Below are 57,671 nucleotides of genomic sequence, written 5' to 3'. Positions count from 1 at the left end.
ACGTCCGCGATCTCCCCGGAGGTCATCATCCCCCGCCGCTCGCGGCCGGGCTCCCCGTGGATGCCGATGCCCAGCTCCAGCTCGCCGGGCGGCAGCTCGAAGGTGGGGACGCCCCTGGCCGGGGTCGTGCAGGCGCTCAGCGCGACGCCGAAGCTGCGGGAGGACTCCACCACCTGCCGGGCCACCGCCTCCACCCGTTCCAGGGGCGCGCCCGCCTCGGCCGCCGCGCCCGCCAGCTTCTCCACGAACAGCGTGGCGCCGGTGCCGCGCCGTCCGGCCGTGTAGGTGCTGTCGACCACCGCGACGTCATCGTTGACCAGCACCTTGGCGACCTGGACGCCCTCGTCCTCGGCCAGTTCGGCGGCCATGTCGAAGTTCAGCACGTCGCCGGTGTAGTTCTTCACGACGAACAGCACGCCCCGGCCGCTGTCCACGGCCGCCGCGGCCCGCGTCATCTGGTCCGGGACGGGGGAGGTGAACACCTCGCCCGGGCACGCGGCGTCCAGCATCCCGTGTCCGACGAACCCGCCGTGCAGCGGCTCGTGCCCCGAGCCGCCGCCGGACACCAGGCCCACCTTGTCGGCGACCGGAGCGTCCCGGCGGAGGACCACCCGGTGCTCGACGTCGACCGTCAGCTCCGGGTGGGCGGCGGCCATGCCGCGCAGGGCGTCGGCCACCACCGTCTCCGGCACGTTGATCAGCATCTTCATGACTACCTCCGGATGGGTTCGGCGGTCGCCGTGGCGAGAAGATCAGTATCGCGGTGGATGTGCTCCGGGTCACCCCCGCGTCGTGCGGACGGGCTAGAGAAAGAAAAGTGTGCCAAGCGGCGCCAAGACCGGACGGGGGCCGAACGGCCCCCCGGGCTCGGCCGTACGGCCCTACGGGCGCACGCGGGGAGGTGCGAGCGTGGTGGCGACGGAGAGCGGGAACGCGGCGCGGAGTGATGGAACGGGCGGCACGGAGACGGCCGGCCGCGGCTCGCGCGGAACGGGAGAGGGACGATGAACGAACCGGTCGTGGTGGGTGTGGACGGCTCGCCGTCGAGTCTGGACGCGGTGGCCGCCGCGGCGCGCGAGGCGCGGCTGCGCGGCGTGGGGCTGCGGGTGGTGCACGCGTTCCTGTGGCCGGTCCTGCCCGTGCCGCTGGGGCCGTCGCCGATGGGCCCGCCGGAGGGCGGGCTGCGCAACGCGGCCGAACGGGTGGTGGCACAGGCGGTCGAGCACGCCCGCGAGACGGAGCCGGGGATCGAGGTCGAGGGCGAGATCGCCGTCGGCGAACCGCTGACGGTGCTGGAGGCCCGGTCGCACGACGCGGCGCTGGTCGTGGTCGGCAGCCGGGGCCTGGGCGGCTTCACGGGTCTGCTGCTGGGCTCCACCGCCGTGCACCTGTCCTCGCACAGCCGCTGCCCGGTCCTGGTGGTGCGCGGCAGGCCGGACCCCACGGGCCACGTGCTGCTGGGGGTGGACGGCTCCGCGGCGGGCGAGGCGGCGATCGGGTTCGCGTTCGCCGAGGCGTCGCTCCGGGGTGCGGTCCTGGTCGCCGTGCACACCTGGAACAACTGGACCGGCCCGGTCTCCGGCGGTCCCGCCGAGCCGCTGCCCCTGGTCTACGACGTGGACATGCTCCGCGACGAGGAGGAGCGGGTGCTGGCCGAGGCGCTGTCCGGGTGGCAGGCGAAGTACCCCGACGTCACCGTGCGCCGGCAACTGGTGGAGGGGCGTACCCGCCAGGCGCTGCTCGAGGCCAGCGGCAGCGCCCAGCTGCTGGTGGTGGGGGCGCGCGGGCGCGGCGGTTTCTCGGGCCTGCTGCTGGGCTCGGTCAGCCAGGCCGTCCTGCACCACGCGTACTGCCCCGTCGCGGTGGTGCGTGACCCCGGCGCGGGCGCGAGGGGGTGACGCCGCGCCCCCTGGACGCCCCTGGCCGCCCCGCCGCCGGCGACGCCCGCCGCGGGCCGCGGAACCGCGGGCGGACGAGCCGGCGCTGACCGGAGGGTCCGCCCCGGCGGCCGGGGACGAGGGGCTGCCGGACCCGTCGGCGCCGGTCGCCGACCGGGCCGGCCCGCCGGGGGAGCGGCGCGGGGGAGCGGGCCCGGACGGCCGCCGGGGCGCCCCCGGGCGGAAGCCCCGGCTCCGGCCGTCCGGGAGGGATTCACGACCGGGTTCGGAGGGGTGGCGCCGCCCTCCTCCCGGGTGAGGCGGTCCGCCACCCGCACCACGCGGGGGGCCTGCGCGGCCGTGGTGCGCCGGGTCGACCCACGGTGTGCGGCCCAGCACCTCCTCCACGGTGTCCTCGCGGACGTCGGCGTCCGGGCGCACGCGCGTCCTCACCGGGTCGTGGCGCGGGACGCTCCCGAGCGGGCGCAGCTCGCCGTCGACGACCGGCAGCCGCTCGGCCTTCCCGTCCCCCATCAGCCTCGCGGCCCGGGCCACCGCCTCCTCGCCCCTCCCGCGGGTGTCACCGCCGGATCATCGGACCACTGGATGTAATAATCCCCACAAAACATATCCATTTGTGGCAAAAGGGCCTTCATGGGTGACCTCTGGTTCGTGCTGATCGCCGTCGTGGTCTGGGTCGCGACCGGGCTCCTGACCGTCTGGTGGTTGGCGCGCCGGGGGCACGGCGGTCCGGGATGGCTGCTCCTGGGCGTCGTCTTCGGCCCGGTCCTGGCCCTGGTGGCCGGCGAGCGCGTCCGGCGCCGGCCGACGAGGGTCGCGCGAACCGAGGCGGGTCCCCGCGGGCCCGGCCGTCTGCGGGTGCTGGTCGGTGTGGACGGGTCGGCGGAGTCCGAGGCCGCGCTCGGACTCGCGGTCGTCCTGTTCGGGCCGTACACGGAGACGCTGGTGGCCGCCCAGGTGGTCGACTACGACGCGGCCGAGCTCGACGAGCGGGGACGGATCGCGGAGGCCGGGAGCCGCCTCGGCGCCGTCGCGGAGGAGTACGGCGGGCGCGTGACGGCGTGCGAGATCCTGGCGGGCCCGCCCGCGGCGGCCCTGGCGCGGTTCGCCGGCGAGAACGGCATCGACGTGGTGGTCGTGGGCAGGCACGGCCGCGGGCTGTCCAAACGGCTGCTGGGCGACGTGGCCCGGGAAATGATCCGCGACGGGTCCGTACCGGTCCTCGTCGCCGGTGGGCGACACGGTGTCCCCGGACGATGAGCGGTGAGGGAGGGGCGCTGGTCGCCGCGCTGGTCTCGATGGGCGGACTGGCCCTGCTCGCGCCCGTTCTGGACCGCCGCCTGGGACGCGACACGGGCTATGCGCTCGCCGTCGGCTTCCTCGGGGTGGCGGCCCTGCTCGCCCCCGCGGCCTCGACGGCGCTGGACGACGGCGCGGTCACCTTCTCCCGCACCTGGATCGACTCGCTCGGGGTCTCCTTCACGCTCCGCATGGACGGACTGGCGACGCTCTTCTGCGTGCTGGTCCTCGGGGTCGGTGCGCTGATCATGGCGTACTGCCCGCGCTACCTGCGCGCCGGTGAGGCGCACGGCAGGACCTACCTCCTGCTCACCCTCTTCGGCGGCGCGATGCTGGGCCTGGTCCTCGCCGGTGACCTCCTGCTGCTCTTCGTGTTCTGGGAGGTGACCACGGTCACCTCCTTCTTCCTGATCGGGACCGGTGGTCCCAAGGCGGCCAAGCCGGCGGTCCGCGCCCTGCTGGTGACGGGCATGGGCGGGCTCGCCCTGCTGGCGGCGCTGGTGCTGCTCGGCATCGCCGCGGGGAGCACCGACCTGGCCGACGTGCTGGCCGCGCGGGAGGAGGTGCTCGACTCCCCGCTGTCGCCCGCCATCGCGACCCTGCTCGTCCTCGCGGCCTTCACCAAGTCGGCGCAGGTGCCGTTCCAGTTCTGGCTGCCCGGAGCCATGGCGGCGATCACGCCGGTGAGCGCCTATCTGCACGCGGCCACCATGGTCAAGGCGGGCATCTACCTGCTGCTGCGGTTCTCCGCGCTGTACTCCGGACAGACCGGGTGGGTGATCGCCCTGATGGGGGTGGGGCTGCTCACCGCCGTGCTGGGCGCCGCCCAGGCGCTGCGCGAGCACGACCTGAAGGCCCTGCTGGCCTACTCCACGGTCAGCCAGCTCGGCCTGCTGGTCGCCGCCATCGGGGTGGGGACGACCGTCGCGCTGGCCGCCGCCATCCTGCACACCTTCGCCCACGCGCTGTTCAAGGCGACCCTCTTCATGATCGTCGGTGTCATCGACCGGCAGGCGGGCAGCCGCGACATCCGGGAGCTGTCCGGTCTGATGCGGGTCATGCCGGTCACCGCCACGATGGCCGGGCTGGCCGGACTGTCGATGGCCGGGGTCCCGCCGCTGATCGGCTTCGTCAGCAAGGAGTCGCTCTTCCAGGGCTTCGTGAGCGCGGACGTCTTCCCCGGGGCGGGGGTGGTCGCCGGAGCGCTCGCGGTCACCGCCTCGGTTCTGACCTTCGCCTACGGCATGCGCATCTTCTACGGCGCCTTCGCCGGTCCCCTGCGGCAGCGGCTGCACGAGCCCTCCTGGGCGTTCGTCGCCCCGGCCGCCGTGGCGGCGGCGGCCGGGGCGGTGCTCGGGCCCGGGGTGGAGGTCCTCGACCCCCTGATGCGCCAGGCCGTCCTGGACGCCGAGCCGTGGGCCGTGCCGCCGTACTTCGTCTTCTGGCACGGGTTCAGCCCCGAGCTGCTCCTGTCCGCCGTCACGATCGTGAGCGGGCTGGCGCTGTTCTCGGCCCGCGAACGGGTGGACCGGATGCTGCGGCGGTTGCCCCGGCCGGACGGCGCGGCCGTCTTCGACCGCGTGTACTCCACCGTCCTGGACGCGGGCGCCGCGGTGGGCCGGCCCGACCACAGCGACTCGGCGGCGGCGTTCCTGGCCCGTCCGCTGGCCGGGCTGGTGGCGCTCGGCTGCGCGGGGGTGTTCGCGGCCGGCGGGCCGGGGATCCGCGCCGGGGCGCCGTCGGGAGCGCTGGACTGGGGGGTGCTCGTGCTGCTGGCGGCGGCGGTGGCCGCCCTGGTGCGGACGGGGTCGGCGCTGGCGGCCGTCGCGCTGCTGGGAGCGGTCGGCCTGACCGTGGCCGTCTGGTTCCTGCTCGCCGGGGCGCCGGACGTGGCCCTGACCCTGCTCCTGGTGGAGGTGCTGACCGCGATGGCCGCCGCGTTCGTCCTGAGCGACCTGTCGCCCCGCTTCCCGCGTCCCGGAGGCGGCGGCGCGCTCGCCGCGGCGCTGGCCGGGCTGGTCGGTCTCGTCGCCGTGCTCGGCACACTGGCGCTGACCGGGAGGCGGGACCTGTCGCCCGCCGGGGCGTACTTCCTGCGGGCCGCCGAGCCGGAGACCGGCGGCCGCAACGTGGTCAACACGATCCTGGTGGACTTCCGCGGCCTGGACACCCTCGGCGAGGCGAGCGTGCTGGCCGCCGCCGCGCTCGGCCTGCTCCTGCTGCTTCCCGGGCCGCCGCCCGGAGCGGCCGGCGGGCGGCCGGAGGCGCCGTACGGCCGGTTGCTCGCCCCGGCCCGCCGCCTGCTGGTCCCCGGCATCGCGGCCCTCTCGGCGTACCTGTTCCTGCGCGGGCACAACCAGCCGGGCGGCGGTTTCAGCGCCGCGCTCGTCGCGGGCGCCGCGGTCGCCTTCGGCCACCTGGCGGGCCGTACGGGGACGCGGGGCGCGCGGTTCCTGCGCCCCCGGCCGCTGCTGGCCGCGGGCCTGCTGCTCGGCGCTGCCGTGGGGTTGGCGGCCATGGCGCTCGGGGACCCCTTCCTCACCCCCTTCACCGTCCCGGTGCCGGGCGGCGGGCTCTCCTCGGCGCTGCTGTTCGACGCCGCCGTCTACCTGATGGTCCTGGGGCTGGTGGTCGCGCTGGTGGACAGGCTCGGAGCCGGCGGGATGGGGCACCGGTGACGGCGGCGCTCGCCGTCGGCGTCCTGGCGGCGGGAGGAGTCTTCATGGTCCTGCGCCCCGGTCTGGTCCGGATCACGTTCGGGTTCGTGCTGCTGGGCCACGCGGTGAACCTCCTGCTGCTGACGGCCGGGGGCCCGGAGCGCCGCGACCCCCCGCTGATCGGCGACGGCGACCCCGCGCGGACGGCCGACCCGCTGCCGCAGGCGTTCGTGCTCACCGCCGTCGTCATCACCTTCGGCATCACCGTGTACCTGCTGGGCCTGGCCCGCGCCGAGCGCTTCGCCGGATCCGGCGGCCGCCCCGGCGACGGGCCCGCCGAGCCCCCGGCGGACGAGGGGTCCCCGCGGTGAGCGGCCCGGCGCTCATCCTTCCGGTCGCCGTTCCGCTGCTGGCGGCCGGCGCGCTCGTGGCGTACCCCGGCGACCGGCGGACACACCGGCTGACCGCGTCGGCGGTCAGCGCCGGGGTCCTCCTGCTGTCCGCGGTCCTGCTCGCCGGGAGCCTGGACGGCACGGTCCGCCACCTGAGCGTGGGCGGATGGCCGCCGGGTTTCGCGATCGTGTTCGCCGCCGACGCGCTCAGCGCCCTCATGCTGTGCGTCAGCGCCGTCCTGGTGCTGGCCGGCCTCGCCTTCGCCGCCGGGACCGGGGACGACGCGAGTCCCCGGTTCGCCCCGCTGGTCATGGTCCTCTCGGCGGGGGTGTACGGGGCCTTCCTCACCGCGGACCTGTTCAACCTCTTCGTCTTCATCGAGGTCATGCTCGTGCCGTCGTACGCGCTGCTGACGATGAGCGGCGGCCGCGCCCGGACCGCCGCCGGACGGATCTACCTCACCTTCAGCCTGCTGGCCTCCACCCTCCTGCTCGCCGGCGTCGGCCTGGTCTACGGCGTCACCGGGACGGTGAACCTGGGGGAACTGGCCGGGGCGGCACGGCAGAGCACCGCGGCGGCGCTGGCCTGCGGCGCGGTGCTCATCGCGCTGGCGGCCAAGGCGGCGGTCGTGCCGCTGCACGGCTGGCTGCCCCGCACCTACCCGCAGGCCCCGCCCGCGGTCACCGTCCTGTTCTCCGGGCTGCTGACCAAGGTCGGGGTGTACGGGATCATCCGGATCTACGCGGTCGTCCACGACGGGACGGGACTGCGCTGGCTGATCATGGCGGCGGCCCTGCTGACCATGGTGGTGGGGGTCCTGGGCGCGGTCGGGGAGCCGGGCATGCGGGGCGTCCTGACGTTCCACATGGTGAGCCAGATCGGCTACATCCTGCTCGGCCTGGCGCTGTTCACCCGCGCCGGCCTCACCGCCGCGGTCTTCTACCTGGTGCAGTACGTGCTGGTGAAGGCCGCGCTGCTGATGTGCGCGGGCGCCGTGGAGACCGCCTACGGAACCGACCGGCTCGACCGGGTCGGCTCGCTCGCCCGGCGCGAGCCCCCGCTCGCCGCCGCGTTCCTGGTCTCGGCGCTCTCCCTGGCCGGGCTGCCGCCGCTGTCCGGCTTCGTCGCCAAGCTGGGCCTGATCCGCGCCGCCGCGGCCGAGGCCGACCACCTCGCCGTCGGGATCGCCGTCGGGGTCAGCTTCCTCACCCTGGTCTCCATGGTCAAGATCTGGGCCGGAGCCTTCTGGGGCGGTGAGGACCTGTCCCGGGAGGAGTCCGCGCTCCGGCTGCTGGCCCGCACCACCGTCCGGCCGGCGCTCGCCGTCCCGGCGCTGGTGCTCACCGTGCCGTCCGTGGTGTTCGGCATCGCGGCGCAGCCGCTGCTCACCGCGGCCGCCGAGGCGGCCGGCGGACTGCTGGACGTCTCGGCGTACGCGGGGGCGGTGACACGGTGACCGGACGCCTCCCGGCCCGGCTGCGCGGCGCGGCCGTCCGCGGCGCACGGGCGGCGGCCTTCGCCGGCCACTACGGCGTGTGGTTCCTGCACGCCAACGCGATCGTGGCCCGGGAGATCGTGACGCCGGGCAGCGGGCTGGCTCCCGCCGTCGTCGGGATGCGGCTGCGCTGCCGGACACCGGCGGAGATCGCCCTCTTCGCGCACCTGATCACACTGACACCGGGAACGCTCGTGCTGGAGGTGCGCACGGAGCCGCCGACCCTGTTCGTCCACGGGATGCACGCGGCCGACGCCGACCGCTTCCTGGGCGAGCTCGCCGATCTGGAGGACCGGCTGCTGACGGTGCTGCGGTCCCGGCAGACCCGGGTCCCGGAGGAAGAGGAGGGAGACCCATGACGGCGACCGGCGTCCTGCTCGGGGTGCTCGCGGTGGTCATGGCCGTGGCCGTCTGGCGGATGGCGGCCGGGCCCACGGACGCCGACCGGGTGGTCGCGGTGGACCTCGGCTTCGTGGTGTTCGTGGCGGCCGTCGCCCTGCTGGCGGTACGGCTGGACACTCCCGCGGTGCTGATCCTGGTGCTCGTCGCGACACTGGTCGGCTTCCTGGCCACCGTCGCCGTGGCCCACCTGCTGGAGCGGTGGTCGTCATGACCGCGCAGGACCTGCTCGGGCACGCCCTCACCGGCACCGGTACCGCCCTGATGGCCGTCGCCGCGCTGGGCCTGGTACGCCTGCCCGACGCCTACAACCGGGCCAACGCGGTGGCCAAGGCGGCGGCGCTGGGCGTGGTGTGCGTCCTGCTGGGCGTCTTCGTCCTGATGCCCGGCGTGTTCACCGCCGCCGTCCTCGGGCTCGGGGTGGTGCTGCAACTGCTCACCACCCCGTTCGGGGCGTACGCGGTGGGCCGCGCGGCGTACCGGTCGGGTGCGCCGCTGGCCCGGTCCACCCACCGCGACGACCTGGGCGGCGCACGGCGCGACGGAGGGCGGTGAACCGTGGCCCACCCCTCTCCGGCCCGGCGCGGCGCTCCCGGCCGGGTCCACGACCGGTGGTTGCGCGCCGGGGTGGCGGTCTGGACGGTGCTCGGTCTGTCCGTCCTGCTCTGGGGACTCCTGCGTGTGCTCCGGCCGCTGGCGCCGCTGCTGTGGCCGGTCATCGTCGCGGCGGTGATCGTCTACCTGCTGGCTCCGCCGGTCGGGCTGCTGGAGCGGCGGCGCGTCCCCCGCGGGCTGGGCACGGCCCTGGTGGTGACCGGGCTGATCGTGGCCGTCGCCGTGCCGGGCCTGCTGATCGTCCCGTTGCTGCTGGAGCAGGTCTCCGCCGTGCTCGCGGGTCTGCCGACCTCGCTGGAGGGAGTGGAGCGCGAGCTGGGGGTCCTGGCCGAGCGCCTGGGGCTGGACGCGCGGGTGCGGCTCGACGGCGAGGCGGTCACGCGGTGGCTGCGGCGGCAGGAGAACCGCGACTCCGTCGCGGGCCTCCTGTCCGGTGTCGGCTCGGGGGCCGCGGCGGTCGGGTTCGGCCTGGTGCTGACGTTCGCGGGCGTGGTGATCGGCTTCTACACGCTCGCCGACCTGCCCCGGATCAGGCGCTGGGCGGCCGGTCTGCTCCCCGAGGGGAGGCGGGAGGAGATCATCGGCGTGGCCGCCCGGTGCGCGGAGGCCACCGGCGCCTACCTGCGGGGGCAGCTGCTGGTGGCCGCGTTCGTGGGCGTGGCGTCGTCGCTGGCGCTGTGGGCCGTCGGGCTGCGCTACTGGCTGTTCGTCGGCGTGGTCGCCGGGGTCACCAACCTGGTGCCCTTCGTCGGGCCCCTCGTGGGCGGCGTGCTGGCCGTCGCCATCGCCCTGCTGACCGGCGACCCGTGGCAGGCGCTGTGGGCGGCCCTGGCCCTCACCGCCGTCCAGCAGGTGGAGAGCCAGGTCGTCGCGCCGCTGGCCCTGGGCCGGGTGGTCCGCCTGCCGCCGCTGGTGGTGCTCCTGGTGGTCCTGGCGGGGGGCGTCGCGGCGGGTGTGCTCGGGATGCTGGTCGCGGTGCCGGTCACCACCAGCGCCCGGATCGTGGTGCGGCACCTGCGCGCGTGACCGGGGCATGGCCAGGGCACGGCCGGGGCGTCCTCCCGGCGGTTCCCGGACGCGCGCCCCGGCGCCCGGGCGGGCCGGGAGCCGCCGGGCCGGGGGCGTCAGGACAGGGAGAGGAAGAGTTTCTCCATCCTCCGCGCGTCGAGGCCGTCGGCGCCGCCCTCCTGGGCCATGCACTGTTTGAGGCCGCTGGCCACGATGGAGAAGCCCGCCCGGTCCAGCGCCCGGTTGACCGCGGCGAGCTGGGTGACGACGTCCTCGCAGTCGCGCCCCTCCTCCAGCATGCGGAGGACGCCGGTGAGCTGGCCCTGGGCGCGCTTGAGCCGGTTGGCGGCCGATCGCACGTCCTCGGGAGGAAGCTGGACCACGGTGGTCGGTCCTTTCGGTTCGGTGTGCCCGCGGGCCGCGGTGGGTCCGGCGGGCTCAGTCCTGCGGGCCGGTACCGGACTCGGCGGCGATGGAGGCGCGCACCTCGTCCATGTCGAGTTCGCGGACGGCGGTGATCACCTGGTCCAGGGCCTGGGGCGGCAGGGCGCCGGGCTGGGCGAAGACCAGGATGCCCTCGCGGAAGGCCATCAGGGTGGGGATGGAGGTGATGTCGGCGGCGGCGGCCAGCGCCTGCTCGGCCTCGGTGTCGACCTTGCCGAAGACGATGTCGGGGTTCGCCTCGGACGCCCGCTCGTAGACGGGGGCGAACATGCGGCACGGCCCGCACCACTCGGCCCAGAAGTCGGCCAGGACGATGTCGTTGCCGGTGACGGTCTTCTCGAAGTCGGCGGCGGTCAGGTCGACGGTGCTCATACGGCGGTTCCTTCCGTTGTGTCCGGGTGGTACCGGTCGATACCCCGCGCGGTGATCAACGCCGGGACGGCGCGGAACATTCCGCCGGCACCCCGGCGTGCGGGGGCCGGGAATCCCGGAACGGAAACCGGCGCCGGGTCCGGGCAGGGCACCGGGGACCGTTGCCGCCGGTGCCTCATCCGCGCTCGCGCAGGTACGCCTCCAGCTCGGCGGCCCCGGCCAGCATCGCCCGCCCGCGGGCGGACAGTCTGCCGTGCCAGTCGCGCAGCGCGGCCTCCAGCGGTTCCAGTCCGCCGGCCGCCCGCACCTGGGCGATCAGCGGGGCGATCTGCTCCAGCAGGTAGCCGCCCCGCCTGAGCTGGTGGACCAGCCGGGCGTCCCGCGCGTCGGACTCGTCGTAGACGCGGTACCCGGTCCGGGGGTCGCGGCGCGGGCGCACCAGCCCGGCGCGCTCCCAGGTGCGCAGCGTCGCGGGCCGGATGCCGAGCCTCCCCGCCAGCGGTCCGATGAACGTGCCGCCGGTCCGGGCCGCCGCGGCCGGTGCGGAGCCCCCACCGGGCCCGGACGCCGTGGCGGCCTCCGGAGTGGGCTCCAGGTCGCGGAGGGCGCTCTCCACGGCCCGGAGGGTCCGGCGGTCGTCGAGGAGCTGGGCGTGGCTCTCGTCGATGAGGCGGAACGCCTCCTCGGTCGCGCCCTCGTTCACCGCCCGCATGATCGCCGTCGCCGTCCGGTGGCCGTGGCCGGGCACCAGGGCGAGGAACGCGCGCAGGGCCCCCGCGTGCAGCGAGGTGTAGGCGCGGTGGCCGTGGGGCGTGCGGTCGGCGGCCGGAAGGATGCCGGCCTCCTCGTAGTTCCTGACCGCCTGCGTGGACAGACCGTGCCCGCGCGCCAGATCAACGGGCCTGAGTCGCTTGCCACTTTGAAGGTTTCGTCCCATCGTCCTGCCGTTATCGCGCAAAAGTCTCAATCGAGAGTTCAACGATAGCGTTGAGGGCATGGCTACTGGCATCAAGGACACCGCCCATGCCGTCGAGGCCGCCGCCGTCATGGGGCTGCTTCCGGCCCGGCCGCGGCTGCTCGCCCTGGGCGAGCCCACCCACGGCGAGGACGCCCTGCTCCGCCTGCGCAACGAGCTCTTCCGGCAGCTCGTCGAGCAGGAGGGCTACCGGACGATCGCGATCGAGAGCGACTGCGTGGCGGGCCTGGTCGTGGACGACTACGTCGCCTCGGGCGCGGGCACCCTCGACGAGGTCATGGAGCGCGGCTTCAGCCACGGCTGGGGCGCCTGCGCGGCCAACCGCGAACTCGTGCGCTGGATGCGCGCCCACAACGACGGCCGGCCCGCCTCCGAGCGGCTCCGCTTCGCCGGTTTCGACGGCCCGCTGGAGATCACCGGCGCCGCGAGCCCCCGGCGGGCCCTCACCGCGCTCCACGGCCACCTCTCGGCCCGGGTGGACGCGGGCCTGCTCCCCTGCACCGCGGAAACGCTCGACCGCCTGCTCGGCGCCGACGAGCGGTGGACCGATCCCGCCGCGATGACGGACCCGTCCCGGTCCGTGGGGCAGTCGGCCGAGGCCAGGGAGCTGCGGCTGATCGCCGACGATCTGGTGGCGCTGCTCGACGCGCAGACGCCGCACCTGATCGCGGCGACCTCGCGGGACGACTGGGACCGGGCGCGCCTGTACGGGCGCACCGCCACCGGCCTGCTGCGCTACCACTTCTGGATGGCCGACGCCTCACCGAGCCGCATGACGCGGCTGGTGGGCCTGCGGGACGGGATGATGGCCGACAACCTCCTCGCCGTCGCCGAACGGGGCCCGGTGCTGGGCCACGCCCACAACGCCCATCTCCAGCGGGACAGGAGCACGATGCGGATGGGCGGCCTGCCGCTGGAGTGGTGGAGCGCCGGCGCGCTCGTGAGCGCCCGCCTGGGCGAGGAGTACGCCTTCCTGGCCACGGCCCTCGGCACGATCCGGCACCGGGGGGTGGGCGCCCCGCCGCCGGACACCGTCGAAGGACTCCTGTACGCCCTCCCGGAGGACCGCTGCGTCGTCGACGCCCCCCGGCTGGCCGCCGCCCTCGGCGAGACGCGGCCGGCCCCCCGCGTGTCCCCCTGGTTCGGCTACGCCCCGCTCGACCCGGCCCACCTGGCGAACAGCGACGGCGTCGTGTTCGTCAAGGACGTCCCGCGGAGCTAGTCGCGCCGCCGGGGGCGGTCCGGCGCACCGGGGCCGGGGCGGTCAGGTGCCGTGCACGGCGCGCCGCAGCGGGCAGCGGGCGACGAAGCCGTAGCAGACGCCCGCTCCGGCGCCCAGCGAGGCGACCACGGCCAGCGCGGGCAGCCGTACGCCGGCGGGGGCCTGCTGGAGCAGGACGAGGGCGCCCATGGCCAGGACGGACCAGGCGAAGAGCCGGGAGAGGACGTCGGCGGGGACGCGCCCGGCCAGCCGGGCTCCGGCGAGGCTGCCGGCGACCGCGGAGGCGGTGACGGCCAGGGCCGTCGTCCAGTCGACCGGGACCGAGGAGAGGTAGCCGGCGAATCCGGCGGCGGACTTCACCGCGATGACCAGCAGCGAGGTGCCGACGGCCACCGGCATGGGCAGTCCGCCCAGGAGGGCCAGGGCGGGGACGACGAGGAAGCCCCCGCCCGCGCCGACCAGGCCGGTGACCAGGCCGACGACCGCTCCGTCCAGCAGCACCCGGCCCACCGGGAGCTGCCGGTGGGCCGGGTCGGGACCGGCGGCGCGACGGCCCCGGAGCATGGCGGCGGCGGTGGCGATCATCATGACCGCGAACGCGGCCAGCAGGACGGCGTCGGGGACGCGGCCGCCGACGAGCCCGCCGGCGTAGGCGCCGGCCATGCCGGCCGCCCCGAACAGGGCGCCGGTGCGCCAGCGGACCCGCCCGCCGCGGGCGTGGCCGACCACGCCCACGGCGGAGGTGACGCCGACGACGAACAGCGAGGTGGCGATGGCCTCCTTGGCGTCCATGCCCGCGGCGTAGACCAGGAGCGGCACGGTCAGGACCGACCCGCCTCCCCCGAGCAGGCCGAGGCAGACGCCGACCAGCAGCGCGAGGACCAGGACGAGCGCCGGCGCCATCGCGGTCACCTGCCGTCGGCGAGCCGTGCGACGGCCTCGCGCGGATCGAAGGACGGCGTGCGGTTCCACGGCATCCTCGAGAGCAGCACGCCCATGGCGCAGGTGTTGCTGAGGGCGGCGAAGGCCAGGCCGCCGCCGACGAACGCCGAGAGCGCCTGGAGTCCGGGGACGGCGAAGCTGCCGAGGGCGCCGGCCAGGACGAGGGAGCCGGCGGCCAGGCGGACCTGGCGCTCCATGTCCCAGCGCTCCCGGCCGTGGTCGGTCGGGGCGCCCGACCCCTCCCAGGCGGCGACGCCGCCCGCCAGGACGGCCAGGCCGGGGAGCCCGGCCTCGGCGAGGGCGCGTTCGGCCCGGCCGGCGCGCCGGCCGGAGTGGCACACCAGCACCACGTCGGTGTCCAGGTGCTTCGTCAGCTCCTCGCGGTGTTCGAGCAGGACGTCCAGCGGGACGTTGTGGGAGCCGGGGATGTGCGCCCCCTCGAACTCGGCGGGGGAGCGGACGTCGAGCAGCCGGGGCGGGTGGTCGGAGCCGAGCTGCGCGCGCAGTTCGCCGGGGGTCAGGCCGCGGGGGGTGGTGGAGGTGGTCATGCGCTGGTCTCCTGCCGGTTGTCGGGACTTGCGGGGGCGGGGGCTTCGGGGCCTGCGGGGGCTTCGGGGGCGGGGGAGCACAGGCCCAGGGCGCGGGCGCTGTCGAAGCCGTCGTCGACGGCGACGACGTCGCGGCCGCGGGCGTGGAGCAGGGCGGCGGCGATGCCGGCGCGGTAGCCGCCGGCGCAGTGCACCCAGACCCGGCCCGCGGGGATCTCCCCGAGGCGGCCCAGTACCTCGTGGAGGGGGATGTGCACCGAGCCGGGGATGTGCGCCTCCTCGCGCTCCCGGTCGCGGCGCACGTCGAGGACGACGACGTCCTCCCCGTCGTCGGCGCCCTCGTCCAGGACGGCCCTGAGGTCGCCGAACGCGGCGCGCCGGTAGGCGGCCAGGGGCTCGCCGCCCGCCCAGTCCCCGGGGCCTCCGGTGGCCATGGCGGCCGGGCGGTCGATGCCGATGCGGACCATCTCGCGCTGGGCCTCGGCCACGTCCTCGGCGGTCTCGCCGAGCAGGGTGACCGGGGTGCCCCACGGGATCAGCCAGCCCAGGTGGGTGACGAACCGGCCGTCGAGGCCGAAGTTGAGGCTGCCGGCCAGGTGCCCGGCGGCGAAGGCGGTGCGGTCGCGCAGGTCGACCACCCACTCGCCGGCCTCGATGCGCCGGCGCAGCTCGGCCGGGTCGGCGGCGGACGGCGCGGACAGGTCCGGCCCGTCCGGTCCGGCGGAGTTGGCCGGGCCCATGTGGGCGTAGTAGGCCGGGTAGGCGTCCAGACCGGCCAGGAGCCGCTCGACGTAGCCCTCCTCGTCGGCGGTCAGCGCGGCGTTGGTCCTCTTCTCTTCGCCGATGGTGCTGGACGGGCCGGCGGCCGGGGTCGCGGAGCAGAACGAGCCGAAGCCGTGGGTGGGGTAGACGGCGGTGGAGTCCGGCAGCTCCTCCGCCAGCCGGTGCGCCGAGCGCCACTGGGCCCGCGCCAGGGTGTCGGTGTGGTCGGGGCCGAGCAGGTCGGGACGTCCGGTGGTGCCGTACAGCAGCGACCCGCCGGTGAACACCGCGACCTGTTCGCCGCCGGCCTCCAGGGCGAAGGACAGGTGGGTGTGGGTGTGGCCCGGTGTGTGGATCGCGCGCACCCGCATGGCGCCGACCTCGACGACGTCGCCGTCGCGGACCGGTGTCCGCTCGTAGGAGACCTCGTCGTCGGCGCTGACCAGGTACCGCGCGCCGACCTCCCGGGCGAGGGCCAGTCCGCCGGTGACGTAGTCGTTGTGGATGTGGGTCTCGAAGACGTGGGTGATCCGGACTCCCGCGGCCCCGGCCAGCGCGGTGACGCGGTCGTAGTCGCGCTGCGGGTCGACCACCAGCGCGGTGGCGCCGTCGTGGGCGAGGTAGGTGCGGTCGCCCAGGCCGGGGGTCTCGACGGGCAGGACGGTGATCATCGGCTCTCCTCGGTGGTGGCGGGGACGTCGGGGGCGCCGCGGTACGGGTCGCGGCAGCGGCCCGGTGGCCCGCGCGCCGCGTCCGCCGCTGCGGCGCATCACGCGGACCGGGCGGCCCTCGGGCGGCTCGGCGAGCTTCGGGGGGAGCGGACCGGGCGTCGACCGTGCGCCGGGGGCGTGGCCGGTGCGGTGCCCGCCGCCGTCGCGGACGCCGACGACGAGGCCGCCCGCCGCGTGCGCCCAGGCGGATCGCCGCCGGTCGATCTCGGAAACCATGCGGGGACTCCTGCTCGCCTGCTTTCGAAAAATACCCAGGGGGGTATATGCGAAGCCAACCGTAACAGGCTCCGGGATATGCCCCCGGGGGTATCGGGTGAGAAGTGGGACACAGGAGTGCGCGTCGGCCGCCGGCTCCGGGAGCCCTCGCTCCGGCGCTCCCCGGGTGCGTACCGCCGGCCGGGAAGCGTCCGCCGCGCACCGGAGGGATCTGTTCCGCGCGAAGGGGCCCGCGTCCCCGAGGACCGCCGCGGCCCCGGCCCGACGCGGCGGCGAGGAGTTCGGACCGCGCCCACACCGCCGCGCCCGGGCCGGGCCCGGCGCCCGGGGGCGGGCCGGGAGGGCTGGGCGGGCTGGGGAAGCCGGGGGAGAGCCGGAGGGAGCCGGGGAGAGGGGGAGGCGCGGAGGAGGAGCGGCCCTACGGGAGGCGCATGTGCAGCCGTACGGTCAGACCGGCGGGCGTGGCGCGGGTCTCGACCAGGTCGCACAGCTGGTGCATCATCCACAGCCCGCGTCCGCCGTCGGCGGAGTCCAGCCTCGGGCGGCGCCGGCCGGCCAGCAGGTCGGTGAGGTGCCCGCTGTCGCGGATCTCGGCCGCGCAGGAGGATCCGTCGGCCCACAGGCGCAGGGTGCCGCGCCCGTCGCCGTGGGCGATGGAGTTGGCCGCGGCCTCGGCGACGGCGAGGACGAAGTCGCCCCGCCGGGGCGTGTCCAGCCCGGCCGCGCCGGCCCAGGTGTCCGCGTGGTGGCGCACCTCGCCGAGCTCGCCGGTGGTGAAGGCCAGGACGGGGGTGTCCGCGGGCGGGGGAGGGAGCGCGAGGGCGTCGCACTCGGCGCTGAGGGCCGAGGGGTCCGCGTAGTCCGGGCTGGGCCGCTCCAGACCGTCCTCCCACAGCACCGGGTGGGTGCGGCGCGCGTCGGCGCACACCCGCGCGGGGAGCTCCGAGGTGTCGTAGGGGCACAGGATGGTCGCCGCGCGGCCGGCGAAGGCGGCGTTGATCAGCGCCTCGTGCCGGGTGGCCTCCACCGTCTCGGCGCGGGAGCGCCGCGCCCAGATCGGCTCGCCGACGATGCGCGCGGGACGGCCGGCGTGCCGGTCGGCGAAGTCGCGGAGCCCGGACAGGATGCGGCCGGGGTTGCGGCCGAACCCGGTCATGTCCACGAGGGTGAGGTGGTCCGCCGACGCCGCGTCCCCCAGGCACTCGCTCAGCAGCTCCAGCCGGGAACCGGGAACGGCGACGAGGACGGGGTCGCCGGCCTTCAGCGCTCCGTGGACGAACCCGCCCACGCCGGCGCGGTACTCCTCGGGGGTCCGGTAGAACAGCGCGGGGTGGAAGAAGCCGTCCGGCCCTTCCCGTCCGGAGACGGAATACTCACTCTCGGTCACGGAGACGCCGCCTCTGGCGCGGCGAAGACGTCCGGGAGGGGGCCGGCCGCGGACCCGCGCGGGCGAGCGGCCGGCGGGACGGCCGTGCGGGAGGGGAGGGCGCGCCTGACGCGTCGGCGCGGTGCCGGCATCGGCACGTCGGTGAACACCTCCACTCGGTCCTCGGCTCTGCTCCACGGAAGCGTGTGCCCCGTGGCCGCCCGGGCACACCGGTGTTCTTGTCCTCCGGTGCTGCGGACCGGGTCTGCCGGCGGGGGGCGGCCGTACCCCCGGCCGTACGGGGGAGAGAGTACAGCGGCCCCGGAGCGCGGCTTCGGCGGGGCGGGGCGCCCGGGTCAGTGCTTCCTGCCGTGCCAGTCCAGGCACAGGATCATGGCGTCGTCGTCCGCCGGGGGCTCGCCGCGGTGGCGGGTGAGCTCGGCCAGGACCGCCTGCGGCACCTGGGACGGGGGGAGCAGCCGGGTGCTGGTCATGGCGCGGGCCAGGGCCCGCTCGCCGAACCGCTCGCCCGACGCCGACGCCACGTCGTAGACCCCGTCGCTGGCGAACAGCAGACGGTCCCCGGGCTCGACCCGGAAGTGCTGGACGGCGTAGGGCGTGTCCTCGAACATCCCCAGCGGGAGCTGCGCCTCCAGCTCGACCGGCTCGACGGTTCCGCCGCGCAGCCGCCACATGCGCGGCGATCCGGCGTCCACGGCCTCCAGCCGCCCGGTGGCCAGGTGGATCCGCAGCAGCAGGACGGAGACGTGGACGGCCCCGCGGTGCTGCCCGTAGACCGCCTGGTCGGCCAGGACCGCCTGGCCGACCAGGTCCAGGCCGGCCCGGCGCGCGTTGCGCAGCGCGCTGATGGTCAGGTTGGTCAGGAGGGCGGCGTCGATGCCCTCGCCCATCCCGTTGGTCAGGGTCACGGTGAGGTGGTCGGCCGAGACGGACCAGTCGAAGTTGTCGCCGAAGACGGCGTACGCGGGCTCGAGTTGCGCGCCGAGCTCGTACTCGGGGCCCGAGCAGGACCGTCCGGGCAGCAGCTGCCACTGCATCTCGGCGGCGAGGGTGAGGCGCTCGGCGCGGCGGGCCCGGAGGTAGACGTCGGTGCTGTGGTCGGCGACGAGGATCTCCCGGCCCAGCGCCTCGCACAGGTGCCGCAGGTCGCTCAGCGCCTCCGGCGACGCCTCCTTCTGAGGGAGCGTCACCGACAACACGCCCAGCCGGTCGCCGCGGACGGTGACCGGCAGGTGCGCGGTGACCGTCTCGGAAGGCTCGTCGGTGGAGAGGCGGGGCTGCTGGGACCCGAACGCCCTTCCGGGTTCGGTGGAGTGGACCGGAATGGGTTCCGTCGGATAGGGAAGAGGACCGACCGGCTGGAGTATGGTCGTCCCGTAGTCGGCCATCAGCAGGTCCACGGCGATCGCCCCGAAGTGCCGCGCCAGCGAGGTGCGGAGCGCGTCGAGCAGTGCGTGGGGAGCGGCATCGCGCAGAGCGCGCTCCACGGCCGTGAATCTGTCCACCGTGTCACAACTACTTTCTGTTTCTGCAGAAGAAGCCGATATGGGAAGTAAGTGCCGTTCGGAGCTCGGGCTGACAATACAGACGCGGAGTGTCACAGTTATGGTCGTGAATCCCGGACCCTCCCAGCGCCGTCCCCTCGAGGCGGCCCACGCCGCCTCCGAGGTGATAGAGCTTCTGGAAGTGCTGTGGGAGCGGGGCCGGGAGGCCGCGTCGCCCGCGCCGGTCTCCGCCTCCCAGCTGAGGGTGCTGTACACCCTCGACCGTGACGAGGGCATCAACCTGCGCACGCTCAGCGAGGCGCTGGGCTCCGCCCCGTCCTCCGTCAGCCGCCTGTGCGACCGGCTGCAGGCCGTCGGGTTCGTGGAGCGCGCTCCCAGCCCGGCGAGCCGGCGCGAGCTGGAGCTGAGGCTGACCGGTCGGGGCAGGACCTATCTGAGGGACCTGCGCGACCTGCGGGAGCAAGCCCTGGCGGCGGCCCTGGCGGCGATGTCGCCCACGGCCCGCAAAGCGCTCGTCGAGGGGCTGCAGGGGTTCCGGGCCGCGATGGACGAGACGCTGCCGAGACGCCGGGAGGCGGGGGCGGACGGAAACGCGAGATCGGCGTAAGCCCTCCACCGTCCTGCGTGGCATGCGCATCGCCATTCTGTCTCACCGATACATCACACACCTCGTGGCCGCCGCGGAAGCCGCACCGTGAGGAAGCCTCGGCGGGATGGCCGGTCGGAGCGGATGCGGCAGGGAAAGATTGTTGTGTGGCGGACACAGTTGTCAAATGGAAACAATCGATCGGCGTGCATTGGACGCCGGTTTCTGGGAAGGCCACGTCAGAGGCCGGTGCGCGCCACCGTCCCGTGACGCGGCGTCAGTTGGGAGCCGAGGGCTTCCGCGGTCGCTGCTAACATTTGCCGGACGGCAACAAAAAGGGTGAAGAGGGCTGTCTCGTCACCCCGCACATCCAGCCGGACGCCGACGTCACGGACGTGGGCCGGCGACGAACGACTGTGAGAGGGCCTGTAGTGAACGCCAGCGACGCAGCCGTACGAGACCGGTTGACAACCGCACTGCGGGAGCGCGGCGACGAGATCGCCGACCGGTGGGTGCAGTTGCAGCAGGAGCGGGCGGCGATCGGCATAGGCGAGGGCGAACTGCGCGAGGAGGCCGACGCGCTGCTCGTCCTGCTGGGCGGAGCGCTCAACAACAGCGACCACGGCATGGACAGCCTGGTCGACGCGCACCGCGACCTGCGCGAGGCGGTGATGGAGCTGTCCCTGCGCAGGGAGCGCAGCGGCGCGACGCCCACCGCCACGTCCCTGGCCGTCCTGGCGCTCAAGGACGCCCTGCTGGAGGCCGTCGAGCGCGACAACCAGGACCCGCGGGAGCTGTTCCCCGCCGCGCTGACGATCAACCGGCTGCTGGACGAGGCCGCCGCGCTCTCCTTCAACGCCTACGTGGAGCGGCGCGAGCAGATCATCCAGCGGCAGAGCCGCCAGCTGCTGGAGCTGTCCACCCCCGTGGTGCACCTGTGGAAGCAGATCCTGGCCGTGCCGCTGATCGGCACGCTGGACACCGCGCGCACCCAGGTGGTGATGGAGAACCTGCTCCAGGCCATCGAGACCCACGAGGCCCGGGTCGCGATCATCGACATCACCGGTGTGCCGACGGTCGACACCGCCGTCGCCCAGCACCTGATGCAGACCGTCAACGCGGTGCGGCTGATGGGCGCGGACTGCTTCATCAGCGGCGTGAGGCCCTCCATCGCGCAGACCATCGCGCAGCTGGGCATCGACCTGTCCACCATCCTCACCCGCGCCACCCTCGCCGACGCCCTGGCCGCGGCGGTCGAGATGACCGGGCAGGACTCACCGGCCACCGGGGCGACGGCAAGCCGATGACCGACCGCCAGTCCATGGACATCCCCATCCTCAGGCTCGGCGACGTACTGGTCACCGGGCTCATCAACGAGCTCGACGACAAGACGGCCACCGTCTTCGCCGAGGAGCTGACCGAGCGCATCGCCGCCGAGCGGGCCAAGGGCGTGCTCATCGACATCTCCCGCCTGGAGATCATCGACTCGTTCGTGGCGCGCGCCCTGACGGAACTGAGCACCATGGCACGGCTGCTGGGCGCCCGGGTGATCGTGGCCGGCATGCGGCCGCCCGTGGCGATCACCCTCGTCGAGCTGGGCCTGGAGCTCACCGGAGTGGAGACCGCGCTCAACGCGGAGCAGGGGATGGCCGCACTGGGCTGGCACCATGCCCCGCGGCCCCCGGAAGGGGGGACCCGACGTGAAGCTCTCGGGTGAACGGACGGCGGGCGCCCCGGTGGTCTCCCCCGCGGGCGGCGACGGCCTGCGGGGCGGTGCTTCCGTGACCGCCTCCGAGAACGCCTCGGTCACGTACCCGGTCCGCACCGACGAGGACCTCATCACGGTCCGGCACGCGGTCCGGGCGGCCACCGTCGAGACCGGCTTCGGGCTCGTCGACCAGACCCGCGTCGTCACCGCCGCCAGCGAACTGGCGCGCAACGCCTACATCCACGGCGGCGGCGGCACGGTGACCATCGAGTCCCTGCGGCACGCGGGCCGCCGGGGCATCCGGCTGACCGTCAGGGACGAGGGACCGGGCATCCCCGACCTGGAGACGGCGCTGGTCGACGGCTTCACCACCGGCGCCGGCCTCGGGCACGGCCTGGGCGGCGCCCGCCGCCTCATGCACGACTTCGAGGTGCACACCGAGCCCGGCAAGGGCACCACCATCAGCGTGACCCGCTGGACCACGCAGTGACCCGTCCGTCCTCCGTCACCGACGGCCTGACCGACGAGATCCGCATCGACCACGAGAGCGCGATCCACGTGGCGGCCTCGGCCGCGCGCAACCGCGCGCGGGAGTGCGGGCTGCCCGGCGCCATGCCCGACCAGGCGGCCGTCCTCGCCAGCGAGCTGGCCAGCAACGTGGTCAAGCACGCCGCCGACGGAACGGTGTACGTCCAGCCCCTGCCCTACGGCGACGGGGTGGAGATCACCGCCGTCGACCGCGGCCCCGGCATCCGCGACCTGGACCGCTCGCTGACCGACGGCTACACCACCACCGGCTCCCTCGGAGCCGGCCTGGGCGCGGTCCGCCGGATCGCCACCGAGTTCACCATCCGCACCCAGCCGGGCTGGGGCACCCTGGTCGGCGCCAGGCTGTCCGTCCCCGACGGGCGGACGCCGGCCCGGTACGGCACCGGATCGGTGTGCCTGCCCGCCCAGGGCGAGAAGCACTGCGGCGACGCCTGCGCCGTGGCCGACACCGGCGACGCCCTCACCGGCCTCGTCGTCGACGGCCTGGGGCACGGGGCCTCGGCCGCCGAGGCGGCCCGCTCGGCCCTGCGCTCCTTCCGCACCGCCCCCGAACGCCCCCTGACCGACATCCTGACCTCGCTGCACCGCTCGCTGCGCCACACCCGCGGCGCGGCGGCCGGCGTCCTGCGGCTGTACCCCGACCGCGCCGAGTACTGCGGCACGGGGAACATCCGCGCCGTGGTGCTCTCGGGCGGGGAGGTGGTCCACCGGATGGCCGGCCAGCCCGGCATCGTGGGGTGGAACGTCCCCACCCCCCGGCCGCGCACCGTGCCCCTGGGGCCGGGAGCGGCGGTCGTCCTGCACAGCGACGGCATCGAGTCCCGGTGGTCGCACAGCCCGCCCACCTTCCTGCTGCGGCTCCCGCCGCCCCTGCTCGCGGCCGCTCTGGCCCACGGCCACCGGCGGGTCCGCGACGACGCCACCGTGCTCACCGTCCAAGCGGCGTAGAGGTTCCATGACCGACAACACCACTTCCCACCACACGCTGCCGAGCCTGCGGCAGGCGGTGCGCGGGGTCGCGCGCGCCCACCGGCTGCCGGTCGAGACCAGGGCCCGTCTGGTGATGTCCGCGGTGGACCTGGCGCGCACCGAGATCGCGGCGGGGCGGCCGGTCCGGCTGGAGACGTCCGCCGAACCGTCCTCCGGCGGGTCGGCGGGGCAGCTCGTCGTCACCCTCAGCACCCTCAGCGATCTGACGGCCGACCGCGAGGGCATCGCCGACCTGCCGCTCCCCGCCCAGTTCACCACCGGCGGCTCGGTCACCTGGCGGATGCCGCTGTCGGGGCGGCGCGGCGGCGGGGGCCCCGTCGTACCCGCCCAGAACGGCAGCGGGCAGGCGGCCGGGAGCGGCTGCCCGTCGTCGGAGATCCACGCGGTGGAACAGGAGCTGAGGGCGGCGCTGGCCCGCATCGACGCCCTCACCGCCGAGCACCGGCGGCTCAAGCACGAACTCGCCGAGACCAACCGGGGCACCCTCGCCCTCTACGTCCAGCTCGAGGAGCGCGACGAGCAGCTGCGCAAGGCCCACGGCCAGACCCTGCGCGAACTGGAGGACGCGCTGCGGCCCCCGCCGATCGCGGTGGACGGCCTGGAGATGGCCGTCCACTACGCGCCGGCCGGCACCGACGCCCCCACCGGCGGAGACCTGTACGACTGGCTCCAGCTGCCCGACGGCACCGTCCACATCACCGTCGTCGACGCGCTCGGCCACGGCGTGACCAGCACCCGAGGCGCCCTCAACGTCACCCACGCGGTGCGGACCCTGGCCCTGGAGGGGCACCCGCTGGAGTCGATCATCGCCCGGACGGCCGAGATCCTGATGCCCTTCGACAGCGAGCTGATGTCCACCGTGCTGCTCGCCCGGATCAACCCGGCCACCGGCGACCTGTTCCTGGCCAACGGCAGCCACCCGCCGGCGCTGCTGCTGCCGGCCGGGGGCGAGCCCGAGTACCTGGAGGTGCGCGGCCGCGGCATCGGCTACCCGCTGCCGGGCAGCGAGCGCCTGCTGCACACCCGGATGGAGCCCGGGGACCTGCTCGTCCTCTACACCGACGGCCTCACCGAGAGCCGCAGGGACCCGCGCGAGGGCGAGGAGCGGCTGGCCGAGACGGTCCGCCGCCATGCGGACAGGCCCATCGAGGAGGTCCCCGGCGCCGTCGCCGAGGACATGCACACGGTCATCCTGCACCCCGACGACACACTGGCCCTGGCCGTACGCGTCCCGCCCGCCTGAGGCGGGCGGGACGCGTACGGCCTCGCCACCGCGCGGCGCGCGCGGCCCGGGGCTCTCAGCCCCCCAGCTCCGCGACCACGGTCTGCAGCCGGGACGCCAGGGTCTCCAGCTCCTGGTCGGAGGGGTCGGCGGAGCCGAGCCGGGCGGTGAGGTCGTCGCGGGAGACGACCTCCACGGCTCCGCGGTAGCGGTCCGTGCCCGCCTCGGCGGCGGACACGACCCGCGGCCGGCCCTCCAGCAGGACCAGCCGGGGGTCGGGGTCGGGGGAGCGGAGCAGCTCCCGTACGTGCTGGGCCGTGATCGTGCTCGTGCTCGGCACCTGGTGGGCCTTCCTTTCGGTGTTCCCCTCCGGAGCCGGCTCCGGAGGCGGGGGTATCAGGGACGTCGGGTGTGTCGGGTGTGTCAGGGTCGGGACGGGTCCGCCGGGCCGGCCTCGACCGGGCCGTCGGCGTCGACGGTCACCCGCTCCCCCCGGGGGCAGTGCAGCACGCCGGAGGGGAAGCCCGGCCGCTCCGCCTCCCGGAGGAAGTCCGACAGGGGGGACTTCATGACGGTGTAGTCGTCGTAGTGCACCGGCAGCACGCGGCGCGGCCGCAGCACGGAGACGAGGTCGGCCCCCTGGAGCGCGTCCATGGTCACCAGCAGCCCTCCGGGGAGCCGGGTGCCGCCCAGATGGACCACGGCCAGGTGGATGTCCGGGCACAGGCGCGCGATCTCGTGGATCCCCGGGAACATCAGGGTGTCGCCGGAGACGTACAGCCGCAGCCGCACGGCCCCTCCCGCGTCGCCGAACTCCAGCAGGCTGCCCATCACCGGGGGCAGCAGGAAGTCCACCGCCCCCGGGCCGTGGCGGCCGGGCAGGGCCGTGATCCGCACCTGGCTGCCGCCGCGCACCAGGACGTGGTCGTGCCAGGTGGGCAACCCCGTGGCACGGCTGAACCCGTGCAGCCCCTGCAGCCGCCGCGAGGCGTGCGGGGTGGTGACGATCGGCAGCGAGCGGGGCAGGTTGCGGCGGGCGACCCGGTCCCAGTGGTCGCCGTGCAGATGGGACAGGACCACCGCGTCCAGGTCCCGCGGGAGGTCCTCCACCCGCAGGGCCGGGTCCTTCAGCCGCCGGGACAGCAGCCCCTTGCCCAGGTAGGCGTGCTGACCGCGGTGGAGGAAGTTGGGATCGGTCAGCAGCGTCAGCTCGCCGTAGCGGATGAGGAGGGTGGCGTTGCCGACGAAGAGGAGCTCGGCGGCTCCCGCGGGCGGCGCGGGCGGCATGGTGGGACCTCCTCGTCTCATCCCTCCCGGCTCCTCCGGGCGGTCGGTGGCCGGCCGCGGCGGGGGCGGCCGGCGGAACGGTCGGCGGGACGGCCCGGGGCCGTCCCGCCGCGGCGGGCTCGCGGGTCAGGCCCTGACGGCACGGCGGCCCAGGATCACGCCGAGCGCGATCATGCCCACGCCCAGCACGAAGTGGAGCCAGTCGTCGGCCGTGTTCAGGGGCACGAAGTTCGCGCCGCTGTCCTTGTCGATGATCAGCCCGTAGAGCCAGAGCACCAGGTAGACGGCGCCTCCGCCGATCAGGTAGGTCTTGGCCCCGGCGGCGCTGCGGGCCATCGCCAGTCCGACGACGCCGAAGGCGAGGTGGACCAGGTTGTGCAGGATCGACACCTTGAAGACACCGAGCAGCATGGCGCCCGATTCGTGTCCGGCGAACTCCATGTCGCCGTAGTCCGTGGTGATGCCGGGGATGAACCCCAGGATCCCCACCAGCAGGAATACCGCGGACACCACCTTGGCGGCGGTGATCACGGGCGCCCGGTGCGCCGTTCCCGCGGTCCTCGGACCTGTGCTGGCCATCGTCATCATCTCCACTACGGATCGGATACCGGCCGGTACGAAGTACCCCCGCCCCCCGGAGGGAAACGGCACGGTGTGACGCCTCTTCAGCCGCGGCCCTCCCGGGACCCCTCGTACGCCGCGGGCCGCACCGCCGCGAACGCCGTGCCCGGCGCCAGGTCCGGCAGGCTGTGGCGGTGGACGTCGAAGCCCGGGGTGGAGCGGGACGGCTCGCGCAGCGGCGAGCGGACGGTGAGCACCGCGAAGGTCCGCCACCGGCCCAGCGGCTCGGCCGCCCGCAGGTCGAACACCAGCGGCCCCTCCTCGAGCGCCCGCCGCAGGGCGGGCGGGCTGCCGTGGACCGGGCGCAGCCGCCGGCGCGGGAAGGCGGCCAGCACCATGTCGCGCCCGCCGACGCGGTAGGTCAGCAGACTGCTGTACGGGCCGCCCAGCGCGTCGCCGCGCGGCAGGGGCAGCCGGCGGAGCACCGGGGGGCGGGCGCTGCTGGTCATCAGCAGGTCCACGGGCCGTCCCGGCCCGCCCGCGTCCAGTGCCCGGACGGCGAGCCCGAGCCAGTCGGGCAGCGGCCGGGGCAGACCGGCGCCCCGCGACAGCCGCACCTCGCACGCGTACCGGCCGAGCCCGTCCAGCCAGGGGACGCCCCAGGGCGCCCCGGAGAGACCGGGCATCACCATCTCGCCGGCGCAGGTCAGCCCGTCGGGATGGAAGGCGGGGGCGTGGCGCAGCCGGGCGAGCCGCCGGAAGCCCGCCCGGGTGGCGCGCACGCGCAGGGGCACAGGTCCGGACATCCGCTTCTCCCTCGTCCTCGTCGGGCTCCCGGTGCGTTCCGGGCGATTCGCCCCGGCTCACAGTTGCCGCACGGCCCGCGCCGAAACCCGCGCACGCCGCCCCGTGGTGGCGCTCCGGTGCGCACCGGCACACTCCGACACGGCTCCATCGCCTTACCACTCGGTCAGGAAAGGGCTCATACTGGGCGGGCCGGGGGGCGGCACGGGCGAGAGAGGGGGGCGGCAGCGCGCGATGAGGGAGAGCACACTGATCCAGGGCCGGTACCGGCTGCTGGACCTCGCCGGACGCGGCGGCATGGGGCAGGTGTGGCGGGCGCACGACGAGTCGCTGGACCGCGAGGTCGCCGTCAAGTGCCTCAAGCCGCTGGGCGGGCAGACCGATCCGCACGGCGTGCGGGCGCTGCGCGAGCGCTTCCGCCGCGAGGCCCGCGTCGCCGCCTCGCTCCAGCACCGCGGGGTGACCGTCGTCCACGACTTCGGCGAGCACGACGGGGTGCTCTACCTGGTGATGGAGCTGCTGAGCGGGCACAACCTCAGCCAGCTCCTGGAGCTGGGCGGCCGGCGGCCGCTGCCCGTGCCCGACCTCTTCGAGATCGCCGAGCAGGTCGCCGCCGCCCTCGCCTACACCCACGACCAGGGCATCGTGCACCGCGACCTCAAGCCGGCCAACGTGATGCGCACCGCCGACGGCACGGTGAAGATCTGCGACTTCGGCATCGCCCGGCTCGGCCACGACATCGGCTTCACCGCCAAGCTCAGCGGCAGCGGCGTCGCCATGGGCACCCCGCACTACATGTCGCCCGAGCAGATAGCCGGGGCCCACCTCGACCACCGCAGCGACCTGTACTCGCTCGGCTGCGTGCTGTACGAGATCGCCACCGGCGCCCCGCCCTTCGACCTCGAGGACACCTGGGGCATCCTCGTCGGCCACCGCGAGACCGCGCCGCGCCCGCCGCGCGACATCCGTCCCGACCTGCCCGTGGAACTGGAGCGGATCATCCTCGACCTGCTCGCCAAGGACCCGGACGAGCGCCCCGAGGACGCCGCCGAACTCGGCCGCCGTACCGCGGCGGCCCGCCGCGCCGGGAGCCCGGACGGGCGGCCGGCCCCGCTCCGGCCGCCCCGGTCCGCCCACCGGCTCCCGGCGTGGACCCACGGCATGAGCACCGGCGCCAAGGCCGCCGGCTGGTCGCCGCACCCGGGCTCCCCCGCGTCCCCCGGCCTCCCCGGAGCCCTCAGCGGCCCGTGGACCGGGCCCGCCGGGGCAGTCGGGGCGGCCGGCCGGACCGTACCGGCGGGGCCGGTCCACGCCGACCGGGGCGTCCTGGACCCGCCCGGCGGCAAGCACCCCGCATCCGACCTGCTGGCGGTGTTCGCCAACCGGCACAGCGCCGGACTGAGCCTGGGCCGGCTGGGCCGCTGGGACGAGGCGGGGCGGGCGCACCGCGCGGTCGCCGTCGAACGCGAGCGGGTGCTGGGTCCGGAGCACCCCGACACCCTGGCCAGCCGCCACGAGGTCGCCCACGCGCTGGGGCGGCTGGACCGCTGGGAGGAGGCCCTGGACGAGGCCCGCGCGGTCGCCGCCGGGCGCGAGCGGGTGCTGGGTCCGGAGCACCCCGACACCCTGGCCAGCCACCGCGAGACCGCCGTCGCGCTGGGGCGGCTGGGCCGCTGGGAGGAGGCGCTGGGGCTGTGCCGCCGGGTCTCCCGCGTCAGGGCACGGGTCCTGGGCGCCGACCATCCCGACGCGCTGGCCAGCAGGAACGACGAGGCGCACTGCCTGGAGCGGCTCGGCCGCAGCGCCGAGGCCGCCGAGCTGTACCGCCGGGTGGCGGCCCCGGGCGGTCCGGGCGAGGAGCACGGCGCCTGACGACCGCGACCGCAGGCCCGGGGGCCGCGGACCGGTCAGCCGGTGAGGGCCGCCACGGCCTCCTCGACGGTGTCGTGGAAGGTGAAGATCTGATCCAGTCCGACGATGCCGAAGACGCGCATGATGTCGTCGTCGAGACCGGCGAGCGCCAGCCGGCCGCCCGTGGCCTGGGTGAGGTGGTAGGCCGTGATCAGGACGGTGATGCCGCTGGAGTCGCAGTAGACCAGCCCGGACAGGTCGATGACGAGCGCGGTCCCGTCCGTGCGGGGCAGCTCGTTCAGCACCTCGCGCATGCGGTCGGCGGTGTGGTGGTCCAGTTCCCCGGACACCTCCAGCAGGCAGGGGCCCGCGGGGTGGAGGCGGAGCGTGACGGTCAGATCTCGGTCGGACACCCGTTCTCCTGTACGCGCTGGTCGATCCGGTCGTTCCCGGGCGCGGCCGGGGGCGGGCTGCGCCGGGGACGGAGCCGAGGTGGTCCCGGTGGAGCGCGGATCCGTCGGGACGCTGATCGACTGCCCGTTCCCGGGACGGGCGAACCCCCTGGGCCGAGCGCGCCGGAGGCCGCGGCCGAACGCGTTTATCCTACGGGACCGGCCGCGACGCATCGTGGCCGTTCCGCTGGATATGCGCATCAGTGACACGCGGCGGTGAGGAGGGCGGAGACGATGGACGACACGAGCGGGGCCGAACCGCTGGACCTGCTCTTGCCTGGGCGCGGTGAGACGGCCGGCCCGACGCGCGCCTCCGACCGGAGGGGAACGGCACGGTGATCAGGGTGACCGGGCCGGAACCGGTGTTCCCCGCGGAGCGGCGGGACGGCGGTACGGACGCGCACGCCGCGGGCCGGCCGTGGGCGCGGCCTGTGGGAGTGACGGCGCCGGGGGTTGACCGGCGTGAACGAGGGGATGTCCGGTGACAGCGTCTGGGGTCGGCGTGTTCGCCGCCGATGACGAGATCGGCCGGGACCTGGCCGCGGTGGACTGGGCGGCCACCCCGCTGGGACCGCCGGCCGGCTGGCCGCAGAGCCTGCGGACGGCGGTGAGCATCCTGCTGTCCTCCCGGTTCCCGATGTGGATGGCGTGGGGGCCGCGGCTGACGTTCTTCTGCAACGCCGCTTACCGCCGGGACACGCTGGGGCGGAAGTACCCGTGGGCCCTGGGCCGGTCGGCGAACGAGGTGTGGGCGGAGATCTGGGACGACATCGGCCCCAGGATCGACACCGTGCTGACCACGGGGAAGGCGACCTGGGACGAAGCGCTGCTGCTGTTCCTGGAGAGGTCCGGGTACCCGGAGGAGACCTACCACACGTTCTCCTACAGCCCCCTGCGGGACGACGCCGGGGCGGTGGTCGGCATGCTGTGCGTGGTCAGCGAGGAGACCGAACGGGTCATCGGTGAGCGACGGATGGCGACGCTGCGGGACCTCGGCTCCGATCCCAGCGTGATCCGTACCGAGCAGGAGACGCTGGCCTTCGCCGGCCGGCAGCTCGGCCGCAACCCGCGGGACCTCCCGTTCACGCTGACCTACCTGTTCCAGGACGACGGTTCCGCCCGGTTGGCGAATGTGACCGGAATGCCCGCCGGGCACCCGGCCGCCCCGGCGACGCTGCCGGCCGGCGAGCCGGGCGGGGTGTGGCCGGCGGCGGTACTGGCCCGGGGGGAGGCGGCGCTCGTGGAGCTCGACGGCGCCCGGTTCGCCGGGCTGCCGGCCGGGGACTGGACGGAGCCGCCCACGCAGGCGCTGGTGGTGCCGCTGCTGCAGCAGGGCGACACGCCGTACGGGTTCCTGGTGGCCGCGCTGAACCGGTACCGGCCGCTGGACGACAACTACCGCGGATTCGTCGAGCTGGCCGCCGGGCACGTCGCGGCGGGGATCGCCAGTGCCCGCAGTTACCAGGCGCAGCAGCGCAGGGCCGAGGAGCTCGCCGAACTGGACCGCGCCAAGACGGCGTTCTTCTCCAACATCAGCCATGAGTTCCGCACCCCCCTGACCCTGATCATGGGCCCGCTGGAGGAGCTGCGCGGCCGGCTGGCCGGGGCGGACGAGGAGGTCCGCGAGGAGCTGGAGGTCATCCGCCGCAACGGGCTGCGCATGGGCCGGCTCGTCAACACCCTGCTGGACTTCTCCCGCATCGAGGCCGGGCGGTTGCGGGCCCGCTTCGAGCCGGTGGACCTGGCCGCCGTCACCGCGGAGCTCGCCAGCGTCTTCCGCTCGGCGGTGGACCGGGCCGGCCTGGCCTTCGAGGTGGACTGCCCCACGCTGCCCGAACCGGTCCACCTCGACCGCGACATGTGGGAGAAGGTGGTCCTCAACCTGCTGAGCAACGCGCTGAAGTTCACCTTCGAGGGCTCCATCGGGGTGAGGCTGCGCGCCGAGGAGGGGCAGGCGGTGCTGCTGGTGTCCGACACCGGCATCGGAGTGCCCGCGGAGGAACTGCCGCGCCTGTTCGAGCGGTTCCACCGCATCGAGAACGCCCGCGCGCGCTCGAACGAGGGCAGCGGCATCGGTCTGGCGCTGGTGAAGGAGCTGGTGGGCCTGCACGGCGGCACCATCACCGCCGACAGCGTCGAGGGCGAGGGGACCGTCTTCACCATCCGCCTGCCCATGGGCTCCGCCCGCCCGCCGGCCGGCCCGGCGGCCCGGGCCGCCGAGCCCTTCCCGGCGTCCACCGCCGCCGACCCCTACCTCCAGGAGGCGCTGCGCTGGCTGCCCCGCGCCGGGCGGGACACCGTGCCGGAGGAGCCGGAGGAGCCGGAGGAGCCCGCCCCGCCCGCCGCCGAGGGAGCGGAGGGCGCCCCACCGGGCCCCGGGGCGGCGCGCGCCCGGGTGCTGATCGCCGACGACAACGCCGACATGCGCGAGTACCTGCAGCGGATCCTGGCGCCGAACTACCGGGTGACGGCGGTCGCCGACGGACGGGCCGCCCTGGAGGCGGTCCGCGCCGACGCCCCGGACCTGGTCGTCAGCGACGTGATGATGCCGCGCATGGACGGTCTGGAACTGGTGGCGGCGCTGCGCGCCGACTCCCGTACCGCCGGGGTGCCGGTGCTGCTGCTGTCGGCCAGGGCCGGGCAGGAGGCGTCCATCGAGGGGCTGGAGTCCGGCGCCGACGACTACCTGGTCAAGCCCTTCTCCGCCGCGGAGCTGCTGGCGCGCGTCCGGGCGGCCGTGAAGCTGGCGCGGCTGCGCAACCACCACGCGCAGTGGCGCACCGCCCTGGTCGACTCCCTCCAGGAGGCCTTCTTCGTCTGCGACGAGGAGGGCGCCGTCGTCGAGATCAACTCCGCCTTCACCGACATCCTCGGCTACGGCCCAGAGGGGCTGCCCTACCGGCCCAAGCACCCCTGGTGGCCCGACCGGGAGACCGACCCCGAGGCCCACCACGCCATCGAGAGCGCCTTCGCCCAGATCGTGGGCCAGACCAAGGGGAACTACGTCACCCCCGTCACCCACCGCGACGGGCACCGGCTGTGGGTGTACGCCTCCTTCAACGAGGTCCGCGACCCCGACACCGGGCGGCGCATGGTGGTCGGCACCTTCCGGGACGTCACCGCCGAACGCCTCACCGCCCAGCGCGAGACGGCCCTGGCGGCGCTGAGCGTACGGCTGTCCGAGGCCGGCAGCGTGCCCGACGCCCTGCGGGCCGCCCTGGACGAACTGCGCCGGGTGTGGCGGGCCCCCCGCGCCCTGGCCGTCACCTGGGACGGGGACGGCCGGCCGCGGCCGGTCGCCGAAGCGCCCGCCGCCGCCTGGGGGGAGCCGGACGATCCGGTCCGCGGGGCCGTCGCGTCCCTGCGCGGACGCACCCCCCTGCACCCGGTGGCCACCGACGGACCGGCCGGGACCGGCATCACCCTGGAGCACCCCGGCGGCCCGCTGTCGCTCTGGGTGGAGTCCAGCCCGGAGAGGCCCTTCATCACCGAGGACCACACCCTGCTGGCCGTGCTGGGCGGCTACCTCGGACAGGCGCTGCAGCGCGTCCACGCCTTCGAGCAGCAGCGCGAGACCGCGCTCACCCTCCAGCGCGCCATCCTCGGGCCCGACCGCCTCCCGGGCGGTTTCGCCGTCCGCTACGAACCCGCCGCCCGCCCCCTGGAGGTCGGCGGGGACTGGTACGACACCGTCGAGCTGCCCGACGGCCGCATCGGCATCGTCGTCGGCGACTGCGTCGGCCGCGGCCTGGAGGCCGCCACCGTCATGGGCCAGTTGCGCAGCGCCTGCCGCGCCCTGCTGCTGCAGTTCGCCGATCCGGCCCAGGTGCTCACCGCGCTCGACCGGTTCGCCGCCCTGATCCCCGGCGCGATGTGCGCCACCGTCTTCTGCGGCGTGCTCGACCCCGCCACCGGGCGGCTGGTCTACAGCAGCGCGGGCCACCCGCCCGGGATACTCACCCACCCGGACGGCACCACCGAACTGCTCGACCAGGGCCGCTCCATCCCCCTGGCCGTGCAGCCGGACCGGCCCAGGCCCACGGGCGCCCGCACCATGCCGCCCGCCTCCGTCCTGCTGCTGTACACCGACGGCCTGGTCGAGCGCCGCAGCCGCCCGCTGCACGCGGGCATCGCCGAGGCGGCGGCCGCCGCCCGCAAGGGGCTCGACGCGAGCCTGGAGGAGCTGGCCGACGACATCCGGACCGGCCTGGAACCCGCCGGAGGCTACGACGACGACATGGCACTGCTGCTGTACCGCCACCCCAGGCCCCTGGAAGTGTCCTTCCCCGCCGACTCCGCCCAGCTCGCCCCCGTCCGCCGGACCCTGCGCGACTGGCTGGAACGGCTGGAGGTCGGCTCGCGGCTGACCCAGGCGGTCCTGGTCGCGGTGGGGGAGGCCTGTGCCAACGCGATCGAGCACGGCCACCGCCACAACCCCGGCCGCACCGTGCGCCTGACCGCCGGCGCCACCGCCCACGGCCTCCACCTGGTCGTCGCCGACACCGGGCGCTGGCGGACACCGCGGCCCGAGGCCAACGCGCACCGGGGCCGCGGCCTGATCCTGATCCACGCCCTCATGGACCAGGTCGACATCGTCACCGACGACGCCGGAACCACCGTTGAGATGCATGTGAGGATCACGCGATGACCACCCCCCTGACGCTCACCGACGAGCGGCGGCCCGACGGCACCCCGGTCCTCGTGGCCGAGGGCGAGATCGACATGAGCAACGTCGGCGACTTCCGGGCCGCGGTGGACCGCGCCGTCGACGGCGCCGGGCGGCTCGTGGTCGACCTCACCGCCGTGGACTACCTGGACAGCGCCGGGCTGGCGGCGCTGTTCGCCCACGCACCGCGCCTGGAGCTGATCGCCCCGCCGCTGCTGGACCCGGTCCTCACCGTCTCGGGCCTGGCCGACCTGGCCACCGTCCGCATCACCTGAGGGATCCCGCCGCGCCGCGGGGCTGCGCCGCCGGGGTCCTGGCCCGCCGGGGGCACACGTGTTACCAAGGGCCATGACCGACCGGAACAGCTACGACGTCGTGATCGTCGGCGGCGGCCACAACGGACTGGTCGCCGCCGCCTACCTCGCCCGCGCCGGACACGCCGTCCTGGTGCTCGAACGCCTGGACCACACCGGCGGCGCCGCCGTCTCCGCCCGCGTCTTCGCCGGGGTGGACGCCCGGCTCTCGCGCTACTCGTACCTGGTGAGCCTGCTGCCGCGCCGCATCGTGACCGACCTGGGGCTGCGTTTCGCGGTGCGCAGGCGGACCGTCTCCTCCTACACGCCCGTACGGCGCGGCGGGCGGAACACCGGGCTGCTGGTGACCGGTGACGCCGCCCGCGACCGGGAGGCCTTCGCCCGGCTCACCGGCTCGGAGCGGGAGTTCGAGTCCTGGCAGCGCTTCCAGGGCATGACGCGGCGCCTGGCCGAACGCGTCTTCCCCACCCTCACCGAACCGCTGCCCACCCGCGAGGAGCTGCGCGCCCGGATCGACGACGAGACCGCCTGGCGCACGGTGTTCGAGCGGCCGCTCGGCGAGGCGCTGGAGGAGCGCTTCGCCGACGACCTCGTCCGCGGCGTGGTGCTCACCGACGCGCTGATCGGCACCTTCGCCTCCGCCCACGACGCCTCGCTGCGCCAGAACCGGTGCTTCCTCTACCACGTGATCGGCGGCGGAACCGGCGACTGGGACGTGCCGGTGGGCGGGATGGGGGCGCTCACCGACGCCCTCGCCGACGCCGCCCGCGCCGCGGGGGCGGAGCTCGCCACCGGCCACGAGGCCGTCTCGATCGCCACCGACGGCCGCGCCGCCGAGGTCGGCTACCGCGTCCACGGCGCCGGGGGCGCCGAGGACACTCAGGGCGCCGAGGGCACCGAGGGCGCCGAGGGCACCGTCGCCGCCCGCCACGTCCTGGTGAACGCCTCGCCCCGGGAACTGGCCGCGCTGCTCGGCCAGGAGCCGCCGGCGCCGGCGGAGGGCGCCCAGCTCAAGGTCAACATGCTGCTGCGGCGGCTGCCGAGGCTGCGCGACCGCTCGGTCGACCCGCGCGAGGCGTTCGCCGGGACGTTCCACGTCGCCGAGGGCTACCGGCAGCTGGAGACCGCCTACCGGGAGGCGGCGGCCGGCCGGCCGCCCGAGGCCCCGCCCTCGGAGATCTACTGCCACTCGCTGACCGACCCCTCCGTCCTGGGGCCGGAGCTGGCCCGCACCGGCCACCAGACACTGACCCTGTTCGGACTGCACGTCCCCGCGCGGCTGTTCACCGGGGACGCCGACCGCGACGCCAGGACGCGCGAGGAACTGCTGACCGCCTCCCTCGCCCAGCTCGACGCCCACCTGGACGAGCCGATCGCCGACTGCCTGGCCCGGGACGCCGAGGGGAGGCCCTGCGTCGAGGCGAGGACGCCGCCGGACCTCGAGCGCGACCTGCGGCTGCCCGGCGGCCACATCTTCCACGGCGACCTGGCCTTCCCCCACGCCGGCGACTCCCCGCCGGACGGGACCGCGGCCGGCCGCTGGGGCGTGGGGACCGGCCACCCCAACGTGCTGCTGTGCGGGTCGGGCGCCGTCCGCGGCGGCGGGGTGAGCGGCATCGCCGGGCACAACGCGGCGATGGCGGTGCTCGGGAGGTGACGGCCCGCGGGTGACGGCCCGCCGGGTGACGGGACGCGGCCGGCCGCGCGGGCCCGCGCCGTGCCCGCCGGCGTCAGTCGGCCGAGGGCGTCCAGCCGTCGGCCGTGACGCGGCCGGCGTCCCCGCGGCGGGAGTCGTCGAACACCACGCGCCCGCCGTCCTCGATCCGGACGCCGTCGACGTACGCGCCGCGCCCCACGTAGCGGGCGTCCGTGGTGTACCGCCAGCGCAGCCGCACCGCCCGGCCGCGCCAGGCGCCCAGATCGGCCGAGGCCCGGTGCCAGACCCGCCCGGAGAAGCCGTACAGCGTCCCCTCCGGGCGGTCCACCGGGTCCTCGCCGGGGCGGGAGGTGGTGAACGGCACCGGCTCCCAGCCCGCGCCGCCGTCGCCGGACGCCTCCAGGCGCAGGACGTCCCAGGTGCGCTCGGTGTCCCACCACACCGAGAAGCGCAGCCGGGCGCCGCCGTCTTCGCCGAGCGTCACCTCGGGCAGGGCGAGGACGGCCGAGGAGCCGCTCGCCATGCCCGAGAACCAGGCCTCGCGCCCGTCGGCGGGCCGCACCGGCACGGCCCGCGCCAGATGGGTGGCGGCGGCCACGCGCGGGGCGCTGCCGGAGCGCCAGGTGCGCACCGGGTGGACGGAGTTGCCCAGCAGCACCAGGAAGGTGTCGGTGGTCGGGTCCAGCACCAGGCAGGTGCCGGTGAAGCCGGTGTGCCCGGCCGTGCGCGGGGTGGCCATGGCCCCCATGAACCAGTGCTGGTAGAGCTCGAACCCCAGGCCGTGGTCGTCGCCGGGGAAGGCGGTGTTGAAGTCGTGGAAGAGCAGGTCCACCGACTCCGGCTCCAGGATGCGGGCGTCGCCGTACGCGCCGCCGTTGAGCAGGGTGCGGCACAGCACGGCCAGGTCCCAGGCGCACGAGAAGACCCCGGCGTGGCCGGCCACCCCGCCCAGGGAGTAGGCGTTCTCGTCGTGGACCTCGCCCCACACCATGCCCCGGTCCAGGCCCGACCAGGGGCGGCGGGCGTCCTCGGTGGCGGCGATGCGCGGCCTCCAGGAGGCGGGCGGGTTGTAGCGGGTCCACCGCATGCCCAGCGGCCCGGTGACGTCCTCGTGCAGCAGGGCGTCCAGCGTCCTGCCCGTGACCCTCTCCAGCACGAGCTGGAGGGTGATCAGGTTCAGGTCGGAGTAGCGGTAGGAGGTGCCCGGCGGGTCCAGGGGCTTCTCGCGCCACAGCCGCCGCAGCCGGTCCTCCCGCGTGGGCTCGGCGTACAGCGGGATCCAGGCGGCCAGCCCGGAGGTGTGGGTGAGCAGGTGCAGCAGGGTGATGCCCTCCTTGCCCGCCGCGCCGAACTCCGGCAGGTACGAGGAGACCGTCCCCTCCAGCTCCAGGGCGCCGCGCTCGATCTGCCGCACGGCCAGGATCGCGGTGAACAGCTTGGAGACGGAGGCGAGGTCGTAGACCGTCTCCGGGGTGGCGGGGATCCGCCGGTCGGCGGGGAGTTCGACGCCGGTGCCGGTGGTCTCGTCGTAGGCCGAGTAGCGCACCGCGTGGCCGACGGCCTCGTGGAGGGCGACGGTGCGGCCGCGCCCGGCCAGCAGCACCGCGCCCGCGTACCAGGGGTGTTCGGGGGAGGGGTCGAGGAAGGTCCTCGCGTCCTCCACCAGCCGCCGCAGGTGCGGTTCCAGCAGCCCGGCCCGCCGCGCGGAGCCGCGGCGCAGGACGGGCGCGCGGCCGGCGGAGGCGGAGGAGTGCGCGCTCCGCGCGCGGGCCGCCGCGGCGGGCGCCGAGGCCAGCACCAGGCCGCCGCCGAGCGCGAGCGCCCGCAGACCGAGCTGGCGCCGGCCGATGTCCCGGCCCACCGCCGGGTTGGATGCCGGGCCGGATGCCGGGCCGGATGCCGAGCCCGGTGCGGAACCCCGTGCGGAACCCGTCATGCCGCGACCCCCTCGGGAAAGTATCTTTCAGCGGATCAGGAAAACGCCGAAACTCTCTTCCCGAGCCTCCCACCTGTCAACCCCCGCGGCACGGGGAACGAGGGCCCCGGGGCCGGCCGCGGGCCTACCGGAGCACCACGCAGCCGCGCCGCTCCAGCTCCTCCAGCAGCTCCGGCGCGACCGCCGCCCCGTTCCAGCGCAGGTCCAGCTTCTCCAGCGCGGGCAGCTCCCGTCCCAGCCAGCGGGGCACCGCGCGCAGCCGGTTGGCCCGCAGATCCAGGCGGCGCAGCCGCGGCAGCCCGCGCAGCGCCCCGGGCACCTCCTCCAGGGCGTTCTCGCGCAGCTCCACCTCGCGCAGTTCCCGAAGCCCGGAGACGGCGGCGGGCAGCGAGGTCAGGGCGTTGCCCCGCAGCCACAGCTCCCGCAGCGCGGTGAGCCGCCCGAGTGACGCGGGCAGCTCCCGCAGCCCGCACCGCTGGGCCCGCAGCTCCACCAGCCCGGCCAGGCCGCCGATCTCCTCCGGCAGCGCGCCCAGCGGGTTCTCGCCGACGTTCAGGTACGCCAGCCGGCGCAGCCGTCCCAGCGAGCGCGGCAGCGCGGTGAGCCGGTTGTCGTGGACGTACAGGCAGCCGTCCAGGCCCGTCAGCTCCCCGATCTCCTCGGGGAGGGCGGTGAGCGCGTTGTGGCCGAGGTCGAGGGTGCGCAGGAGCCGCAGCCGGCCGATCTCCGGCGGGAGCGAGGCGAGCGCGTTGTCCGCGAGGATCAGCACGCGCAGCTCCCGGCGCTCCCACACCTGTCCGGGGACGCGGGCGAGACCGGCCCGCCACAGGTTCACCGTCGGTTCGCCGCCGTCCGTCCCCTCCGCCACAGCCGCACCGTACCCGTGCCCCGGTCCGCGTACTCCCTCCCGCCCGGAGCCGTCAGCCGGGCTCGGGCGCGGCCGGCGGACCGGTCCACGGCCGCCGGCGTCCGCCGCTGACGGCGGCGACCCCGGCGTCGTCGTAGCGGCGGCTCTCCAGGGACCAGTCGAGGTTGCCCCGCATCACGTTGCGCATGCCGTCGACGTAGTCCTCCACGTGCGCCCGCGTCTCCTGCGGCACGCCGGCGGCCTCCAGCAGGCCGGGCAGGCGCTCGGCGTGCTCCCGGAAGCGGGCGACCCGTCCGTTGGCGGCGGCGCAGACCTCCCGCACGCAGTCCCGGAGCGGGCGGCCGGTGCCGCGGTGGAGGAGGACGACGGTGTTGTTGACGTCGCCGACGGCCAGCTCCTTGTCCAGCGAGACGACGTCGTTGACGAAGATCGCCACGTCGTCGGTGATCCGCCGCATCTCCGCCAGCGGGGAGCCGCCGTGCAGTTCGGGCGGCACGGTGTAGCGGCCGCAGCGCTCGGCCAGGTCCAGGCAGGGCTGGATGCCGATGGTGTGCCGCCTGGTCGCCAGGAACTCCTCCACCGAGGGCAGTTCGCCCCCGGAGCGGTTGAGCGCCTCCCGGTGGTGGGCGAGCAGGTAGCCGTGCCAGTGCTCCCGGAAGCGCCTGCGCCACACCGGCGGCATCCCGTCGTTGACCCGGTGCCACAGATCGCGGAAGCTCTCGACCAGCGGACCGGCGGGCGCGTCCGCCGGCGGCTCCCCCTCGTCCTCGTCCATGACGCGGGCCAGGGAGTCCACGAGGCGGGCGACGGCCTCCGGCCGCTGCCCCAGCGGTCCGTCGAACTGGTCGTCGAAGACGAAGAACCAGCCGTTGACGTCGGTGGCCAGCATCAGGTCCTCGCCCGTGGCCCGGGGGTAGAAGCGGGCCATCGCCCGCTCCAGCCGCAGGGCGTCGTACTCCTCGAACGCGGCCTCCCCGGTGAGCATCCCGAAGGCGTGGAGCCACTGGAGGGTGTGCAGCCTGGCCTTCTCGGCGTCGGGGCTGACGGCGCTGCGGAAAGGTATCTCCAGGAGGGCCGCGCGGCGCACCAGCCCCTCCCGCCCGACGGTGTCCCCTCCGGTACGGGCCTCTGTCATGGGCATGGCGCCTCCCTGGCGAGCGGTGGAGTGCTGTGGCGCAGATGGCGGACGCATATCCAATCCACCCTTGGACAAAGGCAGTTGCCGGTCAAGGGGATCGGGGACACTCCGTGCTCCGGGGGACACGGGGCGTGCGCGAGCGCGGCCCGTGTCCGAAGTGACGTTCCGCTGGAACGGAAACCGGCCAAGAGCATCACACCCGGTTCGCGCTGGCGTACGCTCTGCATCACCTGCCGGGAGCGACGGGACGGCAGCCGTGGCGGCGGACGAAGAGCAGGGGCGCATGCACCGGGCGATGTTCGAACGGGAATCCGAACTCAGGGCTCTGGACGACGCGTTGACCGACCTGGCCGCGGGCACCGGGAACCTGCTGGCCTTCGCCGGGGAGGCCGGTCTGGGCAAGACCTCCCTGCTGGCCGAGGTCCGCAGGCGCGCCGCCGCACGGGGATGCACCGTCCTGTCGGCGCGCGGCGGCGAGCAGGAGCAGGAACTGCCCTTCCACACCGTCCGCCAGCTCGTCCAGCCGGTCCTCGCCGCCGTCGGCGAGGACGAGCACCGCCGGCTGCTGGGCGGCTGGTACGACATCGTGGCCCCGGCCGTCGGCCTGGTGGCGCCCGGGGGCGGCGGCGCGCCCGACCCCCAGGGCGTGCGCGACGGACTCGACTGGGTCGTCACCCGCTTCGCCGTACGCCACCGCCCCGTCGTGATGGTCCTCGACGACGCCCACTGGATCGACGCAGAGTCCCTGGCCTGGCTGACCTCCTTCGCGCCCCGGGCCGAGGAACTGCCGATGCTGATCGTCGTCGCCTACCGGCCCGACGAACGCCCCTACCGCGCCGCGCCCTTCCAGGCGCTGGCCGGGCGGCACGGCTCGCGCCCCTTCGACCTGATGGCCCTGACCCCGCAGGCGGTCGCCCGGCTGGTGCGCGGCGCCCTCGGCGAGGGCGCCGACGACGTCTTCTGCCGCGAGTGCTGGGCCGTCACCGGCGGGAACCCCTTCGAGGTCATGGAACTGACCGCCAAGGTCGCCGACCGCCGCCTCAAGCCCCAGTGCGAGAACGTCGCCGAACTGCGCGAGCTGGCCACCACCGTCCGGGGCAGCGGACTCGTCGAGCGCCTGGAGCGCCTGGGCACCTCGGCCGTCCGCCTGGCCTGGGCCGCCGCGGTGCTCGGCACCGAGATATCCCCCTCCCTCGCCGCGGGCGTCGCCGGACTGGGGCCCGAGGAGGCCGCCGAGGCCCGCGCCCGGCTGACCGCGGCCCGCGTCCTCACCGGCGGCGAGGAGGGGCGGCCGCTGCGGTTCTTCCACCCGCTGGTCGCCACCGCCGTCTACCAGTCCATCCCGGCCGCCCTGCGCGTGGCCCTCCACGGCCAGGCCGCCGCGGTCGTCGCCGACGCCGGGCACGGCTCCACGGCCGCCGCGCGCCACCTGCTGGAGGTCCACCCCGAGGGCGACCCGGCGGTCGTCGCCGCCCTGCGCGGGGCCGCCGCCGAGTACCTGCGCGCCGGAGCGCCCGAAGCGGCCCAGCGCTGCCTGGAGCGCGCCCTGCGGGAACCGCCGGGGCCGGACGAGAGGGCCGCCGTCCTCTACGAGCTGGGCCGCGCCGCCCTCCCCACCCAGCCCGCCGCCACCGTCAACCACCTGCGGGCCGCCCTGGAGGAGCCGGGCCTGGGCCCCGAGCTGCGCGAGGCCGTCACCTGCCGGCTGGCCCAGGCACTCGGCCACAGCGGCCGGATGGACGAGGCCGCCGAGGCCGTCGCCCGCGAGGCGCGGCGGGCCGCCACCGCCCGCACCCGGCTGCGGATGCTGGCCGAGCAGTTCATGTGGAACGCCTTCCGCGCCGACGAACCCGACTCGCCCGCCCGCTCGCGCCGCCTGGCCAGGATCGCCGACCACCTCACCGGCCGCGGCATGGCCGAGCGCTACCTCTTCGGCCTGCGCGCCTGGGACGCGGTGGTGCGCGGGGAGCCCGCCGCCACCGCGCTGCACTTCGCCGAGGAGGCCCTGGGCCCCGGCCTGAGCTGGACGGACGAGGACTGGGGCTTCGAGGTGCCCGTCATGGCCGCCCTGACGTTCATGTACTGCGACCGGCCGGGCAGGGCCGAGGAGCTCTTCGCCGAGGGCATCGCCGAGTGCGAGCGCAAGGGCTGGCGCGGCTCCCACCTGGCGTTCGGCTTCACCCTCCTGGGTTACATCCGCTACCGGCGGGGACGGCTGGCCGAGGCCGAGGGCCTGGTGCGGGAGGGGCTGCGCATCGCCGACCGCGTCGGCCACGGGGCCCCCGCGCAGCTCGCCGCGATCGGCACCCTGGTGGAGACCCTGATCGCCCGCGGACGCGCCGAGGAGGCCCGGGACGTCGCCGCGCGGTACGACTACGGCTCCGCCGTCCCCAGGGCCGTGGTCTACCCCGACGCCCAGGCCGTCCACGGCGAACTGCTGCTGGCCGGCGGGCGCGGGCGGGACGCCGAGCACGAACTGACCCGGGTCGGCGCACGCCTGGACCCGCGCGGCATGCGCAACCCCTCCTGGTGTCCCTGGCAGCAGCACCTCGCCCTCGCGATCAGGGGCACCGAGCCCCGGCGGGCGGCCTCCCACGCCGCCGAGTCGGTCGAGCGCGCCCGCCAGTTCGGCACCGCCTCCGCGATCGGCCAGGCGCTGCGGTGCGCCGCCGAGGTCGCCGGCGGCCCGGAGGAGGTGGCGCTCCTGCGCGAGGCCGTCGACCACCTCGAGCGCTCACCGGCGTCGTACGAGCTGGCCCGCGCCCTGGTCGGCCACGGGGCCGCGCTGTGCCGCGCCGGCCTGCCGCACGAGGCGGCCGACCAGCTCTACCGGGGCCTGGAGACGGCCGTGCACTGCGGCGCCGACGCACTGGCCGCCCGCGCCCGCGCGGAGCTGACCGCCGCCGGACTGCGGCCGCTGGAGCTGCGGTACGGCGAGAGCGAGACCCTCACCGCCCGGGAGCGCACCGCGGCCGAGTGCGCCGTGCGCGGTCTGGCGGACGCGGCGATCGCCCGGGAGATGGGCGTGCGGGAGCAGGCCGTGACCCGGCTGCTGTCGGCGGTCTACCGCAAGCTCGGCACCGACCGGGCCGGGCTCGCCGGGGTCCTCGGGCGGAGCTAGGGCGGGGCCGGAACGGAGCCGGGGCGGGGCCGCGCGTCCCGGCCGTACGGCCGCCGCGCCCGCCGCGGGAGGGGGCGCGGGCGGAGGGTCCGCGGCGGCACCGGGCCCGTACCATGGCCGCATGTCCTTTCTCCGCCGCCGCAGCGCCGCCACACCCGCCGGACCCGACTTCGACGTGCTGGCCATGGACCCGGGGGACTGGCCCGGCAACCTCGGCGCCGGGCTGCTGCCCGCGCCGGACGGGAGCTGCCAGGGCGTCTTCCTGCGCTACGACCTGTTCGGCGGGCGCGGACCGGCCATGATCATCGGAAACCTGCCGGAGGGCTCCCAGGCCCGCGAGACGGCCGAGGGCCAGGTGCCGTTCGAGGTCGCGCAGCTGCTGGCGGCGCTGGAGAACGACGAGGAGGTCACCGTCACCGGGACGGAGGAGAGCCCGGTGATGCTGGACGACAACCTCCTGATCGTGCGGCGGATCCTGTGCTCGGAGACCCGGATCTCCTGCGTCCAGTTCGACCGCAGCGACGGTGTGCTGGTCACCATCGCCAGCTGGGACCGGCCGATCACCGAGGACCTCTACCAGCTGCTGAAGCCGCTGCCCGCGGAGCTGTTCCAGCGCTGAGGCGCCGGCTGTACGGGCGGGCACAGACGGGCACGGGCGGGCTGGAACAGGCGGGACACAGGAGGGGAGGGGCGCTCCGGGCGCCCCTCCCCTCCGCCGTGTGCCCGGCCCGTCACGTCACCGCCGGGCGGGCCGCACCGTGACGTCGGCCGCCTTGACGAAGGCCACCCGGTGCCCGAGCTGGATCTGGTAGTACTCCTCCTCGCCCCGGACCACCACGTGGCCGGCGGGGTCGAAGGTCTTGGCGTAGTAGTACTCGCCCTTCGTCCGCAGCCCCAGCGCGTACGCCTGGCCCGCCTTCACCGTGTACGGCAGCGGCGAGACCGCCTGCGCCGGGATCCCCTCGGGGTAGGCGGACGCCTCCGGGTAGGCGCGGCCGTAGACGGGCACCGACTCGGCGCCCTCCTTCGGGGTGACGACCCAGCCCCGGGTGTCCACCGCGGTCGGACGGTCGGCGGGGTTGTGGAACCAGGCCTTCTGGCCGAGGTACCAGATCGCCGTCCACTCGCCCCGGCGCTCGGCCACCGCGTACCGCTGGCCGGTCGAGGCACGGGCGCCGGTGTCGTTGACGCCGGTGGTGGAGTCGCCGCCGCCCGGCCGCAGCCCGGCGTCCTTCACCAGCGGGGCGTCGGCGCTCGGCCCGGTGTGCAGCCGCACCGCGCCCGAACCGTGCGGCGGGCACGGCTGCCCGGAGCCGTCGCAGCGGGTGTAGACCGGCTTGTGCTCGTCGTAGTCGGGCCGGACGGTCACCAGCTCCGAACCCGGCCCGGCCGTGGGGTGGAAGGGCGCGCCCAGCAGCGTGAAGTAGTGCTGCCAGTCCCAGTACGGGCCGGGGTCGGTGTGCATGCCGGGGATGTTGGCGGACGTCACGCCGGGCACGTTGTCGTGCCCGATGATGTGCTGCCGGTCCAGCGGGATGTCGTGGACGCGGGCCAGGTACCGCACCAGCCGCGCCGAGGTGCGGTACATGGCCTCGGTGTACCAGGCGTCGGGAGCGGTCAGGAAGCCCTCGTGCTCCAGGCCGACCGACTTGGCGTTGACGTACCAGTTGCCCGCGTGCCAGGCCACGTCCTCGGTGGGCACGTGCTGGGCGATGTGGCCGTCGGAGGCGCGCAGGGAGTAGTGCCAGGAGACGTACTTCGGGTTGCGCACCAGCTTCAGGGTGGTGTCCCAGGTCGCCTCGGTGTCGTGCACCACGATGTAGTCGATCTTCTGCGACCGGGGGCGGTCCGCCTGGTCGTGGTTGCCGTAGTTCGGCGAGCCGTCGGCGTTGGCGTACTCCTCGTAGGGCGCCGGGATCCACTCGCACGAGACGGACTTCGGGCACTCCACCGGCCCGTCGCTCCCGGAGGACGCCGGACGCAGGTCCGGGCCGTCCAGCTGCGCGGTGTCCGGTGCCAGGTCCGGGTCGCCCTCCAGCGCCACGCGCTGGCCGGAGTCGGTGGTGCGCCGCTCGCCCTCGCGGAGCACGTCGAAGACCTCGTCGGCGAAGACCCCGGCGGCCCGCGCGTCCCCGGAGCCCGGGTAGCGCGCCACGGCTCCGTACCACTGGGCGGGGTCGTCGCTGAGCGGCAGGCCCAGCTCCTTCTGGGCGGCGGCCAGCAGCGCCGCGCCGCCGGCGACGTTGGCGGCCGGGTCCCGCCGCAGCTCGTCCTCGCTCAGCCCGGTCAGCTCGGCGGCCCGCTCCAGGGTGCGCAGCCGGGCGGGCAGCGCGGCGGGATCGGGCAGCGCGTCGTGGGCCCGCCTGACGGCGCGGGAGGTGTCGCCGCGCGCGTCCTCGGCGCCGTGGCTGTGGTGCGGGTCCTCGGCCAGGGCGGTGCGCGCGTCGGTCAGGTGCATCGGCCCGTACCCGCCCGAGACGCTGGGCGCGCCGCGGTGGCCGTCCCAGCGGGACTGCAGGTACGACACCCCCAGCAGCACGCTCTCGGGCACCTGGTACCGGTCGGCTGCGCGGGCGAACGCCTCCTGCAGCGAGCCCGGCTCCCGCCCTCCGGCGCTGGCGGTCGCCCCCGCCGGGAGGAGGGGCAGCAGCAGGGCGGCGACCGAGGCGGCGGTGAGCGCCCGCAGCCGCCGGCGGGCGGGTCCGGACGGGGGCGCCGGCGGACGGGCGGGGACGGGTCCTGGCAAGACGGCCTCCTGTGGGTACGCCGCGGGGGCGCGGGACGGGACTGCCCACAGGGGTATCGGCTGGCCGACGATCCGTCAACGACCGGCGGCCGAACCGAAGGGCGGGGAATCCGCGCACGTCAGAGGCCATGTGGGGGAGGCTTCACTCCGGAGTGGCCCCGGGCCTGCGCGGCGTCACAGGTCCAGCCCGGTGGCGCTCCGCGGACGACCGCGGAAACGTACCGCCGGACCGGACCGGACCGGACCCGCGACGCCGCGCGACCGGGTGCGGCGGAGTCAGCGGGTGCCCACCGCCGCCCGCACCGCGCGCCGGGCCATCGCGCAGTCGTCGTGCAGCCGGCGCAGCAGCAGCCGCTGCTCCTCGCCGGTGCTCATCTGGCCGGACCGTTCGCCGCCCGCGGCCGGGCCCGGATCCCGCATGGCGCGCTGCACGGCCGTCTCGCAGGACCGGATCTCCCGGGTGAGGACGAGCATCAGGTTCACCAGGAAGGCGTCCCGCGCGTCGCGGCCCGCCGCCTGCGCGAGCTGGCTGACCCGGCGGCGCGCCGCCGGGCTGTCGCCCAGCACCGACCACAGGGTGGCGAGGTCGTAGCCGGGCAGGTACCAGCCCGCGTGCTCCCAGTCCAGCAGCACCGGACCGGCCGGGGACACCAGCACGTTGGTCAGCAGGGCGTCGCCGTGGCAGAACTGCCTCCGGCCGCCGCCGCGCGCCAGACCGTGCAGCAGCTTCCGCAGGTCGCTCAGGTCACGGTCCGTCAGGAGCCCCAGCTCGTGGTAGCGCGCGATCCGCAGCCCGTAGTCGACGGGGGCGTCGAACCGGTCCGCGGGCGGCTGCCAGGCGTTCACCCGGCGGACCGCGCCCAGCACCGAGCGCAGGTCGGCCGGCGACGGCGGCTCCAGGGGGTGCCGCTGGAGCGCCACCGGACGGCCCGGGGCCCGCTCGGCGACCAGGGCGCAGGCGTCCGGATCGGCGGCGATGAGCCGGGGCACCCGCACCGGCGGCCGGTGGCGCACGAAGGCGCGGTAGACCGCTATTTCGCGCCGGAACCGCTCGACCCGCGCGGGCGAGTGGTCCAGCAGGCACTTGGCGACCGCGGGACCGCGCCCGACGGTGCCGACCAGGAGCACCGAGCGCCCGCCGCGGCGCATCACCTGCACCGGCTGGAACTCCGGGCAGATCCGGTGCACCGAGGCGATGGCGGTGCGCAGTCGCGCGCCCTGCGGACCGGACAGGTCCAGCCTCCCTCCGATCGGTGGGGTCAGCGGGCCGTGCGCCCGGCGCGGCCCGGGAAGGCCGGCGACCGCCGGCGGGGTGCGCATCGGTTCGGGACGGACGGTGCCGTACTGCTGTCGCGGACGCGGCCGGGCCGGGGCTGACACGGGGGACGGTGTTGGATGCATGGACGAGCCGGATCCCTTCGTGCGCCGACAGGTTGCCGCGCCACCCGGCCGGCCGGGGCCGTGACGCACCCTGGGGAATGCGGGGACCGGCGGCCGGACGGGATGGCGCGTTTCTACAGCACACCCGGGTACGGGTGGCACACCATCTGGCGGACCCTGGCGAACCCTGGCGAATCCCCGCGCGCCCCTTTGACGGCGGTCCACGAGGGCTACTGTCAACTCAGCCGAGAACCTGGGGGCTTGATCGTGACCAAGGGACCCAACACCCGCCTCGCGGACCTGTTCGGCCTCACCGGCTGGTCCAAGGGCGAGCTCGCCCGGCGCGTGAACCGGCAGGCGGCGGCCATGGGCCATCCGCAGCTGGCGACCGACACCTCCCGGGTGAGGCGCTGGATCGACATGGGGGAGACCCCGCGCGATCCGGTGCCGAAGGTGCTGGCGACCCTGTTCACCGAGCGACTCGGCCGTGTCGTGACCATCGAGGACCTCGGGTTCAGTCGATCAGGGTCGGCAGGGAGACGGCAGTCCGTCCACGGACTGCCGTGGGCCCCCGAGCAGACCGCCGCGGTCCTCACCGAATTCACGGGAATGGACCTCATGCTCAACCGACGCGGCTTGGTGGGCGCGGGCGCCGCGCTCACCGCAGGATCGGCGCTCAGCAGCGCCCTGTACGACTGGCTCCGGAACGACCCGGCCCCGGCCGCGGGCGTTCCCCGGCCCGACGGCCCCCTCGCGGCCGACCCCGTCTCCTCCGACCGCTACGAGGCCGCGCCCGTCGGCTCCGAGGAGGTCGAGTCCCTGGAACGCTCCGTGGAGGTGTTCCGCGCCTGGGACGCGGCCCGCGGCGGGGGTCTCCAGCGCAAGGCGGTGGTGGGCCAGCTCAACGAGGTGGGCGGCATGCTCGCCTACCGCCACCCGCCGCACATCCAGCGGCGGCTGTGGGGGGTGGCGGCCAACCTGGCGGTGCTCGCCGGGTGGATGTCCCACGACGTCGGCCTGGAGCCCACCGCCCAGAAGTACTTCGTCATCGCCGCGCACGCGGCCCGCGAGGGCGGCGACCGGCCGCGCGCCGGGGAGGCCGTCTCCCGGGCCGCGCGCCAGATGGTGCACCTGGGACGGCCCGACGAGGCCCTGGACCTGATGAAGCTGGCCAAGGCCGGCTGCGGCGAGGAGACCCTGCCGCGCACCCGCGCCATGCTGTGCACCATCGAGGCGTGGGCCCAGGCGTCCATGGGGCGCGGCCAGGCGATGCGGCGCACCCTGGGCCGGGCCGAGGAGCTGTTCGTCTCGGACGGGGGGGACGTGCCGCCGCCCAGCTGGATGCAGCTGTTCCGCGAGGCCGACCTGCACGGGATGCAGGCGCTGGCGTACCGCACCCTCGCCGAGCACGAGCCCTCGGCGGCGAAGACGGCCGAGCGGCACGCCAAGGAGGCGCTGAAGTACCGGGAGCGGGAGAACGGCCGCGAGCGGTCGAAGATCTTCGACTACATCTCGCTCGCCTCGGCCTGCTTCATCGCCGACGACCCCGAGCAGGCGGACCGCTACGCGCGGCTGGCCCTGGTCACCATCGGGAACACCTCCTCCCACCGCACCTGGGACCGGCTGCGGGAGATGTACCGGCTCACCGGGCGGTACGCCGGCTCCTCCCGGATCGGGGACCTGCGCGAGGAGATCGAACTCGCCCTGCCCGCCGCTCCCAGGCCCCCCCGGGGCGGCGCCGCGGTGCCCGCGCCCCGGTGGGCGGAGGGCAGCGCGACGGTGTAGCGGGAGGGGGCGGCGGCGCCCGCCGCGCGGACGGCCACGGCCGGGGAGGGGACGACGGCCGGCACCACCACCGCCCCCTCCCGCCGCCCCCGTCTCCTCCTCGCACCCCCGCCCTCCCGCACGGAGTCGGCGCGGGCGCGGAGTCCCGGTATCCTTCGGCGGCCGGAGCGTCCACCGGCCGGAGACGGCCGGAGGCCGCGGAGGAACCGCAGGAAGAACGGGAGGGGAACCAGCGGTGTACGGCGAGGACACCGTGTGTCGGAAATCCCGTTGCCAGCCCCACACCCCGCACCGGATGCTGACCTTATGTTCGCCGATTCCGTCGATTCCGACATAGCGCCCAGCGGCACGCTGCTCGGCCTCCTCCAGAGGGGCCGCGGCGACGGCACGCTGCACGCTCTCGCGGCCCCGCGTGCCGAAGCGCTCGCCGCTCTGAGCCGCTGCCTGCGCTGTGACCCCCGGCGTGACTGGCAGCTCGAGCACCGCTCCCTGTACTACGCACGCCTCCACATGGAGCTGAACGCCGGCCTCGACGACATCGAGGACCACCTGTTCGCCCCCGCCGACCTCATCGACACCGGCGAGGAGCGCACCGGACTGGCCCTCTCCGTCCTCGGGCACCTGGCCTCCTACGGCGACCGCGGCGCGCTGCTGCTGCTGCGCCGCTACGCCGCGCACGGCGCCAACTGGCGCTGGGCCCTGGACGAACTGGCCGTCCGCGACGACGACGCCGGACTGCGTCCGCTCGGCCCCGCCGTCCTGGCGCGCTTCCCGCACACCCCCGAGGGCGACGCCGAACTGGCCGCGGCCGTCCGCGACGCCTTCGAACCGAGGCCCTGGCGGCTGTGGGCCGAGGACCCGACCCGCCCCGAACAGGGCAAACGCCTCGACCGCGCCCGTGAGCAGGGCTCCTTCGACCGCTGGCGGCGGCAGATGAGGCCCACCGGGCCGCGTCCCGGCTGGAGCGTGCGCGCGGTGCTCGACTGGGCCCAGGAGGGCGACCCGCTCCCCCACGGCCCCGCCTCCTCCACCTCCTCCGCATCCTTCCTCGTCTCCCCGTCCGCCGCCTCCTCCCCGGGGCGCGACCCCCGGCACCGCGAGGCCGCCGCGGCCCGCTGCCTGGCCGCCGTCGCCGGGCCGGAGGACCGCGCCGAACTGCTCGCCGCGGCCCGGTACGGCCCCGACACCGCGCGCGCCGTCGCCCTGCGCCACCTCGCCGAGCGCGGGGACCCCGAGGCCCTCGACCTGATCGAGGCCGCCGCGGGCGGCGCCTGCGACACCGCCGCCCGGGCCGCGCTGGACGCCTTCTCCCGGATGCGCGGCGCCGCCGCCCTGGAGCGCGCCCGCCGGTGGGCGCGGCGCGAGGACGCCCTCGGCGCGGCGGCCGCCGCGCTGCTCGCCTGCCACGGCGGGGAGCGGGACGCCCCGCTGGTGCTGGCCGGGCTGCGCCGCACCGTGCGCGCGGAGGGACCCGACTGCGACGCCCTGTGGCCGCTGGTCGACGGCGTCGGGCGGCTGGCCGTGCGCTGCGCCGCCCCCGTCCTGCGCCACGTCTACCGCGAGACCTCCTCCTCCCAGCTGCGCGGCCGGACGGCCCGCGCCCTGGCCGCCACCGACCCCTCCTTCGCGGCGGGCTTCGCCATCGAGTGCCTGTGGGACTGCGAGGAGTCCACCCGCGAGATCGCCGCCCGTCACGCCGCCACCGGCGACACCCGGGTCGTCGAACGGCTGAGGCGGCTGGCCGCCGACCCCGCCGAGGAGGCGGGGGTGCAGAGCGCGGTGCGGGGCCGGCTCGACTCCGGCGACCCGGCCCGCTGACCCCCGGCGCGGCCCCCTCCGGCCGGAACGGACCGCACGGGCCCGGCCGGAGGGGGCGCGTCCCCGCCGTTTCGATCTCTGTCAGTGCCAGCGCCTAATCTGTGCCACGTGACCACAGCCGTATCCGCCTCCTCCCCCGGCGCGGCCCGGCCCGCGCCGGGCCCGGCCGCCGACGAGGGCCTGGCCCGTCGCCTGAGGGCGCTGGCCTGCACCGCGCCCCTGCACGACCTGGACGCGCGCAAGGCCAACCTGGCCGGGGAGTACGGCACGTACTCGATGGCGGAGGTGGCCCTCGCCGCCATCGACCTGGTCACCCTGCACATGGACTTCGACACCGGCGCCGACCACGAGGAGATAGTGGCCCGGCTGCTGCCGCGGGTGGCCGCCCAGGCGCCGAGCCGTCCCGCCGCCGAGCACGAGCGGGTCGCCCGCTGGGTCCTGGAGAACCTGATCAACGTCGGCAGCGTCGACCGCGGCTTCCGCGCCGTCTACGGCACCTTCGGCCCCGACGGGGAGTACGTCCGGCGCGACTACGACTTCAAACTGATCGAGGAGGTGCCGGGCCCGGGCGGGGGCGTCTACCTGCGCACCACCGACGAGGCGGTCAACGTCCTGGTCGGCGCCCTCGACACGGACGTCACCAGCGCGCAGATCGCCGCCGAGGTCAAGCTGGAGGTGCTGGTCAGCCGGGGCCGCCTCGCCGACGCCCAGCTCGCCGCCGAGCAGGCCCGCTACCGCACCGTGCAGTACGCCGAGACGCTGCGCCGCACCCTGGAGGCCACCCGGCGCAACGTCCGCGCGGTCGACTGGCTCAACGCCGTCCCCGACATGATCGCCGAGGCGCTCGACCACGTCGCCGACCGCTACCGCCACGAGAACGCGATCCTCACCAACATCCGCAGGGCGCGCGACGAGGCCCCCTCCGACCGGAGCCCCGACCACAAGCTGCGCGCCGCCGAGCTGGTCGACATCGTCAAGGACTGCATCCGGCGCCACACCCAGCTCCAGTCCCGGCTGCTGGAGGCCGGCCCGCTCTTCCGCGCCGAGCAGGACCGGCAGGCGTTCGCCCCGCCCGCCGCCCGCGCCGGCCTGGACCTGTACGGGCAGCTGTTGGCGCCCCTGCTGCCGCTGCCGGTGGAGCGGGCCACCAAGGTCACCGACGCCTTCTTCGCCCGCGGCACCGGGCTGCGCGCCCCGGCCGCCGTACGGCTGGGGGACCTGGCCGAGCTGCTGCTGACCCCGCCCGCCCCCCGCGAGCACCTGGGCGCCGAGATGCCCGAGCCGGACCTGGTCGCCACCCCCGACGACAGCCGGTTCAGCGAGGAGCAGCTGGACGCCGCCAAGGAGCTGCTGGACCTGCCCGCCGACGCCCCCCGCAGGCTGTCGGGCCTGCTGGCCGAGGCCCGCCGCCGCGACCCCGACCTGCCCTACCTGGTGGCCCTGCTGGCGGTGCACGCCGCCAGCCCGCCGGTCGGCACCGCCTACCGGCAGGGCGAGCGGCGCCTGCTGTTCGCCGTGGACGACGGCGCGGAACTGGACGACCCGGAGTTCGGCGGCGCCGACCTCATCGTGGGCACGGCCCTGCTGGACGCGGCGGGCATGGCGGCGGACCGTACGGAGGTGGCATCGTGAACGAGTACGGCCGGTACGGCCCGTACGGCGAGCAGGACGGCCCGGGCGGCCACGGCGGGCAGGGCGCGGAGGGCGTCCCGGAGCCCGGCGAGCGGTCCGGCGGCCCCGCGGCCGGCCCCGTCACCCCGGCGGACGCCGCCGACGCCGCCCGGCTGGTCTCCTTCGGCCTCCAGCCCAAGCTGCCGCCCGCCCGCGACGCCGACTACGCCGAACTGCTGCGCCGCTACCGGGAGGAGCCCGCCTTCGCCCGGCTCGCCGACGCCGTCGCCACCGGACTCGGGCTGGTCGTGCTGGAGGTCTCGCCGCGCGCCGGGATGGCCGTCGCCGCCGCCGAGGACTCCGTCTTCGCCGTCCGGATGGGGGACTACGCCCGCCGCGCCACCGCCGACTCCGCCGACCGCTTCCTGCACGGCCTGGCCCATCTGGCCATCGCCGCCCTGGCCTTCCCGCGCCCCGAGGACCTGGCCGACGACGGCTACGTCGGCCGGATCTCCGTCAACGGGGTGGACGCCTTCGTGCGCCAGGCCTGCCGGCGGCTGGAGGAGCGCGCCGAGCGGGAGGGCGAGAACACCGACCCGGCCAGCGACGCGCCCGGCCTGGAGGCCGCCTGGCGGGTGTACGCGCGGCGCAGCGCCACCGGGGCCACCAAGGACGCCCGCCGGCTGGCCGGCTCCACCACCGGGATCGTGGCCAAGGCCGCCGCCTTCCTCGCCGACTCCGGGTTCCTCCAGCGCACCGGCGACGACGCGGGCGGCACCTACCGCACCACCGCCCGCTACCAGCTCCAGGTGCGCGACATGGCGGGCAGCGCCGCCATGTCCGAACTGCTGGAGCTGGGCATCGTCCCCGTCGGCGACGGCAGCGCCACCCTGCTGCCGCCCGCCGACGACACCGAGCCGGCCGCCGACGCCGGACTGCCCTTCCACTCCTCCTGACCGCCGCGCGGCGGACCCCGCGCACCGAAGCACACCGAACACACCGAACAACGAGAGCCCCGCCGCCATGTACGAGCTGTCCCGGATCCGCCTCTACTCCATCGGGCCCGCCGGTGCGCGCTACGCCGACACCGTGCTGGACCTGCGCGGGGTGGGCGAGCCGGTGCCCAGCCCCGCCCCCGCCCAGGCGGACTTCTTCGAGGACGAGCCGATCGGCCCGCCCCGCCGCCCCGCGCCCGCCGGCGTGCTCTTCCTGGAGAACGGCGGCGGCAAGTCCGTCCTCCTCAAGCTGATCTTCTCGGTGATGCTGCCCGGCCACCGCAACACCCTCGGCGGCGCCAGCTCCGGCGTGCTGCGCAAGTTCCTGCTGGCGGACGACTGCGGCCACGTCGCCCTGGAGTGGCAGCACACCCTCACCGGGGAGACCGTCGTCGTCGGCAAGGTCAGCGAGTGGCGGGGCCGCCAGGTCTCCAGCGACCCGCGGAAGTTCGCCGAGGCCTGGTACAGCTTCCGGCCCGGCCCCGGCATGAACCTGGACTCCCTGCCGGTGGCCGAGTCCACCGCGCTGCGGCCCGTCGCCGAGGGCGCCTCCGCCGCCCGCGGCCGGCGCCGCACCATGAAGGGCTTCCGCGACGTCCTGGTCGAGACGGGCAGGGCGTACCCGAACCTCGACGTGGTCTGGGAGGAGGTCCACGAGCGTTGGATCGAGCACCTGGGCCACCTCGGCCTCGACCCCGAGCTCTTCCGCTACCAGCGGGAGATGAACGCCGACGAGGGCGAGGCCGCCGGCCTGTTCGCGGTCAAGAACGACTCCGACTTCACCGACCTGCTGCTGCGCGCCGTCACGGACACCCGCGACACCGACGGGCTGGCCGACCTGGTGCACGGCTTCGCCCACAAGCTCGGCCGCCGTGCCGAACTCACCGCCGAGAAGGACTTCACCGCCGGATCGCTGGACCTGCTGCGGCGCATCGACGAGGCCGCCCGGCGGCGCGAGACGGCCCGCGCCGTCCACGCCGGAGCCGAGCAGCGCACCCGCACCCTCGCCCGGCGGCTGGCCGCCCGCGGCACCGAGGAACGCGGCCGGGCCGCCGAACTCGCCGAGCGGGCCGACCACGCCGCCCACGCCACCGCCGCGGCCGAACGCGACCGCGAGCGCGCCGCGCTCATCGCCGCCGAACTCGCCTACCGCCACGCCTCCCTGGCGCTGGCCGCCGGCGAGAGGGGCGCCGCGGCCCAGCGCCGGGAGCTGAGCGACGCCCGTACGCTGCACGCCGCGTGGCAGGCCACCGAGACCGTGCTGGCGCACCGCGCCGCCGCCGACCGCGCCGCCCGGGTCGCCGCCGCCATCCGCGAGGCCGAGCGCGACGCCGCCCCCGCGCTGGCCGCCCGCGCCCGCGCCGCCGCCGACCTCGTACGCGCCCTGCACGCCGCCGCCGAGCGGGCCGAGCACCTCGCGGCCGAGGAGGAGGCCCGCTCCACCGCCCTGCAGAGCGCGGGCGAGGCCGCCCACCGCGACGCCACCGCCGCCGCCACCGGGGCCCAGCGCGCCCGCAGCGAGAGCGAGCACCTGCGCCAGCGCCTGGCCGAGGTCGAACAGGAGACGGCCGAGGCCGTACGCGCCGGCTGGCTGGACGGCTCCGCGCCCGACGCCGACCCGGCCCGCGCCGCGCTGGCCGCCAGCGACGCCGAGAAGGCCGCCGTCGCCGCCTGGGAGACCGCGCGCGAGACCTCCCGCCGTACCGCCGAACGCGCCCAGGAGACCGCCGCGGCACTCTCCCGCGCCGAACTCGCCGCGGCCCGCGCCGCGGACGCCGCCGACGCGGCCGACTCCGCCTACGCCGCCGAGCGCCGCACCGCCGAGGCACTGGCCGGCGAGGAGCGCCTGGCCGAGCTGCTGGGCCTGCCCGGCGCCGGCGCCGGCCCCGGCACCCCGTCTCCCGGCCGGCGCGGCGCGGACCGGTCCGCGGCCCCGTACGGCCCCGGCCCGTCCGGCTCCTCCGGGGCGCTCGGCGCCGAGGAGCTCGACCGCAACGCCGAGACCCTGCGCGACCTGCTGGAGGAGTCGGTCGCCGCGGCCGAGCGCCAGCTGTTCGACCTGCGTACGGCCGCCGCCGACGACTCCCGCATCCTCGGCGCCCTCGGCGACGGCGGGCTGCTGCCGCCCGGTCCCGACGTCCTGGCCACCGTCGAGTACCTGGGCGAGCACGGCATCCCCGCCCTCCCCGGCTGGCGCTACCTCGCCCAGGCCGTGGACCCGTCCGACCACGCCGCCGTCCTGGCCGCCCGGCCCGAACTGGTCGACGGCGTCGTCATCACCGACCCCGCGAGCCACGCCCGCGCCCGTGAGGTCCTGGCCGGCGCCGCCCTGCTGCCCCGGTCGGCCGTCGCCGTCGGCACCGCCGCCGCGCTGCTGGCCCCCGTCCCCGCGCCCGGCGGCGACGAGGACGGCGGCGCCTCCGGCGTTTTCCTCGTACCGCCCAACCCGGCCATGCACGACGAGCGCGCCGCCGACGCCGAGCGCCGCCACCTGCGCGAACGCGCCGCCGCCCGCGACGAGGAGATCCGCGCCCTGGCGGCGAGGCTGTCCACCGACCGTTCCCTGGCCGCCCGGATCGCTTCCTGGCGCACCGGCTGCCCCCCCGGCCGCCTGGCCGAGCTGGCCGCCGGCGCCCGCGCCGCCGCCGAGGCCGCCGAGACGGCCCGGCAGCGGCTGGAGGAGGCCCGCGCCGCCGCGGCCGAGGCCGAGGAGACCGCCGCCGAGGCGGCCCGCGTACGCGAGGAGCGGCAGGAGCGCGCCCAGCAGGCCCGCCGTTCCGCCGACGCCCTGGCCGGGCTCGCCTTCCGGCTGCGCGAGCGCGCCAAGTGGCAGGCCCGGCTGCGGGAGCTGGCCGACGAGGCGGCCGAGGCCGAGGCCCGGGCCACCGTCTGCCTGGAGCGGGCCCGCGCCGCCGACGAGGACCGGCGCGCCGCCCAGCGCGCCGCCGACGACGCGCGCCGTACCGCCCGTGCGCTGCGCGCCGAGCGCGCCGAGATCGCGGGCGCCCCCGACGGCCCCGACACGCCCGACGCCGCCGCGGGCCCGGACGCCGCCGCGCCGCCCGCCGAGCCCCCCGCCTCCCTGCCCGCCCTGCGCGAGGCGTACCGCGCGGCCTCCCAGCTCTACGAGAAGGTCGGAGTCGGCGCCGACCTGCGCGCCGAGCAGGCCCGCGCCGAGAGCGACGAGGGCGCCGCGCGCGCCGCCCTGGACCGGCTCACCAACAAGGTCCGCACCCGCGCCGCCCAGCTCCTGGAGGGTCCCGACGGCGCCGACGGCCCCTCCCGGCAGGCCGCCGCCGCCCGCGCCGAGGCCCTGGTCCAGATGCTGGAGTCGCGCGCCTCGGCCGCCAGCGAGCAGCTCGGCCGGCTGCGCGGCGAGGCCGAACGCCTGGCTCCCGGCGAGGACCGGGAGGCCTACACCGAGCTGCCCGAGGAGCTCGTCCCCGCCGACGCCGAGCAGGCCCAGACCCTGCTGCGCGGCGCCAACTCCGAGCTGGCCGCCCGCACCGACGCGCTGGAGGCCGCGCGCGCCGCCCACGGCGAACTGGTCCGCGCCCAGCGCGCGGCCGAGGACGCGGCCGGAGCCTTCGAGGAACTGGCCGCCCTGCTCCGGGATCTGCTGCGCGACCCGCACGGCACGGGCGGCACCGGTCCGGAGGAGGGCGGGGAGCGGCCCGAGCCGTACGCGGACACCCTCGAGCAGGCCCGGCACGCGGCCGCCGAGGCCCGCCGCTCCCTGCGCGGCTGCGCCGCCGACCTCACCGCCGCGGAGTCGGCCGTGCGCGAAGCGAGCGACATCCTGGTGCGGCACGCCAACTCCACCCGCTACGAGCAGGTGCGCACCCCCGCCCGCCAGCAGATCCGCGAGCTGCCCGCCGCCGCCCTGCCCGACCACGCCGCCGCCTGGGCCGCCGCCTTCGAGCCCCGGCTGCGCGTCCTGACCGACGAGCTGGAGCAGCTGGAGCGCAACCGCGACAGCATCGTCGACCGGCTGCGCGGCCTGGTGGAGTCCTCGCTCACCACCCTGCGCTCCGCGCAGCGGCTCTCCCGGCTCCCGGAGGGCCTGGGGGAGTGGTCCGGGCAGGAGTTCCTGCGCATCCGCTTCGAGGACCCCGACCAGGCCAGCCTCACCGAGCGGCTGGGCGAGGTGATCGACGAGGCCACCCGGGCGGCCGTCCGCAGGAACTCCGACCTGCGCCGGGACGGCATGACGCTGCTGCTGCGCGGCGTCCACGCCGCCCTCCAGCCCCGCGGGGTGTCGGTGGAGATCCTCAAACCCGACGCGGTGCTGCGCGCCGAGCGGGTGCCGGTCGGCCAGATGGGCGACGTCTTCTCCGGCGGCCAGCTCCTGACCGCCGCCATCGCCCTGTACTGCACGATGGCCGCGCTGCGCAGCAACGACCGGGGCCGCGACAAGCACCGGCACGCGGGCACGCTCTTCCTCGACAACCCCATCGGCCGTGCCAACGCCACGTATCTGCTGGAGCTCCAGCGCGCGGTGGCCGACGCGCTGGGCGTCCAGCTCATCTACACCACCGGCCTGTTCGACACCACGGCGCTGGCGGAGTTCCCGCTGGTCATCCGGCTGCGCAACGACGCCGACCTGAGGGCGGGGCTGAAGTACATCAGCGTCGAGGAGCATCTGCGGCCCGGGCTGCCCCGGCAGGACCCGGAGGCGGAGCCGGTGCACGGCGAGATCACCGCCACCCGGATGTTCCGCCGCCCGCGCCGAGGCCCTGGTCCAGATGCTGGAGTCG

At 75.8% G+C, this 57,671-nt stretch carries 46 protein-coding genes (1 of these 46 running past the window's edge); 27 read left to right on the top strand and 19 right to left on the bottom strand.

What is annotated here, in order from left to right; all coding sequences use genetic code 11:
- A protein-coding gene (gene dhaK / locus QC029_RS11330; RefSeq protein WP_279555431.1) for a dihydroxyacetone kinase subunit DhaK crosses the window boundary here: on the bottom strand, positions 1 to 710 show its 5' portion. 283 nt of this gene lie to the left of the window's left edge; 710 of the gene's 993 nt are visible here — the first part of the coding sequence; it begins with the start codon at positions 708 to 710; its stop codon lies off the left edge, out of view.
- A gap of 294 nt (positions 711 to 1,004) precedes the next feature.
- Between dhaK and QC029_RS11325 the strand changes: the two genes are divergently transcribed.
- The 9 genes from QC029_RS11325 (at position 1,005) to QC029_RS11285 (ending at position 9,782) form a co-directional block, all read left to right on the top strand.
- The gene (locus QC029_RS11325) at positions 1,005 to 1,898 is read left to right on the top strand and encodes a universal stress protein (RefSeq protein WP_279555430.1); all 894 of its coding nucleotides are present in this window, start codon (positions 1,005 to 1,007) and stop codon (positions 1,896 to 1,898) included.
- A gap of 633 nt (positions 1,899 to 2,531) precedes the next feature.
- Positions 2,532 to 3,158 (top strand): universal stress protein, encoded by a 627-nt coding sequence (locus QC029_RS11320; protein ID WP_279555429.1) that lies wholly within the window; start codon positions 2,532 to 2,534, stop codon positions 3,156 to 3,158.
- Complete coding sequence (gene mbhE / locus QC029_RS11315; RefSeq protein ID WP_279555427.1) at positions 3,155 to 5,875, top strand: hydrogen gas-evolving membrane-bound hydrogenase subunit E; 2,721 nt, start codon at positions 3,155 to 3,157, stop codon at positions 5,873 to 5,875. The genes QC029_RS11320 and mbhE overlap by 4 nt, the downstream gene beginning before the upstream one ends.
- Complete coding sequence (locus tag QC029_RS11310; RefSeq protein ID WP_279555426.1) at positions 5,872 to 6,225, top strand: sodium:proton antiporter; 354 nt, start codon at positions 5,872 to 5,874, stop codon at positions 6,223 to 6,225. Before mbhE ends, QC029_RS11310 begins: the two co-directional genes overlap by 4 nt.
- Positions 6,222 to 7,703 (top strand): monovalent cation/H+ antiporter subunit D family protein, encoded by a 1,482-nt coding sequence (locus QC029_RS11305; RefSeq protein WP_279555424.1) that lies wholly within the window; start codon positions 6,222 to 6,224, stop codon positions 7,701 to 7,703. Before QC029_RS11310 ends, QC029_RS11305 begins: the two co-directional genes overlap by 4 nt.
- Entirely contained in the window at positions 7,700 to 8,101 is a 402-nt protein-coding gene (locus QC029_RS11300) for a Na+/H+ antiporter subunit E (RefSeq protein WP_279555423.1), read from the top strand. Before QC029_RS11305 ends, QC029_RS11300 begins: the two co-directional genes overlap by 4 nt.
- Complete coding sequence (locus QC029_RS11295) at positions 8,098 to 8,355, top strand: monovalent cation/H+ antiporter complex subunit F (protein WP_279555422.1); 258 nt, start codon at positions 8,098 to 8,100, stop codon at positions 8,353 to 8,355. Before QC029_RS11300 ends, QC029_RS11295 begins: the two co-directional genes overlap by 4 nt.
- Positions 8,352 to 8,696, top strand: coding sequence for a monovalent cation/H(+) antiporter subunit G (locus tag QC029_RS11290; protein ID WP_279555421.1), 345 nt, complete (start codon positions 8,352 to 8,354; stop codon positions 8,694 to 8,696). The genes QC029_RS11295 and QC029_RS11290 overlap by 4 nt, the downstream gene beginning before the upstream one ends.
- Before the next feature lie 3 nt (positions 8,697 to 8,699).
- Positions 8,700 to 9,782: an AI-2E family transporter gene (locus QC029_RS11285; protein ID WP_279555420.1), complete on the top strand. Its 1,083-nt coding sequence runs from the start codon at positions 8,700 to 8,702 to the stop codon at positions 9,780 to 9,782.
- 98 nt (positions 9,783 to 9,880) lie between these two features.
- On the opposite strand, the gene QC029_RS11280 is transcribed toward QC029_RS11285, so the two are convergent.
- From QC029_RS11280 to QC029_RS11270, 3 genes are all read right to left on the bottom strand, one after another.
- On the bottom strand, positions 9,881 to 10,147 hold the full coding sequence (locus tag QC029_RS11280; protein ID WP_279555419.1) for a metal-sensitive transcriptional regulator: 267 nt from the start codon (positions 10,145 to 10,147) through the stop codon (positions 9,881 to 9,883).
- A gap of 55 nt (positions 10,148 to 10,202) precedes the next feature.
- Entirely contained in the window at positions 10,203 to 10,580 is a 378-nt protein-coding gene (gene trxA / locus QC029_RS11275) for a thioredoxin (RefSeq protein WP_279555418.1), read from the bottom strand.
- A 175-nt stretch (positions 10,581 to 10,755) separates the two neighbouring features.
- Positions 10,756 to 11,517, bottom strand: a complete 762-nt coding sequence (locus QC029_RS11270) for a TioE family transcriptional regulator (RefSeq protein WP_279555417.1) — start codon at positions 11,515 to 11,517, stop codon at positions 10,756 to 10,758.
- Positions 11,518 to 11,575: 58 nt separating this feature from the next.
- Between QC029_RS11270 and QC029_RS11265 the strand changes: the two genes are divergently transcribed.
- Positions 11,576 to 12,778, top strand: coding sequence for an erythromycin esterase family protein (locus QC029_RS11265; protein WP_279555415.1), 1,203 nt, complete (start codon positions 11,576 to 11,578; stop codon positions 12,776 to 12,778).
- Positions 12,779 to 12,820: 42 nt separating this feature from the next.
- Here the strand turns inward: QC029_RS11265 and QC029_RS11260 are convergent, their stop codons facing one another.
- From QC029_RS11260 to QC029_RS11240, 5 genes are all read right to left on the bottom strand, one after another.
- Positions 12,821 to 13,681: a sulfite exporter TauE/SafE family protein gene (locus tag QC029_RS11260; RefSeq protein WP_279555414.1), complete on the bottom strand. Its 861-nt coding sequence runs from the start codon at positions 13,679 to 13,681 to the stop codon at positions 12,821 to 12,823.
- Between the two features lie 5 nt (positions 13,682 to 13,686).
- Positions 13,687 to 14,268 carry a rhodanese-like domain-containing protein gene (locus tag QC029_RS11255; RefSeq protein ID WP_279555413.1) on the bottom strand — a complete coding sequence of 194 codons (582 nt, stop codon included), beginning with the start codon at positions 14,266 to 14,268 and terminating at the stop codon, positions 13,687 to 13,689.
- On the bottom strand, positions 14,265 to 15,701 hold the full coding sequence (locus tag QC029_RS11250) for an MBL fold metallo-hydrolase (RefSeq protein ID WP_279555487.1): 1,437 nt from the start codon (positions 15,699 to 15,701) through the stop codon (positions 14,265 to 14,267). Before QC029_RS11250 ends, QC029_RS11255 begins: the two co-directional genes overlap by 4 nt.
- A 694-nt stretch (positions 15,702 to 16,395) precedes the next feature.
- On the bottom strand, positions 16,396 to 17,364 hold the full coding sequence (locus tag QC029_RS11245; protein ID WP_279555412.1) for a sensor histidine kinase: 969 nt from the start codon (positions 17,362 to 17,364) through the stop codon (positions 16,396 to 16,398).
- A 335-nt stretch (positions 17,365 to 17,699) separates the two neighbouring features.
- Entirely contained in the window at positions 17,700 to 18,869 is a 1,170-nt protein-coding gene (locus QC029_RS11240; protein ID WP_279555411.1) for a PP2C family protein-serine/threonine phosphatase, read from the bottom strand.
- Positions 18,870 to 18,969: 100 nt separating this feature from the next.
- Here QC029_RS11240 and QC029_RS11235 point away from each other — a divergent pair, with 100 nt between their 5' ends.
- The 6 genes from QC029_RS11235 to QC029_RS11210 all read left to right on the top strand — a co-directional run bounded on the left by QC029_RS11235 (position 18,970) and on the right by QC029_RS11210 (position 23,945).
- Positions 18,970 to 19,476: a MarR family winged helix-turn-helix transcriptional regulator gene (locus QC029_RS11235; protein ID WP_279555410.1), complete on the top strand. Its 507-nt coding sequence runs from the start codon at positions 18,970 to 18,972 to the stop codon at positions 19,474 to 19,476.
- 410 nt (positions 19,477 to 19,886) lie between these two features.
- Positions 19,887 to 20,762, top strand: coding sequence for an STAS domain-containing protein (locus QC029_RS11230; RefSeq protein ID WP_279555409.1), 876 nt, complete (start codon positions 19,887 to 19,889; stop codon positions 20,760 to 20,762).
- Positions 20,759 to 21,172 carry an STAS domain-containing protein gene (locus QC029_RS11225; protein ID WP_279555408.1) on the top strand — a complete coding sequence of 138 codons (414 nt, stop codon included), beginning with the start codon at positions 20,759 to 20,761 and terminating at the stop codon, positions 21,170 to 21,172. Before QC029_RS11230 ends, QC029_RS11225 begins: the two co-directional genes overlap by 4 nt.
- A gap of 64 nt (positions 21,173 to 21,236) precedes the next feature.
- Complete coding sequence (locus tag QC029_RS11220; protein ID WP_336621579.1) at positions 21,237 to 21,653, top strand: anti-sigma regulatory factor; 417 nt, start codon at positions 21,237 to 21,239, stop codon at positions 21,651 to 21,653.
- Positions 21,650 to 22,660: a SpoIIE family protein phosphatase gene (locus QC029_RS11215; protein ID WP_279555405.1), complete on the top strand. Its 1,011-nt coding sequence runs from the start codon at positions 21,650 to 21,652 to the stop codon at positions 22,658 to 22,660. Before QC029_RS11220 ends, QC029_RS11215 begins: the two co-directional genes overlap by 4 nt.
- 7 nt (positions 22,661 to 22,667) lie before the next feature.
- Positions 22,668 to 23,945, top strand: a complete 1,278-nt coding sequence (locus tag QC029_RS11210) for a PP2C family protein-serine/threonine phosphatase (RefSeq protein ID WP_279555404.1) — start codon at positions 22,668 to 22,670, stop codon at positions 23,943 to 23,945.
- 55 nt (positions 23,946 to 24,000) lie between these two features.
- Here QC029_RS11210 and QC029_RS11205 read toward each other — a convergent pair whose 3' ends face one another.
- From QC029_RS11205 to QC029_RS11190, 4 genes are all read right to left on the bottom strand, one after another.
- A complete protein-coding gene (locus QC029_RS11205) occupies positions 24,001 to 24,264 on the bottom strand; it encodes a hypothetical protein (protein ID WP_279555403.1) in 264 nt (87 codons plus the stop codon).
- Positions 24,265 to 24,347: 83 nt separating this feature from the next.
- On the bottom strand, positions 24,348 to 25,211 hold the full coding sequence (locus QC029_RS11200) for an MBL fold metallo-hydrolase (protein ID WP_279555486.1): 864 nt from the start codon (positions 25,209 to 25,211) through the stop codon (positions 24,348 to 24,350).
- 126 nt (positions 25,212 to 25,337) lie between these two features.
- The gene (locus QC029_RS11195; protein WP_279555402.1) at positions 25,338 to 25,790 is read right to left on the bottom strand and encodes a DUF4383 domain-containing protein; all 453 of its coding nucleotides are present in this window, start codon (positions 25,788 to 25,790) and stop codon (positions 25,338 to 25,340) included.
- 86 nt (positions 25,791 to 25,876) lie between these two features.
- The gene (locus QC029_RS11190) at positions 25,877 to 26,578 is read right to left on the bottom strand and encodes a phosphodiesterase (RefSeq protein WP_279555401.1); all 702 of its coding nucleotides are present in this window, start codon (positions 26,576 to 26,578) and stop codon (positions 25,877 to 25,879) included.
- A 232-nt stretch (positions 26,579 to 26,810) separates the two neighbouring features.
- On the opposite strand from QC029_RS11190, the gene QC029_RS11185 reads away from it, so the two are divergent.
- A complete protein-coding gene (locus QC029_RS11185) occupies positions 26,811 to 28,448 on the top strand; it encodes a protein kinase (protein ID WP_336621577.1) in 1,638 nt (545 codons plus the stop codon).
- Between the two features lie 35 nt (positions 28,449 to 28,483).
- Here the strand turns inward: QC029_RS11185 and QC029_RS11180 are convergent, their stop codons facing one another.
- Positions 28,484 to 28,840, bottom strand: a complete 357-nt coding sequence (locus QC029_RS11180) for an STAS domain-containing protein (RefSeq protein WP_279555400.1) — start codon at positions 28,838 to 28,840, stop codon at positions 28,484 to 28,486.
- A gap of 520 nt (positions 28,841 to 29,360) precedes the next feature.
- Here QC029_RS11180 and QC029_RS11175 point away from each other — a divergent pair.
- The 3 genes from QC029_RS11175 to QC029_RS11165 all read left to right on the top strand — a co-directional run bounded on the left by QC029_RS11175 (position 29,361) and on the right by QC029_RS11165 (position 35,516).
- Positions 29,361 to 33,527: a SpoIIE family protein phosphatase gene (locus tag QC029_RS11175; RefSeq protein WP_279555399.1), complete on the top strand. Its 4,167-nt coding sequence runs from the start codon at positions 29,361 to 29,363 to the stop codon at positions 33,525 to 33,527.
- Entirely contained in the window at positions 33,524 to 33,820 is a 297-nt protein-coding gene (locus tag QC029_RS11170) for an STAS domain-containing protein (protein ID WP_279555398.1), read from the top strand. The genes QC029_RS11175 and QC029_RS11170 overlap by 4 nt, the downstream gene beginning before the upstream one ends.
- A gap of 73 nt (positions 33,821 to 33,893) precedes the next feature.
- Positions 33,894 to 35,516, top strand: a complete 1,623-nt coding sequence (locus QC029_RS11165; protein WP_279555397.1) for an NAD(P)/FAD-dependent oxidoreductase — start codon at positions 33,894 to 33,896, stop codon at positions 35,514 to 35,516.
- Between the two features lie 73 nt (positions 35,517 to 35,589).
- Here the strand turns inward: QC029_RS11165 and QC029_RS11160 are convergent, their stop codons facing one another.
- The 3 genes from QC029_RS11160 to QC029_RS11150 form a co-directional block, all read right to left on the bottom strand.
- Complete coding sequence (locus QC029_RS11160) at positions 35,590 to 37,452, bottom strand: serine hydrolase (RefSeq protein WP_279555396.1); 1,863 nt, start codon at positions 37,450 to 37,452, stop codon at positions 35,590 to 35,592.
- A gap of 124 nt (positions 37,453 to 37,576) precedes the next feature.
- Positions 37,577 to 38,287: a leucine-rich repeat domain-containing protein gene (locus tag QC029_RS11155; protein WP_279555484.1), complete on the bottom strand. Its 711-nt coding sequence runs from the start codon at positions 38,285 to 38,287 to the stop codon at positions 37,577 to 37,579.
- A gap of 85 nt (positions 38,288 to 38,372) precedes the next feature.
- Entirely contained in the window at positions 38,373 to 39,461 is a 1,089-nt protein-coding gene (locus QC029_RS11150; RefSeq protein WP_279555395.1) for an isoafricanol synthase, read from the bottom strand.
- 292 nt (positions 39,462 to 39,753) lie between these two features.
- Between QC029_RS11150 and QC029_RS11145 the strand changes: the two genes are divergently transcribed.
- The gene (locus QC029_RS11145) at positions 39,754 to 42,579 is read left to right on the top strand and encodes an AAA family ATPase (RefSeq protein WP_336621576.1); all 2,826 of its coding nucleotides are present in this window, start codon (positions 39,754 to 39,756) and stop codon (positions 42,577 to 42,579) included.
- A gap of 121 nt (positions 42,580 to 42,700) precedes the next feature.
- Complete coding sequence (locus QC029_RS11140; protein ID WP_279555393.1) at positions 42,701 to 43,198, top strand: hypothetical protein; 498 nt, start codon at positions 42,701 to 42,703, stop codon at positions 43,196 to 43,198.
- Between the two features lie 117 nt (positions 43,199 to 43,315).
- Here the strand turns inward: QC029_RS11140 and QC029_RS11135 are convergent, their stop codons facing one another.
- Complete coding sequence (locus QC029_RS11135) at positions 43,316 to 45,265, bottom strand: N-acetylmuramoyl-L-alanine amidase (protein ID WP_279555482.1); 1,950 nt, start codon at positions 45,263 to 45,265, stop codon at positions 43,316 to 43,318.
- A gap of 336 nt (positions 45,266 to 45,601) precedes the next feature.
- Complete coding sequence (locus QC029_RS11130; RefSeq protein WP_279555392.1) at positions 45,602 to 46,726, bottom strand: aminoglycoside phosphotransferase family protein; 1,125 nt, start codon at positions 46,724 to 46,726, stop codon at positions 45,602 to 45,604.
- Positions 46,727 to 46,972: 246 nt separating this feature from the next.
- Here QC029_RS11130 and QC029_RS11125 point away from each other — a divergent pair, with 246 nt between their 5' ends.
- The 5 genes from QC029_RS11125 to QC029_RS11105 all read left to right on the top strand — a co-directional run.
- Positions 46,973 to 48,490 carry a hypothetical protein gene (locus QC029_RS11125; protein WP_279555480.1) on the top strand — a complete coding sequence of 506 codons (1,518 nt, stop codon included), beginning with the start codon at positions 46,973 to 46,975 and terminating at the stop codon, positions 48,488 to 48,490.
- A gap of 306 nt (positions 48,491 to 48,796) precedes the next feature.
- Entirely contained in the window at positions 48,797 to 50,308 is a 1,512-nt protein-coding gene (locus QC029_RS11120; RefSeq protein ID WP_279555391.1) for a HEAT repeat domain-containing protein, read from the top strand.
- 108 nt (positions 50,309 to 50,416) lie between these two features.
- Complete coding sequence (locus tag QC029_RS11115) at positions 50,417 to 51,940, top strand: hypothetical protein (protein WP_279555390.1); 1,524 nt, start codon at positions 50,417 to 50,419, stop codon at positions 51,938 to 51,940.
- Positions 51,937 to 52,875: a hypothetical protein gene (locus QC029_RS11110; RefSeq protein ID WP_279555389.1), complete on the top strand. Its 939-nt coding sequence runs from the start codon at positions 51,937 to 51,939 to the stop codon at positions 52,873 to 52,875. The genes QC029_RS11115 and QC029_RS11110 overlap by 4 nt, the downstream gene beginning before the upstream one ends.
- 67 nt (positions 52,876 to 52,942) lie before the next feature.
- A partial coding sequence (locus QC029_RS11105; RefSeq protein WP_279555388.1) for a hypothetical protein occupies positions 52,943 to 57,671 on the top strand: 4,729 nt, incomplete at its 3' end.

Source organism: Streptomyces sp. DH37, from assembly GCF_029813835.1.
GTDB lineage: Bacteria > Actinomycetota > Actinomycetes > Streptomycetales > Streptomycetaceae > Streptomyces.
The sequence above is the reverse complement of the archived record's forward strand: the minus strand, read 5'-3'. Positions and strand labels throughout refer to the sequence as shown.

Excerpts from the sequence above, each read along its gene's own strand:
- QC029_RS11325 (WP_279555430.1), top strand. The coding sequence starts at position 1,005 with ATGAACGAACCGGTCGTGGTGGGTGTGGACGGCTCGCCGTCGAGTCTG.
- QC029_RS11320 (WP_279555429.1), top strand. The coding sequence starts at position 2,532 with ATGGGTGACCTCTGGTTCGTGCTGATCGCCGTCGTGGTCTGGGTCGCG.
- mbhE (WP_279555427.1), top strand. The coding sequence starts at position 3,155 with ATGAGCGGTGAGGGAGGGGCGCTGGTCGCCGCGCTGGTCTCGATGGGC.
- QC029_RS11295 (WP_279555422.1), top strand. The coding sequence starts at position 8,098 with ATGACGGCGACCGGCGTCCTGCTCGGGGTGCTCGCGGTGGTCATGGCC.
- QC029_RS11290 (WP_279555421.1), top strand. The coding sequence starts at position 8,352 with ATGACCGCGCAGGACCTGCTCGGGCACGCCCTCACCGGCACCGGTACC.
- trxA (WP_279555418.1), bottom strand. The coding sequence starts at position 10,580 with ATGAGCACCGTCGACCTGACCGCCGCCGACTTCGAGAAGACCGTCACC.
- QC029_RS11270 (WP_279555417.1), bottom strand. The coding sequence starts at position 11,517 with ATGGGACGAAACCTTCAAAGTGGCAAGCGACTCAGGCCCGTTGATCTG.
- QC029_RS11265 (WP_279555415.1), top strand. The coding sequence starts at position 11,576 with ATGGCTACTGGCATCAAGGACACCGCCCATGCCGTCGAGGCCGCCGCC.
- QC029_RS11260 (WP_279555414.1), bottom strand. The coding sequence starts at position 13,681 with ATGGCGCCGGCGCTCGTCCTGGTCCTCGCGCTGCTGGTCGGCGTCTGC.
- QC029_RS11255 (WP_279555413.1), bottom strand. The coding sequence starts at position 14,268 with ATGACCACCTCCACCACCCCCCGCGGCCTGACCCCCGGCGAACTGCGC.
- QC029_RS11250 (WP_279555487.1), bottom strand. The coding sequence starts at position 15,701 with ATGATCACCGTCCTGCCCGTCGAGACCCCCGGCCTGGGCGACCGCACC.
- QC029_RS11235 (WP_279555410.1), top strand. The coding sequence starts at position 18,970 with ATGGTCGTGAATCCCGGACCCTCCCAGCGCCGTCCCCTCGAGGCGGCC.
- QC029_RS11225 (WP_279555408.1), top strand. The coding sequence starts at position 20,759 with ATGACCGACCGCCAGTCCATGGACATCCCCATCCTCAGGCTCGGCGAC.
- QC029_RS11210 (WP_279555404.1), top strand. The coding sequence starts at position 22,668 with ATGACCGACAACACCACTTCCCACCACACGCTGCCGAGCCTGCGGCAG.
- QC029_RS11200 (WP_279555486.1), bottom strand. The coding sequence starts at position 25,211 with ATGCCGCCCGCGCCGCCCGCGGGAGCCGCCGAGCTCCTCTTCGTCGGC.
- QC029_RS11195 (WP_279555402.1), bottom strand. The coding sequence starts at position 25,790 with ATGGCCAGCACAGGTCCGAGGACCGCGGGAACGGCGCACCGGGCGCCC.
- QC029_RS11190 (WP_279555401.1), bottom strand. The coding sequence starts at position 26,578 with ATGTCCGGACCTGTGCCCCTGCGCGTGCGCGCCACCCGGGCGGGCTTC.
- QC029_RS11185 (WP_336621577.1), top strand. The coding sequence starts at position 26,811 with ATGAGGGAGAGCACACTGATCCAGGGCCGGTACCGGCTGCTGGACCTC.
- QC029_RS11170 (WP_279555398.1), top strand. The coding sequence starts at position 33,524 with ATGACCACCCCCCTGACGCTCACCGACGAGCGGCGGCCCGACGGCACC.
- QC029_RS11165 (WP_279555397.1), top strand. The coding sequence starts at position 33,894 with ATGACCGACCGGAACAGCTACGACGTCGTGATCGTCGGCGGCGGCCAC.
- QC029_RS11160 (WP_279555396.1), bottom strand. The coding sequence starts at position 37,452 with ATGACGGGTTCCGCACGGGGTTCCGCACCGGGCTCGGCATCCGGCCCG.
- QC029_RS11150 (WP_279555395.1), bottom strand. The coding sequence starts at position 39,461 with ATGCCCATGACAGAGGCCCGTACCGGAGGGGACACCGTCGGGCGGGAG.
- QC029_RS11145 (WP_336621576.1), top strand. The coding sequence starts at position 39,754 with ATGTTCGAACGGGAATCCGAACTCAGGGCTCTGGACGACGCGTTGACC.
- QC029_RS11140 (WP_279555393.1), top strand. The coding sequence starts at position 42,701 with ATGTCCTTTCTCCGCCGCCGCAGCGCCGCCACACCCGCCGGACCCGAC.
- QC029_RS11130 (WP_279555392.1), bottom strand. The coding sequence starts at position 46,726 with ATGCATCCAACACCGTCCCCCGTGTCAGCCCCGGCCCGGCCGCGTCCG.
- QC029_RS11120 (WP_279555391.1), top strand. The coding sequence starts at position 48,797 with ATGTTCGCCGATTCCGTCGATTCCGACATAGCGCCCAGCGGCACGCTG.